The 56,044-nt window shown below is 69.6% G+C and carries 56 protein-coding genes and 1 tRNA gene (2 of these 57 cut by a window edge); 39 read left to right on the top strand and 18 right to left on the bottom strand.

The genetic code is table 11. From position 1 onward, the window contains the following. Window positions 1-768 carry the 5' portion of a M20 family metallopeptidase gene (locus AB0310_RS06525; RefSeq protein WP_366236829.1) on the bottom strand. 381 nt of this gene lie to the left of the window's left edge, so 768 of the gene's 1,149 nt are visible here — the first part of the coding sequence; its start codon is at window positions 766-768; the stop codon falls past the left edge of the window. A gap of 93 nt (window positions 769-861) precedes the next feature. Between AB0310_RS06525 and AB0310_RS06520 the strand changes: the two genes are divergently transcribed. From AB0310_RS06520 to AB0310_RS06470, 11 genes are all read left to right on the top strand, one after another. Then, window positions 862-1,638, top strand: a complete 777-nt coding sequence (locus AB0310_RS06520) for a hypothetical protein (protein WP_366236828.1) — start codon at window positions 862-864, stop codon at window positions 1,636-1,638. Next, window positions 1,635-2,324, top strand: coding sequence for a MurR/RpiR family transcriptional regulator (locus AB0310_RS06515; protein ID WP_259954571.1), 690 nt, complete (start codon window positions 1,635-1,637; stop codon window positions 2,322-2,324). The genes AB0310_RS06520 and AB0310_RS06515 overlap by 4 nt, the downstream gene beginning before the upstream one ends. Next, window positions 2,321-3,469, top strand: a complete 1,149-nt coding sequence (gene menC, locus AB0310_RS06510; protein WP_259954572.1) for an o-succinylbenzoate synthase — start codon at window positions 2,321-2,323, stop codon at window positions 3,467-3,469. The genes AB0310_RS06515 and menC overlap by 4 nt, the downstream gene beginning before the upstream one ends. A 31-nt stretch (window positions 3,470-3,500) precedes the next feature. Next, complete coding sequence (locus AB0310_RS06505; RefSeq protein WP_366236827.1) at window positions 3,501-4,388, top strand: aminotransferase class IV; 888 nt, start codon at window positions 3,501-3,503, stop codon at window positions 4,386-4,388. Then, a complete protein-coding gene (locus tag AB0310_RS06500; protein ID WP_366236826.1) occupies window positions 4,372-5,502 on the top strand; it encodes a dipeptidase in 1,131 nt (376 codons plus the stop codon). The genes AB0310_RS06505 and AB0310_RS06500 overlap by 17 nt, the downstream gene beginning before the upstream one ends. Continuing rightward, the gene (locus tag AB0310_RS06495; RefSeq protein WP_366236825.1) at window positions 5,499-6,212 is read left to right on the top strand and encodes a type 1 glutamine amidotransferase; all 714 of its coding nucleotides are present in this window, start codon (window positions 5,499-5,501) and stop codon (window positions 6,210-6,212) included. Before AB0310_RS06500 ends, AB0310_RS06495 begins: the two co-directional genes overlap by 4 nt. Further along, window positions 6,209-7,735: a serine hydrolase domain-containing protein gene (locus tag AB0310_RS06490; protein ID WP_366236824.1), complete on the top strand. Its 1,527-nt coding sequence runs from the start codon at window positions 6,209-6,211 to the stop codon at window positions 7,733-7,735. The genes AB0310_RS06495 and AB0310_RS06490 overlap by 4 nt, the downstream gene beginning before the upstream one ends. An 84-nt stretch (window positions 7,736-7,819) precedes the next feature. Then, window positions 7,820-9,433, top strand: coding sequence for an ABC transporter substrate-binding protein (locus tag AB0310_RS06485; protein WP_366236823.1), 1,614 nt, complete (start codon window positions 7,820-7,822; stop codon window positions 9,431-9,433). Between the two features lie 46 nt (window positions 9,434-9,479). Further along, window positions 9,480-10,424 carry an ABC transporter permease gene (locus AB0310_RS06480; protein WP_366236822.1) on the top strand — a complete coding sequence of 315 codons (945 nt, stop codon included), beginning with the start codon at window positions 9,480-9,482 and terminating at the stop codon, window positions 10,422-10,424. Beyond that, on the top strand, window positions 10,421-11,233 hold the full coding sequence (locus AB0310_RS06475) for an ABC transporter permease (RefSeq protein WP_366236821.1): 813 nt from the start codon (window positions 10,421-10,423) through the stop codon (window positions 11,231-11,233). The genes AB0310_RS06480 and AB0310_RS06475 overlap by 4 nt, the downstream gene beginning before the upstream one ends. Continuing rightward, a complete protein-coding gene (locus AB0310_RS06470; RefSeq protein WP_366236820.1) occupies window positions 11,230-12,738 on the top strand; it encodes an ATP-binding cassette domain-containing protein in 1,509 nt (502 codons plus the stop codon). Before AB0310_RS06475 ends, AB0310_RS06470 begins: the two co-directional genes overlap by 4 nt. On the opposite strand, the gene AB0310_RS06465 is transcribed toward AB0310_RS06470, so the two are convergent. After that, window positions 12,728-13,369 carry a pentapeptide repeat-containing protein gene (locus AB0310_RS06465; RefSeq protein ID WP_366236819.1) on the bottom strand — a complete coding sequence of 214 codons (642 nt, stop codon included), beginning with the start codon at window positions 13,367-13,369 and terminating at the stop codon, window positions 12,728-12,730. The genes AB0310_RS06470 and AB0310_RS06465 overlap by 11 nt on opposite strands. 366 nt (window positions 13,370-13,735) lie before the next feature. Here AB0310_RS06465 and AB0310_RS06460 point away from each other — a divergent pair, with 366 nt between their 5' ends. The 5 genes from AB0310_RS06460 (at window position 13,736) to ndk (ending at window position 20,574) form a co-directional block, all read left to right on the top strand. Then, window positions 13,736-14,587, top strand: coding sequence for an endonuclease domain-containing protein (locus AB0310_RS06460; RefSeq protein ID WP_259954585.1), 852 nt, complete (start codon window positions 13,736-13,738; stop codon window positions 14,585-14,587). 312 nt (window positions 14,588-14,899) lie between these two features. After that, window positions 14,900-18,394: an isoleucine--tRNA ligase gene (ileS, locus tag AB0310_RS06455; RefSeq protein ID WP_366236818.1), complete on the top strand. Its 3,495-nt coding sequence runs from the start codon at window positions 14,900-14,902 to the stop codon at window positions 18,392-18,394. Next, window positions 18,391-19,743 (top strand): bifunctional folylpolyglutamate synthase/dihydrofolate synthase, encoded by a 1,353-nt coding sequence (locus AB0310_RS06450; protein ID WP_280565584.1) that lies wholly within the window; start codon window positions 18,391-18,393, stop codon window positions 19,741-19,743. Before ileS ends, AB0310_RS06450 begins: the two co-directional genes overlap by 4 nt. After that, window positions 19,740-20,156, top strand: a complete 417-nt coding sequence (locus AB0310_RS06445) for a DUF4233 domain-containing protein (RefSeq protein ID WP_366236817.1) — start codon at window positions 19,740-19,742, stop codon at window positions 20,154-20,156. Before AB0310_RS06450 ends, AB0310_RS06445 begins: the two co-directional genes overlap by 4 nt. Before the next feature lies 1 nt (window position 20,157). After that, window positions 20,158-20,574 carry a nucleoside-diphosphate kinase gene (gene ndk, locus AB0310_RS06440; RefSeq protein ID WP_071329548.1) on the top strand — a complete coding sequence of 139 codons (417 nt, stop codon included), beginning with the start codon at window positions 20,158-20,160 and terminating at the stop codon, window positions 20,572-20,574. Window positions 20,575-20,641: 67 nt separating this feature from the next. Here the strand turns inward: ndk and AB0310_RS06435 are convergent, their stop codons facing one another. Further along, complete coding sequence (locus AB0310_RS06435) at window positions 20,642-21,253, bottom strand: vitamin K epoxide reductase family protein (protein ID WP_366236816.1); 612 nt, start codon at window positions 21,251-21,253, stop codon at window positions 20,642-20,644. A gap of 281 nt (window positions 21,254-21,534) precedes the next feature. On the opposite strand from AB0310_RS06435, the gene AB0310_RS06430 reads away from it, so the two are divergent. Further along, the gene (locus AB0310_RS06430) at window positions 21,535-24,102 is read left to right on the top strand and encodes an Rne/Rng family ribonuclease (protein ID WP_292798160.1); all 2,568 of its coding nucleotides are present in this window, start codon (window positions 21,535-21,537) and stop codon (window positions 24,100-24,102) included. Here AB0310_RS06430 and AB0310_RS06425 read toward each other — a convergent pair. Next, window positions 24,064-24,333, bottom strand: a complete 270-nt coding sequence (locus AB0310_RS06425) for a DUF4031 domain-containing protein (RefSeq protein WP_187661702.1) — start codon at window positions 24,331-24,333, stop codon at window positions 24,064-24,066. The genes AB0310_RS06430 and AB0310_RS06425 overlap by 39 nt on opposite strands. A 213-nt stretch (window positions 24,334-24,546) precedes the next feature. On the opposite strand from AB0310_RS06425, the gene rplU reads away from it, so the two are divergent. The 11 genes from rplU to AB0310_RS06370 all read left to right on the top strand — a co-directional run bounded on the left by rplU (window position 24,547) and on the right by AB0310_RS06370 (window position 32,214). Beyond that, window positions 24,547-24,855: a 50S ribosomal protein L21 gene (gene rplU, locus AB0310_RS06420; RefSeq protein WP_187661701.1), complete on the top strand. Its 309-nt coding sequence runs from the start codon at window positions 24,547-24,549 to the stop codon at window positions 24,853-24,855. An 18-nt stretch (window positions 24,856-24,873) separates the two neighbouring features. Beyond that, window positions 24,874-25,131: a 50S ribosomal protein L27 gene (rpmA, locus tag AB0310_RS06415; protein ID WP_025104972.1), complete on the top strand. Its 258-nt coding sequence runs from the start codon at window positions 24,874-24,876 to the stop codon at window positions 25,129-25,131. A gap of 99 nt (window positions 25,132-25,230) precedes the next feature. Beyond that, a complete protein-coding gene (gene obgE, locus AB0310_RS06410; RefSeq protein WP_280565574.1) occupies window positions 25,231-26,730 on the top strand; it encodes a GTPase ObgE in 1,500 nt (499 codons plus the stop codon). Next, window positions 26,727-27,512: a glutamate 5-kinase gene (gene proB, locus AB0310_RS06405; RefSeq protein WP_187661699.1), complete on the top strand. Its 786-nt coding sequence runs from the start codon at window positions 26,727-26,729 to the stop codon at window positions 27,510-27,512. Before obgE ends, proB begins: the two co-directional genes overlap by 4 nt. 9 nt (window positions 27,513-27,521) lie before the next feature. Then, a complete protein-coding gene (locus AB0310_RS06400; protein ID WP_366236815.1) occupies window positions 27,522-28,775 on the top strand; it encodes a glutamate-5-semialdehyde dehydrogenase in 1,254 nt (417 codons plus the stop codon). Between the two features lie 67 nt (window positions 28,776-28,842). Beyond that, complete coding sequence (locus tag AB0310_RS06395) at window positions 28,843-29,064, top strand: hypothetical protein (RefSeq protein ID WP_187661697.1); 222 nt, start codon at window positions 28,843-28,845, stop codon at window positions 29,062-29,064. A gap of 6 nt (window positions 29,065-29,070) precedes the next feature. Further along, entirely contained in the window at window positions 29,071-29,673 is a 603-nt protein-coding gene (gene nadD, locus AB0310_RS06390; RefSeq protein ID WP_082749995.1) for a nicotinate-nucleotide adenylyltransferase, read from the top strand. After that, window positions 29,670-30,749: a hypothetical protein gene (locus tag AB0310_RS06385; RefSeq protein ID WP_366236814.1), complete on the top strand. Its 1,080-nt coding sequence runs from the start codon at window positions 29,670-29,672 to the stop codon at window positions 30,747-30,749. Before nadD ends, AB0310_RS06385 begins: the two co-directional genes overlap by 4 nt. Further along, a complete protein-coding gene (gene rsfS, locus AB0310_RS06380) occupies window positions 30,749-31,129 on the top strand; it encodes a ribosome silencing factor (RefSeq protein ID WP_187661695.1) in 381 nt (126 codons plus the stop codon). Before AB0310_RS06385 ends, rsfS begins: the two co-directional genes overlap by 1 nt. 1 nt (window position 31,130) lies before the next feature. Further along, a complete protein-coding gene (locus tag AB0310_RS06375; RefSeq protein ID WP_280565565.1) occupies window positions 31,131-31,820 on the top strand; it encodes an SDR family oxidoreductase in 690 nt (229 codons plus the stop codon). 136 nt (window positions 31,821-31,956) lie between these two features. Further along, the gene (locus tag AB0310_RS06370) at window positions 31,957-32,214 is read left to right on the top strand and encodes a hypothetical protein (RefSeq protein ID WP_231919629.1); all 258 of its coding nucleotides are present in this window, start codon (window positions 31,957-31,959) and stop codon (window positions 32,212-32,214) included. A gap of 57 nt (window positions 32,215-32,271) precedes the next feature. Here the strand turns inward: AB0310_RS06370 and AB0310_RS06365 are convergent, their stop codons facing one another. Both AB0310_RS06365 and AB0310_RS06360 read right to left on the bottom strand, forming a co-directional pair. Beyond that, window positions 32,272-32,451, bottom strand: coding sequence for a hypothetical protein (locus tag AB0310_RS06365; protein WP_187661693.1), 180 nt, complete (start codon window positions 32,449-32,451; stop codon window positions 32,272-32,274). Window positions 32,452-32,550: 99 nt separating this feature from the next. Further along, window positions 32,551-33,756, bottom strand: a complete 1,206-nt coding sequence (locus AB0310_RS06360) for a DUF3500 domain-containing protein (protein WP_280565561.1) — start codon at window positions 33,754-33,756, stop codon at window positions 32,551-32,553. A 172-nt stretch (window positions 33,757-33,928) separates the two neighbouring features. Between AB0310_RS06360 and AB0310_RS06355 the strand changes: the two genes are divergently transcribed. Next, entirely contained in the window at window positions 33,929-34,351 is a 423-nt protein-coding gene (locus tag AB0310_RS06355) for a hypothetical protein (RefSeq protein WP_187661691.1), read from the top strand. A gap of 85 nt (window positions 34,352-34,436) precedes the next feature. On the opposite strand, the gene AB0310_RS06350 is transcribed toward AB0310_RS06355, so the two are convergent. From AB0310_RS06350 to AB0310_RS06340, 3 genes are all read right to left on the bottom strand, one after another. Continuing rightward, the gene (locus AB0310_RS06350; RefSeq protein WP_366236813.1) at window positions 34,437-35,573 is read right to left on the bottom strand and encodes a hypothetical protein; all 1,137 of its coding nucleotides are present in this window, start codon (window positions 35,571-35,573) and stop codon (window positions 34,437-34,439) included. 124 nt (window positions 35,574-35,697) lie between these two features. Beyond that, a complete protein-coding gene (locus AB0310_RS06345) occupies window positions 35,698-37,752 on the bottom strand; it encodes an acyltransferase family protein (protein WP_366236812.1) in 2,055 nt (684 codons plus the stop codon). A gap of 172 nt (window positions 37,753-37,924) precedes the next feature. Continuing rightward, window positions 37,925-37,997: transfer RNA gene (locus AB0310_RS06340), tRNA-Ala, on the bottom strand. Window positions 37,998-38,132: 135 nt separating this feature from the next. On the opposite strand from AB0310_RS06340, the gene AB0310_RS06335 reads away from it, so the two are divergent. The 5 genes from AB0310_RS06335 to AB0310_RS06315 are packed head-to-tail and all read left to right on the top strand — an operon-like array spanning window position 38,133 to window position 42,472. Continuing rightward, entirely contained in the window at window positions 38,133-39,200 is a 1,068-nt protein-coding gene (locus tag AB0310_RS06335; RefSeq protein ID WP_366236811.1) for a flavin-containing monooxygenase, read from the top strand. A gap of 42 nt (window positions 39,201-39,242) precedes the next feature. Beyond that, window positions 39,243-40,034, top strand: coding sequence for a hypothetical protein (locus AB0310_RS06330; RefSeq protein ID WP_366236810.1), 792 nt, complete (start codon window positions 39,243-39,245; stop codon window positions 40,032-40,034). Then, the gene (locus tag AB0310_RS06325; protein WP_315637637.1) at window positions 40,031-40,558 is read left to right on the top strand and encodes a DUF3592 domain-containing protein; all 528 of its coding nucleotides are present in this window, start codon (window positions 40,031-40,033) and stop codon (window positions 40,556-40,558) included. Before AB0310_RS06330 ends, AB0310_RS06325 begins: the two co-directional genes overlap by 4 nt. A 28-nt stretch (window positions 40,559-40,586) precedes the next feature. After that, complete coding sequence (locus AB0310_RS06320; protein ID WP_187661685.1) at window positions 40,587-41,243, top strand: SDR family oxidoreductase; 657 nt, start codon at window positions 40,587-40,589, stop codon at window positions 41,241-41,243. Between the two features lie 5 nt (window positions 41,244-41,248). Further along, on the top strand, window positions 41,249-42,472 hold the full coding sequence (locus tag AB0310_RS06315) for a glycoside hydrolase family 3 N-terminal domain-containing protein (RefSeq protein WP_280565550.1): 1,224 nt from the start codon (window positions 41,249-41,251) through the stop codon (window positions 42,470-42,472). A 3-nt stretch (window positions 42,473-42,475) separates the two neighbouring features. Here the strand turns inward: AB0310_RS06315 and AB0310_RS06310 are convergent, their stop codons facing one another. Genes AB0310_RS06310 through AB0310_RS06300 form a run of 3 tightly spaced genes read right to left on the bottom strand, consistent with a single transcriptional unit; the run spans window position 42,476 to window position 45,042 of the window. Further along, window positions 42,476-43,339: a 3-methyladenine DNA glycosylase gene (locus AB0310_RS06310; protein ID WP_259955058.1), complete on the bottom strand. Its 864-nt coding sequence runs from the start codon at window positions 43,337-43,339 to the stop codon at window positions 42,476-42,478. Window position 43,340: 1 nt separating this feature from the next. Continuing rightward, window positions 43,341-44,366, bottom strand: coding sequence for an App1 family protein phosphatidate phosphatase (locus AB0310_RS06305; RefSeq protein WP_187661683.1), 1,026 nt, complete (start codon window positions 44,364-44,366; stop codon window positions 43,341-43,343). Between the two features lie 4 nt (window positions 44,367-44,370). Then, entirely contained in the window at window positions 44,371-45,042 is a 672-nt protein-coding gene (locus AB0310_RS06300; RefSeq protein ID WP_025104953.1) for a DedA family protein, read from the bottom strand. 41 nt (window positions 45,043-45,083) lie between these two features. Between AB0310_RS06300 and AB0310_RS06295 the strand changes: the two genes are divergently transcribed. The 3 genes from AB0310_RS06295 (at window position 45,084) to AB0310_RS06285 (ending at window position 49,786) form a co-directional block, all read left to right on the top strand. Further along, complete coding sequence (locus AB0310_RS06295) at window positions 45,084-46,406, top strand: anthranilate synthase component I family protein (protein WP_366236809.1); 1,323 nt, start codon at window positions 45,084-45,086, stop codon at window positions 46,404-46,406. A gap of 46 nt (window positions 46,407-46,452) precedes the next feature. Beyond that, window positions 46,453-49,017, top strand: coding sequence for a leucine--tRNA ligase (leuS, locus tag AB0310_RS06290; protein ID WP_366236808.1), 2,565 nt, complete (start codon window positions 46,453-46,455; stop codon window positions 49,015-49,017). Between the two features lie 169 nt (window positions 49,018-49,186). Further along, on the top strand, window positions 49,187-49,786 hold the full coding sequence (locus AB0310_RS06285; RefSeq protein WP_366236807.1) for a helix-hairpin-helix domain-containing protein: 600 nt from the start codon (window positions 49,187-49,189) through the stop codon (window positions 49,784-49,786). Window positions 49,787-49,854: 68 nt separating this feature from the next. Here AB0310_RS06285 and AB0310_RS06280 read toward each other — a convergent pair whose 3' ends face one another. Together AB0310_RS06280 and AB0310_RS06275 are read right to left on the bottom strand one after the other, a co-directional pair. Further along, window positions 49,855-50,127: a hypothetical protein gene (locus AB0310_RS06280; protein ID WP_366236806.1), complete on the bottom strand. Its 273-nt coding sequence runs from the start codon at window positions 50,125-50,127 to the stop codon at window positions 49,855-49,857. Continuing rightward, window positions 50,128-50,397 carry a hypothetical protein gene (locus tag AB0310_RS06275; protein WP_187661678.1) on the bottom strand — a complete coding sequence of 90 codons (270 nt, stop codon included), beginning with the start codon at window positions 50,395-50,397 and terminating at the stop codon, window positions 50,128-50,130. 256 nt (window positions 50,398-50,653) lie between these two features. Between AB0310_RS06275 and AB0310_RS06270 the strand changes: the two genes are divergently transcribed. Next, entirely contained in the window at window positions 50,654-51,514 is an 861-nt protein-coding gene (locus AB0310_RS06270; RefSeq protein ID WP_366236805.1) for a hypothetical protein, read from the top strand. Here the strand turns inward: AB0310_RS06270 and AB0310_RS06265 are convergent. Next, the gene (locus tag AB0310_RS06265) at window positions 51,429-52,229 is read right to left on the bottom strand and encodes a hypothetical protein (protein ID WP_366236804.1); all 801 of its coding nucleotides are present in this window, start codon (window positions 52,227-52,229) and stop codon (window positions 51,429-51,431) included. The genes AB0310_RS06270 and AB0310_RS06265 overlap by 86 nt on opposite strands. 255 nt (window positions 52,230-52,484) lie before the next feature. Next, window positions 52,485-53,345 (bottom strand): GIY-YIG nuclease family protein, encoded by an 861-nt coding sequence (locus tag AB0310_RS06260; protein ID WP_366236927.1) that lies wholly within the window; start codon window positions 53,343-53,345, stop codon window positions 52,485-52,487. A 233-nt stretch (window positions 53,346-53,578) separates the two neighbouring features. On the opposite strand from AB0310_RS06260, the gene AB0310_RS06255 reads away from it, so the two are divergent. Then, complete coding sequence (locus AB0310_RS06255) at window positions 53,579-54,670, top strand: hypothetical protein (protein WP_366236803.1); 1,092 nt, start codon at window positions 53,579-53,581, stop codon at window positions 54,668-54,670. 59 nt (window positions 54,671-54,729) lie between these two features. Here AB0310_RS06255 and AB0310_RS06250 read toward each other — a convergent pair whose 3' ends face one another. Together AB0310_RS06250 and AB0310_RS06245 are read right to left on the bottom strand one after the other, a co-directional pair. Further along, window positions 54,730-55,137: a hypothetical protein gene (locus tag AB0310_RS06250; RefSeq protein WP_366236802.1), complete on the bottom strand. Its 408-nt coding sequence runs from the start codon at window positions 55,135-55,137 to the stop codon at window positions 54,730-54,732. 154 nt (window positions 55,138-55,291) lie between these two features. Further along, window positions 55,292-56,044 carry the 3' portion of a HEPN domain-containing protein gene (locus AB0310_RS06245; protein WP_366236801.1) on the bottom strand. Its footprint extends 519 nt past the window's final position, so the window shows 753 of its 1,272 coding nt (coding positions 520-1,272); the start codon falls outside the window, past its right edge — the gene reads right to left on this strand; the stop codon is at window positions 55,292-55,294.

Raw genomic sequence — 56,044 nt, 5'->3', positions numbered from 1 at the left:
GGCCGCGGCCTGCGCCGGCACCACGTTGGTGCGCGCCCCGCCGTCGATGACCCCGACGTTGCAGAGCACCGGGCTCGGCAGATCCGGGTCGGCGACGATCGCGCGGACCCGCAGGAGCTGGTCGACGAGTTCGTCGATCGCCGAGACGCCGTGCTCCGGGTCGAGCGCGGCGTGGGCCGCACGTCCGGTGACGGCGATGCGCACCCGGGCACTGCCGCGGCGGCCGACCTTGAGGGCGCCGTCGGGATGCGGGGACTCAAACCCGATGGCGCAGGCCGCACCTCGAGCCCGCTCCGCGAGCAGGGGGCCCGAGACCGGCGAGCCGATCTCCTCGTCCGCGACCAGCGCGATCCGCACCGCGCGCCGCTGTGCGAGCGGCAGGGGCTGCAGGCGGCGCAGCGTCTCCAGCATCACGACGATGCCGGCTTTCATGTCGTAGGAGCCGGGGCCGCGCACGACATCGCCCTCCTCGCTCCATGGCAGGTCGTCCGCCAGCGTGCCGACCGGCCACACGGTGTCGGTGTGGCCGATGAGGAGCACCGGGTCTCCGGTGCCGGGGACGTCGATGACGAGGTCTGTCCCGAGCTCGTGCGGGACCCGCTGGACGGTGCCGCCGACGCCGGCGAACCACGCGGACAGCAGGTCGGCGATACGGCCGCTCGCCTCGACGTCGCGGCTCGGCGTCTCGAGCAGCACGAGTTCGCGCACGAGTGCGATGATGTCGTCGGAAGGATGGTCCGCGTCGCGCACTGCCGAAGGAGTCGTCACGGTTACGAACCGTATCTTGCCCCTTGATCACCCCGCAACCCGCCGATAGCATCGCTCAGAGCAGCAGGACTTCTCGATCTTAGGAAACGTATCGTGCCTCTTTCTTCGGTGGCCGCCGGTGTCGCCCACGGCTGCCGCGAACTCACCCAGTACGCCGAGTTCCGTGAGGCCGCCGCGCTGTACGCCCGCGTCTTCGCCTACACGGAGAACGAGTACGCGCTCAACGCCAACCTGCTCACCGCCCTCGCCCGCAACGGCGGTTCCGCGGTCGGCGCCTTCGCCGACGACGGAACGCTGATCGGATTCGCCTACGGCTTCGCCGGCTGCGACACCGCCGGTGCGTCGTTCCACTATTCACAGGCGGCGGCCGTCGACGCCGCGCACCAGGGGCGGGGCGTCGGCCAGGCACTCAAGTTCGCGCAGCGCGCGGTGGCTCTGCGCTGGGGGCAGCGGACGATGCGGTGGACGTTCGATCCGCTGCTCTCGCGCAACGCCCATTTCAACCTGAGCTCGCTCGGCGCCGTCGGCATCGCGTACGAACGGGACTACTACGCCCGTCCCGACACCGACCGCCTGGTGGTCTCCTGGGATCTGGACGCCGCCGATCACCCGACCCGCCGCACCCTCCCGGTCCCGCCTGAGCTCGGGCCGGACGACTGGGGGCGGGCCGTGGCGGCGGACGGCGGCACCTGGATCGCGATCCCGACCCGCCCCGGCGAGCTCGACGCCGAGGATCGTGCGGTGCTGCGGCGGCATCTGGAGCGGACGATGACTGCGGCGTTCCGCCGCGGGGACGTCCTCGTCGGGGCCGTGCGCCTCGACGACGACACGGCGGTCTACCGCGCGACACCCGGGGAGGGCACGGCATGAACGACCACGACCACGACCAGGAGGATCGCGACCTCGTCTCTCCGCGGGACCGCTACGGCGAGCGCATCCGTACCAACCTCTCCGCCGAGAGCATCCAGGCGCGGATCATCGAGACCGAGCAGCGCACGCTCGCCCAGACCTTCGAGGAGCTCAGCCGATCGGCCCAGGTCCCGCAGGCCGCCGCGCTGCTGCTCGGTGCCCGACGACGGTATGTGGCAGGCGAGGGCAAGGCGGCGGCGTACGCGCAACTGCTCAATGCGGATCTCTCGGCGACGCTGTCGAACGTGTTCCTCGTCGACGGGCACGCGCTGCAGCCGCTCACCGTGCTCACCGACGTCCGGGCCAGCGACGTGCTCATCGCGTTCTCCCTGCGGCGCTACCGCGAGGAGACCGTGCGGCTCGGGCGGCTCTTCCATGAAGCCGGGGGTCAGCTCGTCGTCATCACGGACAGTGAGGACGCCCCGCTCGCATCGATCGCGACCTCGCTCATCCGGGTGCGCACCGGATCCGCCTCGTATGCCGACTCCCCGACCCCGGTCGCGGCGGTGTGCCACCTGCTCAGTGCGCTCACCACGGCGAGCGCGAAGGGCGCGCGGAGGCGGCTGGCCGAACGGGACCGGCTGGTGGCACGGCTGGGTCTCTACGGCCCCGAGACGCCGCGCCCCCGCACCGAGGAGGACGCGTGAGGGTCGTCCGCGTCCGGCTGTTCGCCCTTCGACAGCCGCTGCGTCACAGCTTCGAGACGAGTTCGCACCGCAAGTCCGGCATCGAGCACGTGCTCGTCGAGGTCACCGATGCCGACGGGCAGACCGGCTGGGGGGAGATCGCGTCGCCGAGCGATCCGTTCTACGGCGCGGAGACCACGGTCACCGCGTGGGAGATCGCGACGCGCTACCTCGTGCCGGCGCTGCTCCGTGCGGACGGGGACGAGCCGGCGGCTCTGGAGGCGTCGTGGGCACGCGTCCGCGGGCATGAGTTCGCGAAGGCCGGGTTCTCCGGAGCGGTGTGGGACCTGTCCTCCCGGATGCGCGGGATCGCGCTCGCCGCGGCCCTGGGCGGGACGCGCGACGAGGTCGTCGCCGGGGTGTCGCTGGGGATCGAGCCGTCGCTCGACGAGCTGCTCGCCCAGGTCGAGCTGCAGCGCGCGGCCGGCTACCCGCGCGTCAAGCTCAAGATCGCTCCGGGGTGGGACGTGGAGCCCGTGCGCGCGGTGCGCGGTGCCTTCCCCGACCTCGACCTCCACGTGGATGCGAACGGCGCCTACGCGGATGACGACCGGGCGGCCGAGGTGTTCAGGCGCCTGGACCGTGAGGCGCTCACCATGATCGAGCAGCCCTTCGCGCCGCGGGATCTCGTGGCCCACGCCGATCTGCAGGCGCGGCTCGACACGGACGTGTGCCTGGATGAGTCGGTCGTCGACCTCGGCGACCTGCGGACCATGATCCGGCTGGGTGCAGGGCGGGTCCTCAACATCAAGGTGTCGCGGATGGGCGGGCTGACCGTCGCCCGCGCCGCGCACGACATGGCACGCGATGCGGGCATCCCGGTGTGGTGCGGGGGAATGCACGAGTTCGGCGTCGGGCGGGCCGCGAACGTCGCGCTGTCCTCGCTTCCGGGCTTCCTGCTCCCGTCGGACGTGTCGGGTTCGGACAAGTACTACGAGTCCGACATCATCACCCCTCCGGTGACGGCCGTCGCGGGCCGGGTCACGGTCCCCACCGGACCGGGGATCGGACACGAGGTGCTCGCCGAGCGCATCGCCCGTGACGCGTCCCGGGTCTTCGACTCATCCGCGGCCGAGGCCCCCGAGGCCGTCCTGACCGCGGGCTGACCGGCCCCCGAACCTGCGAGAGCGGAATCCCATGCGTGCACTGCTGCTGTACCGGCTCGATCTCGCCGACGAGGGCGCGGAGGGCGGGATCCACCCGGTCGACCCGCGGGAGCCGATCATCCGGGCGACCGACCTCGGCGTGACCCGCGGCGACGGCGTGTTCGAGACCGCTGTCGTGCGTCAGGCCAGGCCGCAGGCCCTGGACGCGCACCTCGCACGACTGGAGCGTTCGGCGCAGCTCCTGGGGCTGCCCGTGCCACGCCGCGAGCGGTGGGCACGGGCGGTGCGCCACGCAGCCGTCGAGGTGTCCCGTCCCGGAGTGCTCCGCGAGGGGGAGATCGCCTCGATCAAGATCGCGATGACCCGCGGGGACGAGATCGACCCGGCCGGGCCGACGGGGTGGGTGCTGGGCTTCGCGGGCGAGGACCCGGAGGCCGTCCGCGCGCGGGGCGTCTCCGCGGTGGTCCTCGACCGCGGATACAGGCACGACGTCATGGAGACGGCGCCCTGGCTGCTGCAGGGGGCGAAATCCCTCGCGTACGCCGTGAACCAGGCGGCCCTGCGGGAGGCGCGGAGCCGGGGCGCGGACGATGTCATCTTCGTCAGCGCCGACGGTTTCGTGCTCGAAGGGCCGCGGTCGACGCTGATTGCGCTGCTCGACGGGACGCTGGTCACGCCACCGCCCGAGCACGGGGTGCTCCCCGGGACGACCCAGGCCGACGTCTTCGCAGGACTCGCCGACATGCCCTCCCGCATCGGTCCGATGGTGCGGGACGATCTGGAGCGGGCGGAGACGCTGTGGCTCTGCTCCAGCACGCGCGGCGCCGTGCCCGTGCGGGAGCTGGACGGCGTCGCGCGCCGCGCGGACCCCGCTCTCACCGCGCGGATGAACGCGGTGCTGGATGGACGAGAGGACTGAGATGGTCGACGAGGACCTGCCGATCGATCGGGTGATCGACGGCCACAACGATCTCGCCTGGGCGAGCAGGACGCTGCTCGGCTACCGGGCCGCGGAGCTCGCCGGGTCGGTGGCGGCCACGCAGACCGACCTGCCGCGACTGGTCGCCGGCGGGGTCGCCGGCCAGTTCTGGTCGGTCTGGGTCGATCCCGTGCTGGAGGGGGCGGAGCAGGTCGTGGCCACGCTCGAGCAGATCGACTTCGTGCACCGGCTCGTCGACGCCCACCCGCAGCGCTTCGCGATCGCTCGGACGGCGGCCGACGTGCGTGCGGCGATGGCCGAGGGGCGGATCGCCTCGCTCATCGGCATCGAGGGCGGCGACCAGCTCGGCGGATCGCTGGCCGTGCTGCGACAGTTCGCGCGTCTCGGCGCTCGGTATCTCACCCTCACCTGGTCGCGGACGATCGCCTGGGCGGACTCCGCGACCGACGAGGCGCGCCACGGCGGTCTGACGGACTTCGGACGCGAGGTGGTGCGCGAGATGAACCGCATCGGTGTGCTCGTCGACCTCTCGCACGTCGCTCCGACGACGATGCGGCACGCGCTCGAGGTCACGACGCGCCCGGTGATGGTCAGCCACTCCGGCGCCTTCGCCCTGTGCGACCACCCCCGCAACGTGCCGGACGACGTGCTCGCCGCGATCGGCGGGCAGGGCGGCGTCGTGATGGTGCCGTTCGTGCCCACGTTCGTCTCGCAGGCCCGCCGCGACTGGTGGGAGGCCGGGGGAGAGGGAGAGGCCCCGCGCGTCGGTGTCGCCGACGTCGCCGATCACCTCGATCATGTGCGTCGCGTGGCCGGCGCGCATGCGGTCGGGATCGGTGCCGACTACGACGGCTCCGATGCGATGCCGGACGGTCTCGGCGACGTCTCGGGGTATCCGGCCCTGTTCGCCGAGCTGCGGCGTCGCGGCTGGTCGGAGGACGACCTCCGGGCGGCGGCCCACGAGAACGTCCTCCGCGTGCTGGAGGCCTCCGACCCCGACCACGAGGCCTTCCTCGCGGGCAGCGCAGGAGAGCCCGCCGCGGCCGCACTCGCGCCGGCGGTCGACACGACGATGCGGGAGGGGGCGCTGTGACCCCGCGCGTCCTCGTGATCGTGAACTCGGCGAGCTCCGGCCCGCGTCGCCTCGGCACCTGGCTGCGGGAGAAGGCGATCGACATCGACGAGATCGTGGGAGCCGAGCAGCCGCTGCCCCCCTCCCTGGACGGCTACGCAGGACTCGTGATGCTGGGCGGCGGGCTCATGCCGGACGACGATGACCGTGCACCGTGGCTCGCGGCAGAGCGGGCGCTCGCCGCGGAGGCCGTCGCCCGCGACCTCCCCACGCTCGGCATCTGTCTGGGCGGTCAGCTGCTCGCCCACGTGGCCGGCGGCGAGGTCGCTGAGAAGACCGGACCGATCGAGCGCGGCGCGACCCCCATCCGTCCGACCGCGGCCGGACGCACGGACGCCGTGTTCGCGGCGCTGGGTGACGAGGCTCCGATGATCGAGAACCATCAGGACATGATCACGCGGCTGCCACCCGCGGCGGTGCTGCTGGCGTCGAGCGCGGCCGTCGAGAACCAGGCCTTCCGTCTAGGAGCGCGGGTGCGCGGCGTGCAGTTCCACCCCGAGGCCTCCGCCGCCGACCTCGCGCGGTGGGACGACGCGGCGCTGCGGGGAGAGGGACGCTCGCTTCCCGCGCTCATCGCCGCCGCCGAGCGCGTGCACGACCACAACACCGCAGCCAGCCGCGCGCTCATCGAGGCCTTCGCCGACGAGGTGCGCGCCGAGGTCCCGGCGTGACGCCCGCGGATGCGGGTCTTCTCGTCACGACGGAGACCGCCGCAGAAGCTCTCCAGCACGGCCTGGACGAGCGCGCACGTCGTGCCGCCCCGGCCGCCATCGCCGCGGTGGCCGAACGGGGGCGCGTCCGCGCAGTGCTCACCCACGGCCATCCCCGCGCCGATGAGGCCCCGACGACGCGGGACACCGTCTTCCGCATCGCGTCGATGTCCAAGAGCTTCCTGGCCGCCACCGTGCTCTCGTTGCGCGACCGCGGTCTGCTCGACCTCCATGCGCCGATCCGCACCTACCTGCCCGATGTCCGACTGCGGCACCGCGGTGCTGACGTCGATGTCACGGGCGACCTGCTGCTCTCCAACCGCTCGGGTCTAGGGGAGGACAACGCCTGGGTGGATCGGCACCTCGGCGCCTCGCGGGCCGAGATCGCCGCCCTGTTCGCGGGTGGGGTGCCTCTCGCGGCCGTGCCGGGAACCGTCTACCAGTACTCCAACCTCGGACAGTCGCTGCTCGGCCGCGTCGTGGAAGCGGTGACCGGGCGGACGGTGGAGGACGTGATCCGGGAGACCCTGCTCGAGCCCCTCGGGCTGCGCCGGACGGCACACGTGTCGGACGGCTTCGCGCCGGAGACGCTGGCCGGCGGGTTCCGGACGTTCGACGACGGCACCACGTTCCGCCCTGAGCCGTTCGTGGGGTCGGGCGCGCTCGGCTGCATCGGCAGCATGTTCAGCACCGTCGACGACATCGCGAGATGGATGTGGTTCCTCGGCTCGGCCTTCACCGACGACCCGCTGGCGCCCGACGTGCTGGCTCCGGCGTCGCGACGGGAGCTGCAGCAGGCCCGCACCCCGATCCCGGTGCCGTCGGCGATGTTCGACGGGCGCGACCTTGCGGGGGCCGGCTACGGCTACGGCCTCTTCGTCGAGGACGACCGGCGGTTCGGGCGGATCGTGCAGCACTCCGGCGGTCTTCCCGGATTCTCGGCGCACATGCGCTGGCACGCGGCCAGCGGCATCGGCGTCGTCGCCTTCGGGAACTCCGACGAGTTCGGCGCCCGGCGGATCGCAGGCGCCGCGCTCCAGCAGCTGCTCGAACGGACGGACGCCCCCTCCGCCGTCCTGCACCCGTGGGCGGAGACGGTCGCCGCCGCGCAGGCTCTCGACGTCGCGATCCGCTCGGGACGGCCCGCCGCCACGTACCCGTTCCTCGCCGACCATGTGCTCGACGACATCCCGGCCGACGTCCGCGATGCCCGGCTGGCGGCACAGGTTCAGGAGATCGGCGGATTCCGCGCGGAGCAGGACCCGTTCCCCGATCGCGTGGTGGCCGCGGCGACGGAGGCCGAGCTGCGCTGGCGGATCGCGGGGACCCGCGGCGACCTCCTCGTCGACGTGCGGCTGGTCGGGCTGCCGGAGCCTCGCGTGCAGGGGCTCAGCGCGGCGGTCGTCGCGCCAGGGCAGACACGGGTCGAGGGGGAGCGAGCCGGAGCGACCGAGCGGCACCTGGTCGTCCTGCCGTCGCTCTGATACCGCGACCTGCACAGATCGACCGGGTCCAACAAACCGCCCTAGGATGGAGGCATCCCGACCCGTCCGTTCTGAGGAATCCTCATGCCCGCCACCCCTGTGCGTCGCCTCCTTCCCCTCGCCGCGCTCGCCGCCGCCACCGCCCTGGTGCTGACCGCGTGCGCCGGCCCGTCCACGGAGAGCGACGGCGGTGAGCTCGTCTGGTCGATCGAGGGCGCGAACCTGTCCGCGGGGCACATGGACCCGCAGGTGAGCCAGCTCGACGTCTCCGGCATGGTGCAGCGCGCGGTGCTCGACTCCCTGGTGTTCCAGGAGGACGACGGCACGTTCAGCCCGTGGCTCGCGACGAGCTGGGACGTCTCGCCGGACAGCACGGAGTACACCTTCACGCTGCGCGACGACGTGACCTTCACGGACGGCGAGCCGTTCGATGCGGAGGCCGTCAAGGCGAACTTCGACCGGATCGTCGACCCGGAGACCGCGTCGGCGCAGGCATCGAGCATGCTCGGTGCAGACTTCTACGCCGGCACCGAGGTCGTCGACGACCACACGGTGAAGGTCTCGTTCACGCAGCCGTATGCGCCGTTCCTCCAGGCGGCCAGCACCCCGCAGCTCGGCTTCTACTCGCCGGCCGTGCTCGCCGAGTCGGCCGACAAGCTCAAGGCGGGCGGCCCCGACGTCACGGTCGGCACCGGGCCGTTCGTGCTCACCGAGTACACCGCCGACCAGGAGATCGTCTACACGCGCAACGACGACTACGCCTGGGGCCCGCACGAGACGAAGGCGCCGGCGTTCGAGACGCTGCGCGTGCAGATCCAGCCGGAGGCGTCGGTGCGTACCGGAGTGATCGAGAGCGGCGAAGCCGACCTCGCCAGCAACATCCCGCCGAACCAGGTCGCCGGTCTCGACGACGCCGGCGTCACGGTCGACTCGGTGGAGTACCCGGGACTGCCCTACTCGCTCTACCTGAACGAGAAGTACGGCGTCTTCGCCGACGAGAAGGTGCGGCAGGCGTTCGCCCGCGGCATCGACGTCGACGCGGCGGTCGAGGAGATCTACTTCGGGCAGTTCCCGCGGGCGTGGAGCGTCCTCGGCAGCACGACCCCGGGCTACGACGCGTCGCTGGAGGACTCCTGGCCGTTCGATCAGGACGCCGCGAACGCCCTGCTCGACGAGGCCGGCTGGACGGAGCGCGACGCGGACGGCATCCGCACGAAGGACGGCGAGCGCCTGTCCGTGCGGTGGATCGCCTGGACCCCGGTCCCGGATGACCGCGCGGCGCTGGCCAACGCGATCCAGTCGGACCTCAAGGCCATCGGCTTCGAGGTGGAGCGCGAGGAGCTGGAGCCCGGCGCCTACAACGCCCAGTACGAGCCGAAGACGTTCGACCTCACCGACTGGGGCTTCTCCGGCGTGGACGCCGACTTCCTCCGTGCGCACCTGCACACCGACGGCTTCCAGAACGCCTCGCAGGTGAGCGATCCGGAGATCGACGCGCTCCTGGAAGAGGCCGTCGCGTCGAGTGATCAGGACGCCCGCAACGAGCTCTACACGCAGCTGCAGCAGTGGAACGCGGAGTACACGGCCATCGTCCCGCTCTACAGCCCCTCGGCGATCACGGCGGTCGGCGAGCGCGTGCAGGGTCTGGACTACGACCTCTACGGGCGGCCGCTCTTCTACGATGTGAGCCTCGGCTGACATCCGGCGGCCGTCGTTTCGAGGGAGCGGGCGGAGTGATCGAACCGTGAAGGCGGTGCTCGGCCGCGCCCTCGGGCTCGTGGCCTCGGTGGTCATCGTGCTGTGGGGGGCCGCGACCGTCGCATTCCTGGCCTTCCGGGTGATCCCCGGCGACCCGGTCTCGGTGATGCTGGGCCCGCAGGCGCAGGTGAGTGAGGCCGTCAAGGACGGCATCCGCGCCGACCTCGGCCTCGACCGTCCGCCGTTGGAGCAGTATGTCGGCTTCATCGGGCAGCTCGCCCGCGGCGACCTCGGCGAGTCGTACCAGCTGCGGCTTCCGGTGTCGGAGGTCATCGGACGGCAGCTCGGGGCGACCGTGCAGCTGTCCGCCCTCGCCCTGGTGATCGCCGTCGTGCTCGCTCTCGCGGTCGCCCTCTTCGTGCGGGGTCGTGTCGGGCGCACCATCGCCGCCGGCGTCGAGCTCGTGGTGCTCTCCTCGCCGGTGTTCTGGATCGGGCTGCTGCTGCTCAGCGTCTTCGCGTTCGGACTGGGGTGGTTCCCCGTCTCGGGCACCCGCAACCCGGCGACCATCGTGCTGCCGGCGATCACGCTCGCCCTCCCGGTGGCGGCGCTGCTGAGCCAGGTGCTGCGCGACGGGTTGATGCAGGCGGAGCGGATGCCGTTCGCGGAGACCGTCCGCGCGCGTGGCGCGGGGCCGACTTGGTTCACGCTGCGGCACGGGGTGCGGCACGGCGCCGCGTCGGCGGTCACCCTCGCGGCCTATCTCACCGGCTCGGTGCTCGGGGGCGCGGTCCTCGTCGAGACCGTGTTCGCCCGGCCCGGCGTGGGGCGGGTCACCCTCGCCGCCATCAACGACCGGGATCTCCCGGTCCTCACCGGCATCATCCTGCTGAGCGCTCTCGTCTTCGTCGTCATCAACGTGGTGGTGGAGCTCGTGCACCCGCTGATCGACCCGCGCGTCGCTGCGCCCCGGTCGGGAGGCGCCGTATGAGTCGGGGCCAGCGGCTCCTGCTCGGGTCCGCCGCAGCCGTGCTGGCCGTGATCGCCGTCGCCGCCCTGTGGCCGGGACTGCTCGCCACGCACGATCCGTTGCAGACCGAGGTGCGGGCCGCGCTCCTGCCGCCGAGTGCCGAGCATCTCTTCGGTACCGACCAGAGCGGCCGCGACGTGTACTCCCGCGTGGTGTTCGGCGCGGGGCGCTCGGTCGGGATCGGACTTCTCGCCACCGCCATCGCCCTCGCCGCCGGCCTGCTCGTGGGGGCGCTCGCCGGCATGTCTCCGCGCGGTGTCGACGTCACGCTCATGCGCATCAACGACGTCCTCATGGCGTTCCCCGAGTTCCTGGTGGCGCTCGTCGTGGTGGCCGTGCTGGGACCGGGGCCGGTGAACATCGCGATCGCGGTCACCCTGGCGGCCGCGCCCGTGTACGTGCGGCTCGCCCGCGTGCAGACCAGGACGCTGCGCGTGGCCGAGCACGTCGAGGCCGCCCGCATCCTGGGCGTGCCGCCGCTGCGGGCTTTCCGACGCCATGTCGTGCCCGGGGTGCTGGGATCGCTGAGCGTGTTGGCGACGATCGGCATCGGATCGAGCATCCTCGCCGCCGCCGGACTGAGCTTCCTGGGTCTCGGGCCGTCCGAGCCGACCCCGGAGTGGGGTCTCATGCTCGCCGGCGGTCGCAATGTGCTCGGACAGGCGTGGTGGGTGTCGGTCTTCCCCGGTCTCGCGATCACGCTGACGGTGGTGTGTGGGACCGTGATCGGACGGATCCTCCGGGCTCGGGCGGACGGGAGGGACGCATGAGTGCGGCGCTGGAGGTCGAGGAGCTGCGGATCGCCTTCGCGGGGACTCCCGTCGTGGAGGGCGTGTCGTTCGCTGTGGAGGCCGGCGAGTGCGTCGCGATCGTGGGAGAGTCGGGGGCCGGGAAGTCGCTCTCGGCCCGCGCTTTGCTCGGCCTCACTCCGCCGGCAGCCGACGTCGCCGTCGACCGACTCCGCATCGACGGGGTGGACGCCGCCGCCCTCACCGAGCGCGGCTGGCGGCGGATACGAGGGACCGGGATCGGCCTCGTCTCCCAGGACGCGCTGGTGTCGCTGGACCCGCTGCGGCGGATCGCGGACGAGATCGCGGAGCCGCTGCGGCTGCACCGCCTCGCGCGCGGCCGGGCGGTCGTCGCCGCGCGCGTCCGGGACCTCCTCGCGCGGGTCTGGATGCCCGACCCCGACCGCCGTGCACGGCAGCGTCCGCAGGAGCTCTCCGGAGGGTTGCGGCAGCGCGCACTCATCGCCTCGGCGCTGGCCGGGAACCCCGCCGTGCTCGTCGCGGATGAGCCCACCACGGCCCTGGATGCGACGGTGCAGGCCCGCATCCTCGTGCTCCTGCGGGAGATCGTCGACGACGGCACCGCCGTGGTCTTCATCAGTCACGATTTCGCCGCCGTGCGGCGGGTGGCGGACCGGGTGCTCGTGATGAAGGACGGCCGGATCGTGGAATCCGGGCCGGTCGCGGAGGTACTGGCCGCCCCGCAGCACCCCTACACGCAGCAGCTCATCGCGGCGACGATGCACGAGCCGCGGGAGGAGCGCACGGCGTCCCCTGGGGTCATGCTCGTCGCGGAGGGAGTGTCCAAGGCGTTCGGCGGGGTGCCGGCCGTCGTCGACGCGTCGTTCACGGTGCCCACCGGCCGCACGCTGGGCATCGTCGGCGAGTCCGGGTCGGGCAAGACGACCCTTGCACGGATGATGGTGGGCGTCGAGACCCCGACCTCCGGAGAGCTGCGCTGGGCCGGGGCGCCGCGGGTGCAGCTCGTGCATCAGAACCCGCTCGGGGCGTTCGACCCGCGCTGGACGGTCGGGCGGTCGCTGGAGGAGGCGCTGGAGGCGGGAGGCGTGCCGCGCGGCGCGCGTCGATCACGGGTGCGTGCGCTGCTCGCCGAGGTCGGGCTCGAGGAGAGTCTGGCGGTACGACGATCGGCGGCGCTGTCGGGCGGGCAGCGGCAGCGGGCGGCTCTGGCCCGAGCGCTGGCCGCCGACCCGGACGTGCTGGTGCTGGACGAGCCCGTCTCCGCCCTCGACCCGTCGGTGCGGGAGCGGGTGCTCCGGCTCCTCGCACGGGTGCAGGGGGAACGGCGGCTGACGATGGTCTTCGTCTCGCACGACCTCGATGTCGTCGGCGCGGTCGCGGACGACGTCCTGGTCATGCAGGACGGCCGGATCGTGGAGCAGGGGCGCACGGCTGAGGTGTTCGCCGCCCCGCAGCATCCGTTCACCAAGGAGCTGCTCGCCGCGAGCGGCCCCGTCAGTCCGTGACGACGATCCCGAGTCCCGCTGCCATCACCGGCGCGAGCTGCTGCACCTGCAGGGACGAGAGGGTCGCGCCGCGGAGGCTCTGGACGTCGAGGTAGGAGAGCGCGTCGAGGCCGCGGAGATCGAGGTCTGTCGCGCGCAGGCCCCGGGGGTCGACCTCGTCGCTGCGCGTGGCCTGGAACCGGACGCGCGTGAGTTCCGACTGCGGGATGTCGATCGTGCGGACGGCGCATCCCACGACATCGACGTCCTCGGCGCGGGCGGCACCCAGGTTGAGATAGTCGATGCGCACGTCCCGCAGTTCGAGCTCCGCCACGCGGGCGTCGCTGAGATCGAGGGTCCCGATGCGGCCGCCCGTGATCCGGAGCCGACGGATGCTCGCGTTCCGCATCCGGAGCGACGCGATACGCGGGTCGGGGAGGTCGACGTCGAGGAGCGTGGCCCCGGTGAGGTCGATGCTGTCGGCGTCTGCCTGCACCGCGCACTGCTCGAGCGTGGCGTAGGAGAGATCGACGGTGCCGGTCAGCTCCAGCGCGGCGGCGAGGAGATCGGCGCGGCGGGCGGCCACGCGCGGCTCCAGCACCGGTGGCAGGTCGGGCGCGGAGACTCGGGGTGCACTCGGGGACTTCGGCATCCTCCGAGGCTATGTCCTCCCTCCGACACCCCCGCTTCCCGTTCCGGTACGACGTCGCAGATCCTCGCTGCCTCGTACTCTCCCTTGCAGCCCCTGCGACGGGAGTCCCGATCTGCGACCTCACCCCGGCTAACCCCGGCTCCGGGGCTCTGGGACTCGCCCTGTAGGAGCTCGCTGATCTGCACTGTGTCGCAGGTTCTCCGCGGGAACGTCCGACATGGGCGCGAATCTGCGACGTCGGACGGGGCCGGGGAGGAGAGGGACTCGGGCTGCACAGGAGGGGGAGTGGGGGAGTTGTGCACAGGGCATGGGAGGAGCTGGCCGAGGCAGGGAACGAGGGAGGGGGCCGGAAGCAGTATCAGGGGCATGAACGGGATGAGGCGGGCGCGGCTGCTGCAGGCGATGCGCGAGGTCGACGGAGTCGCGAGGGTCGAGCGGCTCCGGGAACGCGGGGTCAGCCGGTACGACCTCGAGACGGCGGTGGCGGAGCGGATCATCCACCGGGTGCGGGTCGGGTGGGTGGCGCTGCCCGATGCTGATCCGCTTCGGGTGACCGCGGCGCAGCACGGTGTTCTGATGACGTGCGTGACGCAGGCGCGGCGCCTCGGGATCTGGGTGCACGACGAGAGACCGCGCCTTCACCTGGCCGCCAGCCCGGGCAGCAGGGGCGGGAAGCCACCGGAGGCGCGCGTGCACTGGGCTCGGCCCCTGGTCCCACGACATCCTGATGCCCTGGAGGACCCGATCGAGAACGTGCTGAGCCTGGTGTCCACGTGCGAGCCGTACGAACAGGCGCTCGCGACCTGGGAGTCGGCATTGAACAAGGGACTCGTCGATCGAGAGAGGCTGCTCCGCCTCCGCTGGGGACCGCGCGGGCGGCGGCTCCTGGCCGAGGCGTTGCCGTTCGCGGATGCGGGACTCGAGACCTACCTGCGCGTGCGACTGCGCTGGCTCCGTCTGCCGCTGCGCTTCCAGACGTGGATCGCCGGGCATCGGGTGGACGCCCTGATCGGGGAGCGGCTCGTGCTGCAGATCGACGGTGGCACCCATGTCGGAGCCCAGCGCGACCAGGACAACGCTCACGATGCGGAGCTGAAGCTGCGCGGCTTCCACGTCATCCGTCTCGGCTATCACCAGGTGATGGACGAGTGGCCCGCGGTGCAGGACCTCATCATGCGCGCCGTCGCCCAGGGACTGCATCGTGCCCGCACGGCGTGATGTCGCGGATTCCGCCCCTGGTCGCAGGGTTGGCTCCGGTCCCTGCGACGTCGAAGAGAATCCGCGTGGGGAGGAGCACGCGTACAATGGGCACACGAGCATCGATCCGGCCATCACCGGGGAGCTCTCGGAAGAACGGTCCGGCGACGGACTCAGTAGAACCGAGCGGGGCAGGCCCGTCACAGCCGCAGTGAGAGTGGTCCGTGGGTCTCTGAGCTTGTCGAGGGGACGCAGGGGCACGCGAGGTGGTACCGCGGTCCGCGAGGATCGTCCTCGCAGCAGCATCCGCCACGACGACCACTGCGAGAGACCATGACCTACCCGCGCTCCTCCTTCGGCCCCGCTGCCGACCCTTCGACCAGCTCAGGTACCCAGGGGTCTGTGGCGCCGAGCCCCCGCTTCCCGCAGATCGAGGAGGAGGTGCTCGACTTCTGGAAGACCGACGACACCTTCCGCGCCTCCATCGAGCAGCGCGAGGGTGCCCCCGAGTGGGTGTTCTACGACGGCCCTCCCTTCGCGAACGGCCTGCCGCACTACGGCCACCTGCTCACGGGCTACGCGAAAGACGTGTTCCCGCGCTTCCAGACGATGATCGGGCACAAGGTCGACCGCGTCTTCGGGTGGGACACCCACGGGCTCCCGGCCGAGCTCGAGGCGATGAAGCAGCTCGGGATCACGGAGAAGAGCGAGATCGAGGAGATGGGGATCGACGTCTTCAACGAGAAGGCACGCTCCTCGGTCCTGAAGTACACGCGGGAGTGGGAGGACTACGTCACCCGCCAGGCCCGGTGGGTGGACTTCGAGCGCGGCTACAAGACGCTCGACCTCGGCTACATGGAGAGCGTGCTGTGGGCCTTCAAGACCCTGTACGACAAGGGACTCGCCTACGAGGGCTACCGGGTCCTTCCGTACTGCTGGCGCGATGAGACGCCGCTGTCCGCCCACGAGCTCCGCATGGACGACGACGTCTACCAGATGCGACAGGACCCGTCGGTCACCGTCACCTTCCCGCTCACCGGCGCGAAGGCCGAGGCGCTGGGCCTCACCGGCGTGCGCGCCCTCGCCTGGACGACGACCCCGTGGACCCTGCCGACCAACCTCGCGCTCGCCGTGGGCCCGGACATCGAGTACGTGGTGCTGCCCGCCGGTCCCGCCGGCGCCTCCGACGTGCACCAGGGCCGCGCCGCTCCCTCGGCAGACCAGCTCGCGGTTGAGGCCTCCGCGCACCGCTACCTGCTCGCGAAGGACCTGCTCGGCGGCTATGCCAAGGATCTCGGCTACGAGAGCCCGGAGGACGCGCTCGCCGCGGTCGACGCCACGCTCCGCGGCGCAGATCTTGCCGACGTCACCTACGACCGTCTGTTCGACTACTACGCGGACGAGGAGACCTACGGCACCGGGAACGCCTGGCGCATCCTCGTCGACGACTACGTCACCACGACCGACGGCACCGGCATCGTCCACCAGGCACCCGCCTATGGTGAGGACGACCAGCGCGTCGCCGGCGCGGCCGGCATCCCGACGATCCTGTCCCTCGACGACGGCGGGCGCTTCCTCCCGAACGTCACCGATGTCGCGGGCGAGCTGTGGATGGACGCGAACACGCCGCTCGTGCGCATCATCCGCGACAACGGCCGCCTGGTCCGGCTGCAGAGCTACGAGCACTCCTACCCGCACTGCTGGCGCTGCCGGAACCCCCTGATCTACAAGGCGGTGTCGAGCTGGTTCATCCGGGTCACCGACATCAAGGACGACCTCCTCGCGAACAACGAGCAGATCACCTGGGTGCCGGAGAACGTGAAGGAGGGGCAGTTCGGCAAGTGGCTCGAGGGTGCCCGCGACTGGTCGATCAGCCGCAACCGCTACTGGGGCTCGCCCATCCCGATCTGGAAGAGCGATGATCCGGAGTACCCGCGCGTCGACGCCTACGGCTCGCTGGAGGAGCTGGAGCGCGACTTCGGCACGCTGCCGCGCAACCCCGAGGGTGAGGTGGACCTGCACCGCCCGTACATCGACGACCTGACGAGGCCGAACCCCGACGACCCCACGGGCAAGAGCACGATGCGGCGCATCGGCGACGTCTTCGACGTGTGGTTCGACTCCGGCTCGATGCCGTACGCCCAGGTGCACTATCCGTTCGAGAACCAGGAGTGGTTCGACTCGCACTCGCCGGCGGACTTCATCGTCGAGTACATCGGTCAGACCCGCGGCTGGTTCTACGTCATGCACGTGCTCTCGACGGCGCTGTTCAACCGCCCGGCGTTCACGGGCGTCAGCTGCCACGGCATCGTGCTCGGCAGCGACGGCTACAAGATGTCGAAGTCGCTGCGGAACTACCCGGATGTGTCCGAGGTGCTGGACCGCGACGGGTCCGACGCCATGCGCTGGTTCCTCATGTCCAGCGCGGTGCTCCGCGGCGGGAACCTCATCGTCACCGAGGAGGGCATCCGTTCCGGCGTGCGCGAGTTCCTGCTGCCGCTGTGGAACTCGTGGTACTTCTTCGCGACGTATGCGAATGCTTCGACAGGCTCAGCACCCCAGGGAGGAGCAGGCTCAGCACCCCAGGGAGGAGCAGGCTCAGCACCCCAGGGAGGAGCAGGCTCGGCAACCCAGGGAGGCGGGTACGAGGCGTCGTGGCGCACCGACTCGACCGACGTCCTCGACCGGTACATCCTCGCGCGACTGGGCGATCTCGTCCGCGAGGTCCGCGCCGACCTGGAGGGTCTGGACTCGACCACCGCGTCCGCGCGACTCCGGGACTTCGCCGAGGTGCTGACGAACTGGTACATCCGTCGTTCGCGCGACCGGTTCTGGGTAGGTGTGACGGACGACCCGAAGAGCCGCGAGGCCTTCGACACGCTCTACACCGTGCTGGAGACGCTGTGCCGCGTGGCCGCGCCGCTCGTCCCGCTCATCAGCGAGCGCGTGTGGCAGGGCCTCACCGGCGGGCGCAGCGTGCATCTGCAGGACTGGCCGGATCCGGAGCAGTTCCCGGCGGCCGACGAGATCCGCGACGCCATGGATGCCGTCCGTGAGCTGTCGAGCGTCGGCAACGCGCTGCGCAAGAAGGAGAAGCTGCGCGTGCGCCTGCCGCTCGCACGGCTCACGGTGGTCTCTCCGCTCGCGGCCGACCTCGGCCAGTTCGAGGACATCCTCCGCGAGGAGCTCAACGTCAAGACCGTCGAGCTCGTCCCGCTGACCGACGAGGCGGCAGGGGAGTACGGCATCAGCCACCGGCTGAGCGTGAACGCCCGCGCGGCGGGTCCGCGCCTCGGCAAGGACGTGCAGAAGGCCATCCAGGCCGCGCGCTCGGGTGACTGGTCCGAGACCGACGGCGTCGTCACCGCCGGCGGCATCGCGCTGGAGCCCGCGGAGTACGATCTCGTGCTGGAGACCACGGGTCGCCCCGAGGGGGAGGCCCTGGCCATCGTCCCGTCCGGCGGGTTCGTCCTGCTCGACACCGACACGACGCCGGAGCTGGAGGCCGAGGGCATCGCCCGCGACGCCATCCGCGTCGTGCAGGAGGCGCGCAAGAACGCGGGCCTCGACGTCAGCGACCGGATCGTGCTGGCGCTCAACGCCGCCCCCGCGGAGGCGGCGGCGCTGGAGACCCACGCCGACCTCATTGCCGCCGAGACGCTTGCCGTGGCCTTCGCCGTGCAGCCGACCGATGACCTCGACCGGCTCGTCGACGAGGTCACGAGCCCCGGAGACGGCGTGCATCGGAGCGGGGCGAAGGCCCTCGGGGCCGGGAAGGCACCGCTCCTCGTCACGATCGACACGAACCTGGAGAAGGTGGGCGCATGAGTGCGAGAGACCGGGCCGACGCCGTCTATGAGACGCTGCTGAGCCGTGCCGGGGAACGCTGGGTGCAGCCGCGCAAGGAGCGCACGGCCCGCATCCTCGAGTACCTCGACGACCCGCAGCGCACCTACCGCGTTATCCACATCACCGGCACCAACGGCAAGACGTCGACCGCGCGCATGATCGAGAGCCTGCTGCGTGCCCATGACCTGCGCACTGGCCTGTTCACGAGCCCGCACCTGGAGCGCTTCACCGAGCGCATCATGATCGATGGTGAGCCGATCGCCGACGAGGCCGTGGCCGACGCCTGGGACGAGATCGAGCCGTTCGTGGGGATCGTCGACGCCGAGCTCGAGGCGGCGGGGGAGGCCCCGCTGACGTTCTTCGAGCTGCTCACGGTCCTCGCCTTCGTCGCCGTCGCCGATGCCCCCGTCGACGTGCTCGTGCTCGAGGTCGGCATGGGAGGGGAGTGGGACTCCACGAACACCGCGGACGGCGACGTGGCGGTGTTCGCTCCGATCGACATCGACCACGCGGACCGCCTGGGAAGCACGATCGCGGAGATCGCCCAGGTCAAGGCCGGCATCATCAAGGAAGGCGCTGCCGTCGTCTCCGCCCAGCAGCCGGCTGAAGCCGCCGAGGTCCTGCGTCGCGTGGCCGCGGAGCGTCACGCCACCATCGCCTTCGAGGGCGAGGACTTCGGGCTCTCCGAGCAGAAGCTCGCCGTCGGCGGTCAGCTCCTCACCATCCGCGGCCTCGCCGGGCAGTATGAGGAGGAGTACCTGCCGCTGTACGGCGCGCACCAGGGTCACAACGCGGCCCTCGCCGTCGCCGCCGTCGAGTCGCTGATCGGCGGGGCCGGCCAGGCCATCGCAGGCGGAGTGATCTCGGACGGCCTGCAGGGCAGCACGTCTCCCGGCCGTCTGCAGCTCCTCGGCATCGCCCCCACCGTCATCGTCGACGCCGCGCACAATCCGCACGGCGCCGCAGCGCTCGCCCAGGCGCTGGACGACAGCTTCGACTTCGACGAGTGGGGACTCGTGCTCGGCGTCCTCGCGGACAAGGACGCCGCGGGCATCGTCGCGCGTCTCGCGCCCGCCGCCGCGCACGTGTTCGCGACCGCGCCGGAGTCCGACCGCGCCAGCGATGCCGACCTCATCGCCGACCTCGTCGAACAGGCCGGACAGCGCGCCACCGTGCACCCGTCGCTCGCGGATGCCGCGGACGCGGCGCGGGAGTGGGCGGCCTCGTCGGATCGTCGGGCCGTGGTCATCGCCGGCTCCGTCGTGCTCGCGGGCGAGGCGATCGCGCTCTCCGAGGAGGAGGACTGGAAGTCGGGGTGGCGCGCGTGAGTGCCTCCGCCGCACCGCGTCGACCGCGCGCGCCGCGCACCCTCGTACAGAAGCTCGCCCCGGTGGTGCTCGGCTTCGAGGCGATCGTCGTCTTCCTCGTCGGCCTCACCATCTTCGGCTTGAAGGCGCTTCCGTCGGGCATCGAGCAGTGGTGGGGGATCGTGGGCGGTGCCGTCGTCGCGGTGGCCTGCGTCGTCATCGCCGGCATGATCACGAAGCCGTGGGCGATCGCCGCCGGCTGGATCGTCCAGATCGTCGTGGCCCTCTCGGCCATCGCGGTCCCCGCCGTGCTCCTCGTCGTCCTGATTTTCGGCGGGATGTGGGCGTATGCGACCATCATGGGGGCCCGCCTGGACGCACGACGCCCGAGCGGGGCTCCGACCGCGCAGAACGCAGACACAGAGAGTGAATGACATGGCCACCGAAGAAACCCTCGTCCTCGTCAAGCCGGACGGTGTCGCCCGCGGCCTCACCGGCACGATCCTCGCCCGCATCGAGGCGAAGGGCTACGCGCTCGTCGACATCCGCCTCGTCGAGCCCGACCGCGACCTCCTCGCCGCTCACTATGCGGAGCACGAGGGCAAGCCGTTCTACGAGCCCCTTCTCGAGTTCATGATGTCCGGTCCCTCCGTGGCGATCCGCCTCGCGGGCAACCGTGTCATCGAAGGGTTCCGCTCCCTCGCCGGCACGACCGACCCCACGACCGCCGCCCCCGGCACCATCCGCGGCGACTTCGGTCGCGACTGGGGCCTCAAGGTGCAGCAGAACCTCGTGCACGGCTCGGACAGCCCCGAGTCGGCGGCCCGAGAGCTGGGCATCTGGTTCGACTGACCCCATCTTCACGACGAAGCCCGTCCGCCGGAATGGCGGACGGGCTTCGTCGTTCGAGGAGAGGCGCTCAGAAGAGGATCTTCGCCATCTCGCCGAGGAAGTCGAGGCCCTGCAGCTGCGCCAGGAAGATGATCAGCGCGTACGCGATCACGGTCGCCAGCGGCACCCACGGCATGAGCTTGTCCGCCGTGGCGCGGACCTTCGCGTTGCCAGGGAAGGTGCCGTTGCGGGCGAGGTGGACCATGGTCGCGAAGAAGGTGGGGATCGTCACCGCCCAGGTCACCATGCACCAGGGGCACAGCACGAAGAGGTCGTAGAGGCTCTGGGCGATCAGCCAGCACACGAGGCCGAACGCGAAGGTGATGCCCACTCCGAACGCCGCCCAGAACCACCGGGGGAATCGCGCCCCGGCGAGGATCGCGACGCCGACGACGAGCGGCGCCATCCAGCCGGTGAGGCCGATGATCGGGTTCGGGAATCCGAACACCGATCCCTGCCACGACTGCAGGTTGGTGCTGCACTGGATGAAGGGACTGAGATCGCAGCCGAGCGCTTCCTTCGGGTGCTCCAGCAGTGCGAACTTCTCCACGGTGAGCTGGAAGGCGGCGTACCAGCCGATGACGCTCGCGATGATCAACCACACGGCATAGACGACGGGGCGGGTGCGCTGCTCGCTCATGCTCAGGATTATCCCAGCGACGGCTATGGAAAGGGCGAGAACCGCCCGGAGAAAACGGTCGGGGACCGAGAGATGCCGCGATCGGACCGATGTGGTGCGATAATGACCTGTGATGCGATGAACGGCGTTGCCGCGACACGCGTCGAGCAGACTTCGGGGCCCATGCCCCACGCGACCAGAGCCATGAGCCGGTCGCAGGCCGATTGAGTTCGCGGCACCCGCGGGTGCCGCATGAGATTTCACGGGACACGCAGTGGACCGTGCCAGGGAGCACGCCAGAGATGGCCGATGAGAACAATGACAACAACGCCCCCGCCCTCGACGCCCCGGCTGACGCCGCGGAGCCGCTGACGGCGCCCACCGCTCTCGCCGCGGAGGAGTCGGAGGATACCTCGCGGGATCAGGAGGACGCGGACGACGCGGCGGCGGAGGCCGCGGCGGACGACCGCGCTGCCGAGAACGCGGCGGCCGATGACGCCGCTGCGGCGGCGGACGATGCGGCTGCGGCCGCTGTCGAGGACGCCGCTGCCGCAGACGAGGCCGCCGCAGACGCGATCGACGCGGCGGCTCAGGTCGAGGAGGCCCCTGCGGAGCAGGGACCCGTTGAGCCGGCCCCTGCCGAGGAGGCTGCCGCGGAGGAGGCTCCCGCCGAGGAAACTCCCGCGGACGAAGGCCCCGCGGACGTGGCTTCCGCTGAGGCGGCGCCTGCGGACAAGACCCCCGCCGAGCCTGAGAAGCCCGCGGCCGTCACCGCCGTGTCGCTCGGTCTGCTGCCCGAGGTGTTCGTGTCGCAGGTGTCGACGCAGCTGCACTTCTACGCGCCGGAGGTCGTTCCGCTGCCCGCGCGCCCCGGTCGTGACGACCGTGCGCCGGAGCGCGACCAGGACGAGCCCGGTGCCGGTCGCCGCGGTCGTCGGCGCCGCGGCGGATCCGAGGGCGACGAGCAGCGGGAAGAGCCGCGGCAGCGTCAGCGGGTCGTCGAGTACATCACCGAGCCGAAGGCCATCAAGGGCTCGACGCGCCTCGAGGCCAAGAAGCAGCGCCGTCGTGACGGACGTGACGCCGGCCGTCGTCGTCCGGTCGTGACCGAGGCCGAGTTCCTCGCGCGCCGCGAGTCGGTCGACCGCAAGATGGTCGTGCGCTCCAAGAACGGCCGCACGCAGATCGGTGTGCTGGAGGACGGCGTGCTCGTGGAGCACTACGTCGCCCGCAACCAGGACGCCTCGCTGATCGGCAACGTCTACCTCGGTCGCGTGCAGAACGTGCTTCCCAGCATGGAGGCCGCGTTCGTCGACATCGGCCGCGGCCGGAACGCCGTGCTCTACTCGGGCGAGGTGGACTGGGACGGCGTCGAGACCGGCAACCAGCCCCGCCGCATCGAGCTCGCTCTGAAGCCGGGCGATCGCGTGCTCGTCCAGGTCACGAAGGACCCGGTGGGTCACAAGGGTGCCCGCCTCACGAGCCAGATCTCGCTGCCCGGCCGCTACCTGGTGTACGTGCCCGGCGGTTCCATGAACGGCATCAGCCGCAAGCTGCCCGACAACGAGCGCGCCCGCCTCAAGCGCATCCTCAAGGAGGTGCTGCCCGAGTCGTCCGGCGTGATCGTGCGAACGGCCGCGGAGGGGGCGACCGAGGATCAGCTGACCCGCGACGTGCAGCGCCTCACCTCCCAGTGGGAGCACATCCAGAAGCAGGTCGAGAGCCAGCAGGCTCCGGCGCTCCTGCACGCCGAGCCCGATTTGCTCGTGAAGATCGTCCGTGACGTCTTCAACGAGGACTTCACGAAGATGCTCATCCAGGGCGAGGAGTCGCAGCGCACCATCCGGGCGTACCTGGAGAGCGTCGCCCCCGACCTGCTCGAGCGTGTCGAGGCGTACGAGGACGACGTCGATCCGTTCGACGCGTTCCGCATCACGGAGCAGATCGAGAAGGCACTGGACCGCAAGGTCTGGCTGCCCTCCGGCGGTTCGCTCGTGATCGACCGCACCGAGGCCATGACGGTCGTCGACGTCAACACCGGCAAGTTCGTCGGCTCCGGTGGCAACCTCGAGGAGACGGTCACGAAGAACAACCTCGAGGCCGCCGAGGAGATCGTCCGCCAGCTGCGTCTGCGCGACATCGGCGGCATCATCGTGGTCGACTTCATCGACATGGTGCTGGAGTCCAACCGCGACCTCGTGCTGCGCCGACTCATCGAGTGCCTGAGCCGCGACCGCACGAAGCACCAGGTGGCCGAGGTCACCTCGCTCGGTCTCGTGCAGATGACACGCAAGAAGCTCGGTCTCGGGCTGCTGGAGACCTTCAGTGAGGCGTGCGAGGTCTGTGCCGGTCGCGGCGTGATCGTGCACCACGACCCGGTCGTGAAGCACCGTGCGAACGGCAGCAACAACGGCAACAACGGCGGTAACGGCAACGGCGGACGCCGTCAGCGCGGGAACGGCGGCAGCAACAACGGCAACGGCGGTGGCAACAACAACTCCGCACCTGCCGCGCCGCCGGTGACCCACAGCATCACCGAGGGGGCGAAGTCGGCCCTCGCGCAGATCGCCGCCTCCACGATCGTGCCGTCCGGCGAACCGGCCGCCGAGGCACCGGCGGCCGAGTCCGCGCCCGTCCCCGCCTCCGAGCGCCCGAAGAAGGCCCGGAAGAAGCGCGGTGACCGGAAGGGGCCGAAGACGCCCACCGAGGAGCTGCTCGACTCGGTGCTGGATGCGCTTCCGGAGCCCAAGGCGCCCGGCCAGGGTCGTGGACGGCGCCGGGTCACCACCGCCGCCCTCTCCGGTACGCCGGTGTCGGTGAACTCGGAGGCGTCAGTGCCGCCGGTCGCGTCCGCGGACCCGGAGGCCTGAGGAGATCAGGCGCCGGACCAGCTCCTTGCCGGGGACGTGCTGCGCACCACCGGCGATGAGCCGGGGGACGGCGTCCTCGGGGACGTCGTAGTGGTCGAGGTCGAAGGCCCGGGCGGGGATCCCGTGGGCGCGCGCGAAGGCGTGCAGCTCGTCGAGGTTGTCGTCGCTGACCAGGTGCGCCCACAGGCGTCCATGGGCGGGCCAGCGGGGGTCGTCGACGAGTACGGTCACTCCGTCAGCCTACGACCGGCCCCGTCACCCGGCTCACTTTGCGAGGTCAGCCGGCATCCGGTAAAGTAGTCCCTTGGTGCGCATGCCGCGTCGTCCTCGACGGCCGAAGCGGAGAGTCTTGCATTCGCGCCCGTCGTACCAGCGACGCATGCAAGCAACAGTCTTCCCGTGAGATTCTCGGAGCCGCGTGCTCCCCAACGAAACAGGTATGAAGTGGTTTACGCAGTAGTGCGCGCCGGTGGCCGGCAGGAGAAGGTCGAGGTCGGCACCATCGTTCAGCTCGACCGTGTTCAGGCTGCCCAGGGCGACGAGATCCAGCTGCCCGCCGTGCTGCTCGTCGATGGCTCCACGGTGACCACCGACGCCGACGCGCTGGCGAAGGTCACCGTCACGGCTGAGGTCGTCGGCAACCTCCGCGGCCCGAAGATCGTCATCCAGAAGTACAAGAACAAGACCGGCTACAAGAAGCGTCAGGGCCACCGCCAGGAGCTCACGCGCGTCAAGATCACCGGCATCAAGTAAGACCGAGGAGACCAGGACATGGCACACAAAAAGGGCGCAAGCTCCACCCGTAACGGTCGTGACTCCAACGCACAGCGCCTCGGCGTGAAGCGCTTCGGCGGTCAGCAGGTCCTCGCCGGCGAGATCATCGTCCGCCAGCGCGGCACGCACTTCCACCCCGGCGCCAACGTCGGCCGTGGTGGCGACGACACGCTGTTCGCTCTGGCCGCCGGTGCGGTCGAGTTCGGCGCGAAGGGCGGCCGCAAGGTCGTCAACATCGTCGCCGCTGCTGAGTGATCACAGCACCACGCTAAACATCCGGTTCGGGGCGGGCTTCGGCTCGCCCCGTCCGCGTATCTGCCGTCAGGCACCCCGAGCACACCGAAGGACTCGCACATGGTCACGTTCGTCGACACCGTCACACTGCACCTGCGTGCAGGCAAGGGCGGCAACGGCTGCGTCTCGGTGCACCGCGAGAAGTTCAAGCCCCTCGGTGGCCCCGACGGCGGCAACGGCGGCGACGGCGGCGACATCGTGCTCGTCGCCGACACGCAGACCGGCACGCTGCTGTCGTACCACCACTCGCCGCACCGGTCCTCTGGCAACGGCGGACCGGGCATGGGGGACCACCGCTCCGGTTTCGACGGCGAGACACTGGAGCTGCCCGTCCCGGTCGGCACCGTGGTCAAGAGCCCGAGCGGCGACGTCCTGATCGACATGATCGAGCCCGGTGAGCGCTTCGTCGTGGCGGCGGGCGGCCAGGGCGGCCTGGGCAATGCGGCCCTGGCGACTCCGAAGCGCAAGGCTCCCGGCTTCGCCCTGCTCGGCACCCCCGGCTTCGAGGGCGATGTCGTCCTCGAGCTCAAGACGGTCGCGGACGTGGCGCTCGTCGGCTACCCGTCCGCCGGGAAGTCGAGCCTCATCGGCGCGATCTCGGCCGCGCGGCCGAAGATCGCCGACTACCCGTTCACGACGCTGCACCCGAACCTCGGCGTCGTCCAGGTGGAGGACTTCCGCTACACCGTCGCCGACGTGCCGGGCCTCATCGAGGGCGCGAGCGAGGGCCGCGGCCTCGGACTCGAGTTCCTGCGGCACGTGGAGCGCTGCTCCGCGCTGCTGCACGTGCTCGACTGCGCGACGCTGGAGCCGAACCGTGACCCGATCTCCGACCTCGAGGTCATCCTCGCCGAGCTCGCCGCGTACGAGGTGCCGGAGGGGCAGACGCCCCTGCTGGAGCGCCCGCAGTTCGTGGCGCTGAACAAGGTCGACGTGCCGGAGGCCCGTGACCTCGCCGATCTCGTGCGTCCTGATCTGGAGGCCCGCGGATTCCGGGTCTTCGAGATCTCCACAGTCTCGCACGAGGGGCTGCGCCCGCTCACCCTCGCCCTCGGGGAGCTCGTCGAGAAGCACCGCAAGGAGACCGCGGTCGAGGCCCCGCGCGAGCGCGTCGTCATCCGCCCGAAGGGCTCCGTGAAGCCGTTCACGATCCGCGTCGAGGGCGGCACGTACGGCAACGTCTACCGCATCCTCGGTGAGAAGCCGGTGCGCTGGGTGCAGCAGACCGACTTCCAGAACGAGGAGGCCGTGGGCTACCTCGCCGACCGTCTGGAGAAGCTGGGCGTCGAGGACGAGCTCTTCCGCCTCGGCGCCGTCCAGGGTTCGACCGTCGTCATCGGCGAGGGCGACAGCATCGTCTTCGACTGGGAGCCCACGATGAGCTCCGCCGCCGAGCTCATGTCGGCGCCCCGCGGCACCGACCCGCGTCTGGCTCCGAACGCCCGCCGGACCACGTCCGAGCGTCGCGAGAAGTACTACGAGCGCATGGACGCCAAGGCGCAGGCGCGCGCGGAGTTGGAGGCGGAGCGCCTCGCGACGTACCGCGAGGACGAGGCGTGACCGCACGCACGCGCGCCGATCTCGCGACGGCGACGCGGATCGTCGTGAAGGTGGGCTCGTCGTCCATCAGCGGCGAGTCGTCCTGGCGCATCCCGGTGATCGTCGAGGCGCTGGCGGCGGCGCACGCCCGCGGGGCCGAGGTCGTGCTCGTGTCGTCGGGAGCGATCGCCTCCGGCATCCCGTTCCTCCGTCTGGATGCGCGGCCCACCGATCTCGCCACGCAGCAGGCCGCGGCCGCGGTCGGCCAGAACATCCTCGTCTACCGGTATCAGGAGGCTCTGCGCCCCTTCGACATCGTCGCCGGCCAGGTGCTGCTCACGACCGGAGACCTCGAGAACCCGACGTCGCGCTCGAACGCGCGGCGGGCCATGGAGCGCCTCCTGGGGCTGCGCACGCTGCCGATCGTGAACGAGAACGACACGGTCGCGACACAGGAGATCCGCTTCGGCGACAACGACCGGCTCGGCGCCCTCGTGGCCCAGCTCATCGAGGCGGACGCCCTCGTCCTGCTCAGCGACATCGAGTCCCTCTACACGCGGCCTCCGAGCGACCCCGGCGCCGAACCCATCGACGTCGTCGCCCCCGATGCGGACCTCTCCGGGCTGGAGTTCGGTGCGACCGTGGTCAACAGCGTCGGCACCGGGGGAGCGGCCACGAAGGTCTCCGCTGCCCGACTCGCGGCGGCCTCGGGCATCGGGGTGCTGGTCACCAGCGCCGACCTCGTGGCGCAGGCCCTTGCAGGCGCCGACATCGGGACCTGGTTCGAGCCCGCCACCTCCTAGACTGGGCGGATGACCGACCTCACCCCTCAGACGCGCCTGGAGCGGGCCAAGGAGGCCTCGCGGACGACCGCCGCCCTCACGAGCGACGACAAGGCACGGGCGCTCGACGCCATCGCCGTCGCCCTCGAGGAGAACGCCGCCCGCATCATCGAGGCCAATCAGCGTGACGTCGCGCGCGGTCGGGACGACGGCATCGGCGAGTCGCTCATCGACCGCCTCCGCCTCGACGAGAAGCGGGTCTCCGCCCTCGCCGCGGCCGTCCGCGACGTGGCGGCCCTGCCCGATCCGGTGGGTCGTGTGGTCGGCGGACACCGCATGCCGAACGGCGTGGCTCTGGAGCAGGTGCGCGTCCCCTTCGGGGTGGTCGGGGCGATCTACGAGGCGCGTCCCAACGTCACGGTCGACATCGCCGCCCTCGCGCTGCGTTCGGGGAATGCGGTCGTCCTGCGGGGAGGCAGTGCGGCGCTCCATTCCAACACCGTGCTCGTCGACGTCATGCGTTCCGCCCTCGGCGACGCCGGGGTGACGCCCGAGGCGATCCAGACCGTGGACGACTTCGGGCGCGACGGGGCGAAGGCGCTCATGCACGGCCGCGGCTTCATCGACGTGCTCGTCCCGCGCGGCAGCGCCGGGCTCATCGAGACGGTGGTGACCGAGTCGACCGTGCCCGTCATCGAGACGGGCGCCGGGAACGTGCACATCCTGCTCGACGAGAGCGCCCCCGACGACTGGGCCTGCGACATCGTCGTGAACGCCAAGGTGCAGCGCCCCAGCGTGTGCAATGCGGTCGAGACGATTCTCGTCCACCGGCAGGCGGCGCCGCGCCTGATCCCGCTCGTCGCGAGCGCCCTCATGAGCGAGGGGGTGGCGATCCACGGCGACGACGTGGTCGCCGGGCTCGTGGCGAACATCATCCCGGCCACGGAGGAGGACTGGGCGACGGAGTACCTGAGCCTGGACGTCGCTATGAAGGTCGTCGACAGCCTCGACGACGCGCTCGATCACATCCGTCGCTACAGCACGGGGCACACGGAATCCATCGTCACCACCGATTCCCGCAGCGCGGAGCGGTTCCTGGCCGAGGTGGATTCGGCGGTGGTGATGGCGAACGCGTCCACTCGGTTCACCGACGGGGCCGAGTTCGGCTTCGGTGCCGAGGTCGGGATCTCGACGCAGAAGCTGCACACGCGCGGTCCGATGGGGCTCTCCGAGCTGACCAGTACGAAGTGGCTCGCGCGTGGGGCGGGTCAGACGCGCGGCTGAGGGCTAGACTGGGGGACGCTGTATCCCTACAGGACCCCCGAGACAGCACGCCACGAACGGAGTCAGGATGAACCTCGTCGCACAGATCGCGATGGCCGCCGCAGAGACCGAGCACCACGGCAACGTGGCTCTCGAGACCCTGATCTTCGGAGTCATCGCCGCGATCGTGTTCGCCGCTCTCGGCTTCGTGACGCTGTCGTACAAGAACGTCGCGAACCGCCACTCCGCCAAGGCAGAAGCCTGGGCGGCGAAGCACGGCAAGGACCACGAGGCGGGACACGGCCACTAGGCCCTCATGAGCACCGCGACCACGCGCGCACCGCGCATCGGCGTGATGGGCGGAACCTTCGATCCGATCCACCACGGCCACCTGGTCGCCGCCAGCGAGGTCGCGCACTCGTTCGATCTCGACGAGGTGGTGTTCGTCCCGACGGGTCGTCCGTGGCAGAAGGCCGACGTCACGCCCAGCGAGCACCGCTATCTGATGACCGTGATCGCGACGGCGTCCAATCCGCAGTTCACGGTGAGTCGGGTGGACATCGACCGCGCGGGACCGACGTACACGATCGACACCCTCCGCGACCTCAAGGAGCAGCGGCCGGACGCCGAGCTGTTCTTCATCAGCGGCGCGGACGCCGTGGCGCAAATTCTCAGTTGGAGAGACCATGATGAACTGTGGGAGCTGGCCCACTTCGTCGCGGTCTCCCGCCCAGGACACGTTCTGAGCATCGACGGCCTCCCGAGCGACGACGTCAGCCAGCTCGAGGTGCCGGCGCTGTCGATCTCGTCGACGGACTGTCGTGACCGCGTCCGTGACGATCAACCGGTCTGGTACCTCGTCCCCGACGGGGTCGTCCAGTACATCGCGAAGCATCATCTGTATCGGAGCAAGGCATGAGCACATCGGATCAGCGAGGTCCGCTGACGCGGAAGCAGCTGCGGGAGATCCGGTTGACGGGATCCACCCCGATCATCAGCGAGGAGCAGGCGAGCGCCGCCGCGGCGGAGGCCGCGACGCCCGCACCGCCGCTGCCTCGTGCCGCCGAGCCCGTCATCCTTCCCTCGGCGCCTGTCGCTGACACGTCCGTCGATCCTGACGCCGCGCCGCTGACGCGGCGTCAGGCACGCGAGCAGGAGAAGATCAAGACCGCCGCGGTCCCGGCCGTCGGCGCGGAGGCGGACGACACGACCGATGAGGCTGTGCTGGCACAGCCCGATGGGTCCGACGACGACGTCGTCGACGACGAGGTCGCTGCGGAGCCCGTCCGCGCGGCCGACGTCGCCGACACGGTCGGAGACGTGCCGCTCGTCGAAGAGCCCGTCGAGGCGCCGGAGTCCGAGCCCGAGGACATCTCCGCCGTGCTCGGCGTCTCCGAGCAGGACGGCCCGGGTGGCGAGGACCTCCTCGACAGCGACAGCGACGACGACGGCGATCTCGACGAGCGCGACGTCGACGAGGCTGAGCGCCCGACCGTGAGCCCGACGTTCGGGCAGGGCGTGCTGCAGGAGGAGGCTCCTGCCGAGCCGGCGCCTTTCCGCCCCTCCTTCGATGAGCTGCTCACGTCGAACGACTCCGGCGGCACCCAGCACTCGGCGCCCAATGCGCTGATCTTCACGCCGTCTCCCGGCGAGGGCTCCCTCTCCGGGCCGGTCGCCTCCACCGGAGAGATCCTCGTCACGGGGTCGTACGAGCTGCCGAAGGGCCTCGGCTCGCAGGGCCACGCCCACGGCACCACGGACGGCAAGGAGGTCGACGCGGTGCTCATCGACGGTGAGCTCCCTCCGGCGTCCTCGCCCACCCCCATCGCCGCGAGCTCCGCGGTCAGCACCATCAAGCCCGCCGGCGAGGTGATCCGTCCGCCGGCCCCTGAGAAGGGCAACCGGCTCATGCTGATCGCCGCCATCGTCGCGGGCGCCCTCGCGCTGGGCCTGGGCACTGCCCTGGTCATCGCCTTCACAGGAAACGTCTTCTGATGCAATCACCCGAAACCGCCGAAGAGATGCTGCGCATCGCCGCCGAAGCCGCCGTGGCCAAGGGTGGTGAGGACCTCGTCGCGCTGAACGTCTCCGAGCCGCTGCCGCTCGTGGACATCTTCCTGCTCGTGACCGGTAACAGCGAGCGGAACGTCGCCGCCATCGCCGATGAGATCGAGGACCGTCTCGTCGAGTCCGGGCACAAGCGCGTGCGCCGGGAGGGGCGCGCCGAGGCGCGCTGGGTGCTGCTGGACTTCGGCGACCTCATCGTCCACGTCTTCCACCAGGAGGAGCGGGTCTACTACGGCCTGGAGCGCCTGTGGAAGGACTGCCCGGTGATCCCCCTCGAGGTCGCCGAGACCCCGGCCGACAACCGCTGACATGGCCACGCACCTGCTGACCGGTGCGGGCTCCGGCATCGGCGCCGTCCTCGCGCGGCGACTCGTGGAGCGCGGCGACGACGTCGTGGTGCTCGCGCGCGACGCGGGACGGGCCAGGCAGATCGCCGACGAGCTCCCCGGGGTCTCGACGCTGGTCGGTGACCTCGCGCAGCCCGGCCGCCTCTCGTGGGCCCTGTCGAAGCAGAGCCTTCCCGATCGCATCGATTCCCTGGTGCACGCGGCAGGGGTCGTGGACCTCGGATCGGTGGGGGACCTCACCCCGGCGCTCTGGGAACAGCAGCTCGCGGTCAACCTCGTCGCCCCGGCGGAGCTCACCCGGCTCCTGCTCCCCGTCCTGCGCGTCTCGCGCGGGCACGTCGTGTTCGTGAACTCCGGAGCCGGGCTGCGGGCGAGCCCGGGGTGGTCGGCCTACGCGGCCTCGAAGCACGGTCTGCGGGCCCTCGCGGATGCGCTTCGGCAGGAGGAGGCCGAGCACGGTGTGCGCGTGACCTCGGTCTATCCGGGACGCACCGCGACGCCGATGCAGGAGCGCGTGCACCGGCAGGAAGGGCAGGAGTACGACGCCGCGCGGTTCATCACGCCGGACGCCGTGGCGACGACGATCCTCGCCGCTCTCGATCTCCCGCGGGATGCGCACCTCACGGATCTCACGGTGCGGCCCCAGGGCTGAACGCCGATCTGACCATTCTCCTGCACCTCATCACGAGGGTGTCAAGGCCCTTCCCTTCCCCGGCGGGGTATCGGAGGCTCGTCATCAGAGAGTCCTGGAGGGCCGACTGATGTCAGAAGTTCCTGATCCCCGTTTCGTGCTTCACCGCATCACGCCGTCGGAGTGGGTGATCAACGACCTGCGCTATCCCCAGAACGATCCGCGCCATGTCGTCGCCTGCGTGTACGAGCTCGCGGACACCGAGGTCGAGGTGACGTGGCTGCGTGATCTTCCGCTCGCCATCCGGTATGGCACCGCGTTCGAGGTACTGGAGGAGGTCGAGCGGATGCAGGGCGCGAGCCGAGCCACGCGCCCCATCGCGATCCCGTCTCGCCCGCCCCTGCTGGCCACCTGAACCCGCACGAGAAAGGGCACCCCTCCGCGAGGAGGGGTGCCCTTTCTCCTGTCCCGGTCAGTCGTCGTCGCCGATGACAGCGGCGCGGTCGGCCTCTGCGCTGTCGATCTGGGCGTCGTCCGCATCCTCGTCGAGCACCTCTTCGCCGTCGACTTCACGCGTGGGGAGCTCTTCGGCGTCCCCATCCCCGTCCGCGATCGGCGGGAGGGGCGGGATCGGGGGAGTCGTGTTGGACATGTCGTCTCCTTTCGTCGGATGCCCTCTGTCTACGCGTGTACGCGATGGTGGAGGAGGCCGTTGACGGGTGGCGGCTTGGACGGGTACGGGCGTCGGGCGTCAGGATGCGGGGGGAGTGCTCCCGCCCCCGGGACCGCCGCTCATCCCGGCAGAGGCTTGCTGGGTGACACTGTTGGCGTAGTCGTTCGTCGGATCGCGGTAGATGGTGTGCACATGTCCCCAGCCCGATGTCGTCACACCGTCGACGTCGGCGCCGGCCGAGCCCTGCTGTGCCTGGAAGGCGATGTAGACGTTCGGCCCGGAGATGGAGAAGTCGATGCCGTTCCCGGTGGTCATGTCGTACACCGTCGCCCCGGACCAGGCGATGACGGTGTCGTCCAGGGTCTCGTCGATCTCCGCCAGCGCTGCGGCGGTGGTCTCCTCGTCGCTCATCCCGGCCCAGTTGGCGATGAGCTGGAGAAGGAGATCCCGCTGCTCGTCGGAGAGGTCGGCCCCCGACAGCCCGGCTCCGGTGGCGAAGTCGCAGGTGTCGCCCGGTGCGCACATGCTCACATCGCCGGAGGTCAACGTGGCCTGCTGGTCGGCGGTGAGGCTGTCGAAGAACGCGAACGCGTCCGTGTAGATCCCCTCGAACGGCTGCACCTCCTCGCCGTCCTCGTCGGTGTAGACAGCGGGTTGGACCCCGAGGTGCGTGGGAGCGAAGGTGATCGCGTCGGCGTCGCCGTCCAGCGTGGCGTTGATGCCGAGGTGGTGTCCGCCGAACTGCACCTCGAAGGCGCTGTCGGTCGCCGTGGGATCACCGAAGAAGGCGATGTAGTACTGGCCGAGGGAATCCTCGGTACTGCTGCTGTTCTCGGCGAGGTACTCGTCGCCGCCCATGATCCCGGTGACGGTCGCGTAGGCCTCGTCGCTGAGGAGAGACTCCATCACGGCGAGGGCCGCGGTCCGCTGCTCCTCCGTCAGGTCGGCGAGGTTCAGACCCGCTCTCTGCACGAAGGTCACCGGGAAGTTCGACCACGACGTCGTCTTCGTCTCGTCGTCGAAGTCGTACGACACGGCCTTCTTCTGCTCGTCGCTCAGCGTGGCGAGGAAGGCCGCAGCGGCGGCGGACGTGTCGGCGATCGTCTCCGCGGTCGACCCGGCGTCCGTCGACGCCGCCGTTGAGGTCGCGGCGGAGGATGACGCGGAGATCGTCGGTTCGGCGGTCGTGGCTGCCGCGCAGCCGCTCAAGACGAGGCCGCCCGCGAGGACGAGGCCGGAGAGCCAGGCGAGGCGTTTCGTGACGGGAGAGGGAGTCGTGTTCATGCCCACCACGCTAGGAAGGTGATCGATGGGGTTCCTTTGCGCCGTCGATGCGCATCCTATGAGGTGCGGGGATACCGTGTTTTTCCGGATGACCAGGACCTCATCCGCATGGAGGGGGCGCATACATCGACCGACCGATTCGCGACGAGAGCGCCGGTGACAGCGTGGAGGTATGAGCACGAAGAGAGCAATCGTCCTGGGAGTCTCCATCGCCGCCGGTCTGGCGGTCATCGGAGGACTGGGCGCCGCCGGTTACTACCTGTTCAACCAGCCGACCGACTACCGCATCACGTACGAGCTCCACGGTCTGAGTGGCGACGAGACGATCCGCTACCAGGACACGGCCTTCGCCGAGGGCTTCGTGTTCGGGACCAAGGAGACGGAGGAGACGGTCGTCGATGCCCGCGCCGGCGCTATGACCATCGAGGCCATCGTCACCGAGGGGGAGGAGGCGGCTGTCGTCATCGAGAACCCCGGAGCCACCGTGGCGTGCGCGATCGTGCAGGACGCAGGTGACGCGAACCTCGAGGTCCTTCGCACGGACGAGGAGATCGCGACGGCGGGCTCCGTCACCTGCCGCGCCGTCCTCGACTGAGCCTGTCGGCCCGCATCGCCTCAGGCATTCGCGCGACAACAGGCGTCCCCTCCCAGGGGGGCCTGTTGTCGCGCGATGGCATGAGCTAAGGGAGGTAGCGGTCCACGACCGCGCGGAGCTCTGCGTCGTCGGGCGCGGTGGTCACCCCGGTCACGCGCTGCAGCGTCGCGAAAGGAGTCGACGCCGAACCGGTGGGAGCGGGCTCGATCTGCGTCTTCCAATCCGGGGCGATTCGGTCGAGAAGCAGTCCGAGCTGGGCACCGGTGAAGTACGAGTAGTCGCGTTCCAGGACGATCTGCTGCTCGGGATCGGAGATCAGACCTTCGAGGCCATCGGTGAAGGTCCGCTGCACCGGGGTGAGTCCTCGCGCCCTGTCGAAGGCCCGCTCGACGTAGGTGGCGGTCCCCTCGATCGCCTCCAGGTCGATCTCCGCCTTCAGGGTCGGCCACGTCGTGTAGCGCGCCATCCGAACGGTGGCGAGGTCGGACGCGAGGACGGCCAAGGCCTGCGGGTCCGTCTCCGTCTCCACCCGGTCGAAGATCCGCGCCTCGACACGCAGCAGCTCGTACTGCGCCTCGGTGTGCGGGTAGTCGGGGATGAGCCCACCGGCTCCCCATGGCCAGGCGCCGGGAGCCTCCGGGTCGAGCCCCTGCTTCGTGACGTGGAAGTTCTCGTGCAGGGAGAAGCGCTGGAAGCCCTGAGAGGCCGTCGTCTCGGTGTCGAGCATCGCCTGGTTGTACTTGAACGCGAGGACGTCGCGGTCGCTCACATCGATGACAGCGAAGTTCGACGGGGCATACAGCAGCCATTTCCCGACGGCGAACGTCCGGCTGAGGCGGACGTCATCGAGGTGGGAGGCCCCGGGGACGTCGATCTTCGCCATGCCGGACGTGTCCGTGACGCCGCTCATGTTGACGAGGATCGCGTGCGACCAGAAGGAGCTGTTCTCCCCGTCCGTGCGCAGCAGCACCAGCGGCTGGTCCTCGTACCGGTACGCATCCGTCCAGATCTCCGCAGCGTGTGTCGCCGTGATGTCGTATTGCTCCGACAGCTGCGTGAGCATCTCCTTGTCGGTGGCATCAAGGCTTTCCCAGTTCGATGACGCCGGGGCGAGCAGGCGCCATGCGATCACCCCGCCGATACCGAGAGCGATGACGGCGAGGATGCTGAGGATCACGGTGACGGCGCGGCGACCGCGAGACCGGGTGACGGAAGCGTGCATGTGTAACACGCTACGTCGGAGGCTGTGTCGTTTTCATATGCTCCTGCGCAGGCGAGCGCGCCACGTCAGGCCAGACATGCTGCAACCGCCTGATGCGCAGTGAGTGCCTGAACCCGCGAGGCTGTCACCTCGTGATCGCGTCCCGCAGTGCCGCCCTCAGCTGTGGCGCCAAGGTGTCGGTGAACGTGGTGGTCAAGTGGTCTTGATCGCGGTAGGCGTTGGCCCCGCCGATCACGGGGAGGCACTCGCTCGACGAGCAGAACACCGGGGTGAAGTCCAGCAGTGTGACCCCCGGGAAGTCCTCGCCGGCAGCCCTGATCGGGTCCGCCGCGGCGAGGGCATCGTCGCGCGATGCGGAGCAGGCCTCCGGGCTTCGCGCCTGCAGGCACTTGTTCGGGTCCGTCTCCCAGGCCGGGTTGTCCACCAGGGCGATCACCCGTGTGCCCTCGGAGATGACACGTGACCAGGCCGCCCGGTATCCGGAGGCGGCGGCGTGCAGGGTGGACTCGTGTCCCGCCTGCGCGAAGGGGGTCGCTGCCAGGGCCGTCGTGAAGACGACGTCGAAGTCGCCGCCTTCCAGTGCGGCCGTTACCTCGTCCCGCCACTCCGAGCAGGCTGCTCCGAATGCGCCGCCCGTCGCCAGTGGGGTCGTGTTCCACGGGCACGCCCCCTTGACGTACGTCGTCAGCGACCAGCCTTCCTTCTCCGCCATCGCCCTGAGGGTGCTCACGTATTGGAAAGCGTGGCTGTCTCCGACGAGCGCGATCGACGGGGCGTCCGTCGTCCGTGACCCGAAACGGCAGGCCACGGCACGAGAATCGTTCAGTTGGACGAAGCACTTCTGCTCGGTGGGGCGATCCGCGCCGGCGAATCCTGGGGTCGGTATGACGGACGCGCTCCGGCTGTCCGCGCAGCTGGTGTCGAGCACCGCCTGGGCTCCGAAACACGCAGGGGGGTGTGCGCGGACAGCCGCGAGAGCAGTCGCGTCGCGTTCGTAGGTCGGAGCATTCACCGCCCACGCGGCTCCCGCGCCGGCGCCGACCACCGTCATCCCCGCGAGGGCGAGGGCGAGCACGACGCGCGGGCGCCTGAGCGAGGGCGCGCGCCAGGTTCGGGCGGGATCCTCGATGAATCGTTTCGTCAGCCAGGCCATGACGAAGGAGAGCGCGAGGAGGGCCAGGCGGTGAGCGAGGGAGAGGCCCCAGAAGGGCACAGAAGGAGCGATCACGATGAGCGGCCAATGCCAGAGGTAGAGGCTGAAAGAGATGTCCCCGGTGAATCGCAGGGGGCGGATGGCCAGCAGCCGTGCGGGGAGCCACCAGCGTCCAGCGTTCGTCGCCGCGATCACGGCCGTTGCGCCGATCGTCGGCACAGCGGCCGCGTATCCGGGGAACGCGGTCTGCCCGTCGAAGAAGGAGATGCTGAACAGGATGGCGACCAGCCCGGCCCCTCCGAGCAGAGCGCTCGTGAGGGAGCGCCGCGCGCGCAGCGCGGGGAGCAGGGAGAGCAGGGCGCCGATCCCGAACTCCCACAGTCGGACGGGCGTCATGAAGTAGGCGGGCGCGGGATACGCTGCGGTCAGCGCCACGCAGGAGATGAACGAGGCTGTCGACAGGACTCCGACGACGACAGCGATGACCTTTCGGCGATCGCCGTGGCAGCGCTTCACCGCAAGCCATCCGGTGAGGACGAGGAGTACAGGCCAGAGGACGTAGAACTGCTCGTCCAGGGACAGGGACCAGTAGTGCTGAACGGTCGTCGGCTCTCCCGTCTGGCCGAGATAGTCCGTGGCCGCGCTCGCCAGGTACCAGTTCTGGACGGAGAAGGCCGATGCGACGATCTGGCGGAGCTCCTCCGGGAGAGCGGAGATCGGAGTCAACTGGCGGAGGGCGACGACCGTCACGCAGAACAGAAGGACGAGCAGGGACGCGGGAAGGAGGCGTCGGGCCCGACGGGCCCAGAATCGACCGATGTGCACCGTCCCCGTCGACGTGAGCTCGCGAACCAGATGCCCCGTGATGAGGAAGCCGGAGATGACGAAGAAGACATCCACTCCGACATACCCGCCGCTGAAGCGCGCAGGCCAGAAGTGGTAGAGGACGACGGCGAGAACCGCGAGAGCCCGAAGCCCCTGGATATGCGGGAGATGTCCCTGAGGAGGGGCGGGTCGAGTGCTCATGTGTAACACGCTATAAACGAGAGCGTGTCGTTTTCGTATGCTCCCGGGCAGGCGATCGCGCGAGATCAGGCCGGAGGTGGCGCAACTGCCTGATGCGGCGCGAGGGCCTGACCTCGCGGGATGTCACGGGCTCCAGACACACGAAAACCCCCGGCGAACCGAGGGTTTTTCGTGGACCTGAGGGGACTCGAACCCCTGACCCCCTGCATGCCATGCAGGTGCGCTACCAGCTGCGCCACAGGCCCAGACGCTGCTCCGGAGTGCTCCGGGCAACGTGAAAACACTACTACACGAATCCGCATCCGCACCAATCGGCGCGGGCCGCCCGGGCGCGTCGGGACACGCGGAACATCCGGCGGTGCAACGGCGTTCGTTCCATCGTGAGCATCCTCGACAGCCTCGTGATCGGCGCCGGCCAGGCCGGGCTGTCCGCGTCCTTCCATCTGCGTCGCCGCGGAATCGAGCACGTCGTGCTGGACGCCGATGCTCGGGCCGGGGGAGCCTGGCAGCACCGGTGGGACGCCCTCACGATGCGCGATGTGCACGGGGTCGCCGAGCTCCCGGGAGACACTGCGCCGCCGCGGGACGAGCGCCGGGCGAACATCGCGGTGCCGGAGTACTTCGCCGGCTACGAGAAGGCCCACGATCTGCCGGTGCTGCGGCCGGTGCACGTCCGCCGAGTCCACGATGACGACGGGGTCCTCGTCGTGGAGGCCGACGAGGGGGAGTGGCGCACCCGCACCCTCGTCAACGCGACCGGGACCTGGACGCAACCCTTCGTCCCTCACTACCCGGGGATGGAGACGTTCCTCGGGGAGCAGTTCCACACCGTGGACTACCCGGGGCCGGTGCACTTCGCGGGCAAGCGGGTCCTGGTCGTCGGCGGCGGTGCGTCCGCGGTGCAGTTCCTCGGCGCCCTCGCCCCCCTCACGGAGACGCTGTGGGTCACCCGTCGCCCTCCCGTCTGGCGCGACGACGACTTCACGCCGGAGGCCGGCGCTGCTGCCGTCGCGCTCGTCGAGAGGCGTGTGGCGGCCGGCCTGCCCCCGGAGAGCGTGGTCAGTGTGACGGGTCTCATGCTGCGCCCCCAGGAACGGGAGGCGGAGCGTCTCGGAGCGTATGCCGACCGTCGCCCGCTCTTCCAGCGCATCGAGCCCGACGGCGTGCGGTGGGCCGACGGATCGTTCGAACGCGTGGACGTGATCCTGTGGGCGACGGGGTTCCGACCCGCGATCGGTCACCTCGCCCCGCTCCACCTGCGCAGTGCCGCCGGCGGGATCCAGCTCGACCGCGGGGGTCGAGGCACGACGGCGGTGGCGGATCCCCGGGTGCAGCTCGTCGGCTACGGTCCCTCCGCGAGCACCATCGGCGCGAACCGGGCGGGGCGAGCCGCTGCGGCCGGCGTCGTCCGCGCCCTCGAGGGAGTGGGGACCCCGGTCTCGTCCTGACCGGTTCGTCCAGGGGCGGCTCCTATGGATACGCTGGGAGGCATGCTGCGCATCGTCCTGACCGTCGTCTGGCTGCTGCTGTCCGCGTGGCTCGTGGTGTGGGTGGGTGAAGGCCTGTTCGGGGTGAACCAGCGCGAGTCGATCCTCCCCTTCGCGGGTGAGGACGGCCTGGGCGGACCGATCGTGATCGGCGTCGCCTGGGGCCTGCTGCTCACCTTCGGCGGGTCGATGTCGGGTCTGGCGCGGCGCAAGAAGGTCCGCGGGCCGGTGCAGATCGGCGTCGGCACCATCGTCGAGATGTCCCGCACCGGCGTGACCGTGAACGATGTGCCTCAGTACGACCTCTTCATCCGGGTCAGCCCGAGCGTCGGCGATGACTTCGTCGGACAGCTGCGCATGCTGCTCGATGCCGGTGACGTCGGAGCGCTGCAGGTCGGACAGCCCGTCCCGGTCCGCTACAGCCTCGAGGACCCCGACACGGTCGAGCTCGCCGATCTCAGCGACGCGACCGTCCGTGAGGCGATGCTGCAGTGGCGCATCGACCGCGGCCTCATCGACCCGTCCCAGGTCCGCGCGCGCACGACGGGAACCCAGGTTCCCGCCTCCGTCGTCGAGGTCCGTCCGACCGGGCGGCGTCGCGAGGGGCAGAGCGAGCTCGCGCTGAAGGTGCTGGTGGCCCCGGAGGGCGCGGAGCCATGGGAGGCTGACACCACCGTGTTCGTCTACCCGCAGGCCGTCTCGCGGCTGCAGGTGGGGGCTCCCGTCTGGGCGTTCTACCGACGGGAGGATCCGCACACGGTCGCCGTCACCATCGAGAAGGAGGCGGCACGATGAACCCCCTGGACACGCTGATGTGGCTGGTGAACTTCCCGGCCGCGCACGGCTATGCGATGGTCTTCATCGCGGCGTTCTCGATCCTCGGGCTGTTCGCGATCTCCGCGCGGGGAACGACGCGCGGCGGGTCCCTGCGCGCCGTCCGCGAACGCGAGGGGCTGCTCCCCGCGGAGAGCCGATCCCGCGGGAACGTCGGCGGCACCGTGGTCCGCGTGGTCTTCCGCGTACTGGCCTTCGTGATGCTCGGCTCTCTCATCGTCGGGATCCTGAGTCTGACCGGTGTCCCGGTGACCCGCGCGTACATCTTCGAGAACGGCCGCCCGACGACGGGAACCGTCGACGGGGACTGGGTGACGTTCACGGCGGCGGACGGCACCGAGTACACCCTGGAGAGCGATTTCTTCACTCCTGCCGTGTACCCCGATCGCGACGCGTGGATCCCGACCGGCGCGCCTGTCGTCGTGCGGTATCTGCCGTCGCATCCGCAGGCTTTCGTCATCGACAGCTCGCAGACGCCGGGCTGACGTCCGCGGGGGCGCGTAGGGTGAAGACATGTCGCGCATCCTCGTCTTCGGCGGCCACGGCCGCATCGCTCTGCTGCTCGCCCCGCTCCTCGTCGCCCGAGGACATGAGGTCACGGGCGTGATCCGGAATCCCGATCATGTGTCCGAGGTGGAAGACGGGGGCGCCATCGCGCTCGTCGCCGACATCGAGACCATGGACGTCGACGCCCTCGCCGAGATCATCCGCGGGCACGACGCCGTGGTGTGGTCCGCGGGCGCCGGCGGCGGCAGCCCCGAGCGCACCTACGCGGTCGACCGGGACGCGGCGGTGCGGACGATGGACGCGGCGGAGCGCGCCGGCGTGCGGCGGTACGTCATGGTGTCGTGGATCGGCTCCACGGCCGACCACGGCGTCCCGGAGGACGACTCCTTCTTCCCGTACGCGGACGCGAAGTGGGCTGCCGACGAGCACCTCCGCGCCTCGGGCCTCGACGGGACGATCCTCGGCCCCGGCGCGCTGACCTTCGACGACCCGACCGGGCGGATCCGCATCGACCCCGAGGGGCGCGGCGAGGTCTCCCGAGCCGACGTCGCGGCTGTCATCGTCGCGGCCCTGGAGGACCCCGGAACGATCGGGCGCACGATCCGCTTCGGCAATGGCGACGAGGAGACCTCGGTACCGATCGTCGAGGCGCTCGCGCGCTGAGAGCGATGAACCCGGCTCGTCCGTTCGGGCGCCGCATGCGGCGGGGCCTCGGTGCCGCGACGGCCCTGACCGCGCTGATCACCGCCGTGGGCGCCGGGGCCGCCGCCTCGTCGTCGGCGGCACCGTCCAGCCCGCCGGCAGACGTGGTGACCGTGCAGGCGGCCGACGGCGACGGCCTGCGGGATCATGCCGCCGCCCTCGTCGCGGAGATGAGCACCGCGGAGCAGGCCTCGTCCATCGTGATGGGTCACATCGGCGGGACCGACCCCGCGGCGCTTCGCGCCTACATGCAGTCGGGGCTCGGCGGCTTCATCCTCATGGGTGGCAACATCCCGGAGTCCGAGTCGGAACTCCGCGCGCTGACGGCAGCGCTGACGATCGATCCCGCTCTGCCCCCGCTGATCGCGGTGGACCAGGAAGGGGGCATCGTCTCGCGGCTGCCCTGGGACACCTACCCGGCGTCGCCGACTCTGAAGAGTCGCCCGGTCGCCGAGACCGCGGCGGCCTTCGCAGCCCGTGGCGCGCTCGTGGCTCGGGCGGGGATCACGGTCGACTTCGGCACGGTGGCCGACGTCCCCGCCGACCCCGGCTCCTTCATCTTCGGGCGGGCACTCGGCACGGATCCGCAGAGTGCCGCCGACCGCACCGCCGCCGCGACGAAGGGGCAGGAGCATGTCGTGGCTTCGACGCTCAAGCACTTCCCGGGGCACGGAGCGGCACCGGGCGACTCGCATCACGCGATCCCGAGCACGGGGATGACGAAGGCCGCGTGGCGAGAAGCGGACGGGCTCCCGTTCGCCGCCGGCATCGAAGCCGGTGCTTCGTTGCTGATGTACGGCCATCTCGCCTACACGGCAGTGGACGCGCGGCCGGCCTCGCTGTCCGCCGAGTGGCATCGCATCGCTCGGGACGAGCTCGGCTTCGACGGGGTGTCCGTCACGGATGACCTCGGCATGCTGCTCTCCTCCGGGGACCCGGCGTATGCCGATCCGGTCGCGAACGGCGTCGCGGCGGTGGCGGCCGGCAATGATCTGGTGCTGATGATCGCGGGCTCCGATGCCCGGACGGCGGGAGAGATGGCTGCGGGAATCGCCGCGGCGGTCGATGCCGGCACTCTGCCCGCCGATCGCCTCGCGGATGCGGCGACGCGCGTGCTCGCGCTGCGCCTGCAGCTTTCCGATACGACGTCGTCGTGGAGTGTCTGCGGCGACTGCGCCCCTGCGGGTTGACCCTCAGGCCGCGGCGCGACCCTCGGGTGCGAGCCAGGCGGCGAGGAGGGAAGAGCGGAGAGCGGCACCGCGTTCCGCGAAGCCGCGCTGGCGTCGGACGTACTCCGCCTTGCCCTCCGGGGTCTCGATGCGTACCGGTTCGACGTCCCAGGCCGAGAGATCGTAGGGGGCCGCCTGCATGTCGAGCAGCCGGATGTCGCGCGCGAGCTCGAACGTGTCCAGCAGCAGTTCGCCGGGAATCAGCGGCCCGAGCTTCATCGCCCACTTGTACAGATCCATGCCGGCGTGCAAGCAGCCGGGCTGTTCGAACAGGGGCTGGTCGTCTCTCGTCAACGCCGTGCGGTTGCGGGGCGCCGCATCCGGGGTGAAGAACCGGAAGGCGTCGAAATGCGTGCAGCGGAGGTCGTGCGCCTCCACCACCGCATCCGTGCCCGCCTGACCGAGCCGAAGGGGCACGGCATGCCGATGCTCCGCGGCGTTGTAGACCATCGCCCACTCGTGCAGCCCGAAGCAGCCGAACTGCCCGGGACGGGAGCCGGTGCGGCGCAGCATGAGGGCCACCAGTCGAGCGAGCTCGGGCTTCTCGGCCGCGAAGCGCTCCGCATCGGGCACGACGCCGTCGGGTGTGTTCCCGGGGACGTACCAGCGCCACGCCGCCCGTTCGGACGCATCCTGCAGCTCCACGCCCGCTCCGGGGTGCCAGCGGCGGAGCTGCGCGGGCTTGTAGCCGTAGTAGGTGAAGAGGAAGTCCCACACGGGGTGCTTCTCGCCGCGCGCGACGCGCTCCCGGTGCGCCGCCGTCAGCGCGTCGGCCCGTTGCCGATGCGCGTCCTCCCGCCGCAGCCAGTCATCACGCGTGAGGATCATGTCACTGCAGGATGCCGGCGTCGCCGAGCTGGTCGCGAAGGCCCGCGCCGTCCTCTGCGCTCACCCACGGCGCCTCGTCCGCATCATGGGACTCCATCTCGGCACGACCGCCGGCGAGCACCGCCTCCGCGGGCAGCAGTCGACGGATCGCGACACCCGCGACGGAATCCGGGTGCTCCTCCTGGAACTGCGTGTAGATGGCCTCGTCATGCTGGCCGTCGTCGCCGATGAGCAGCCACTTCACGTCGGGGAACTCGGTGGCCAGTCGGCGCAGGTTGGTGAGCTTGTGCTCGCGCCCGCTCCGGAACCAGCGATCGTGCGTGGGACCCCAGTCGGTCAGCAGCAGCGAGCCGGCGGGGAAGAGATGCCGGCCGAGGAACCGGGAGAGTGTGGGTGCGACGTTCCAGGCACCCGTGGAGAGGTAGATCATGGGCGCTCCGGGGTGCTGCCGGAGGAGCTGGTCGAGCAGCACGGCCATGCCCGGTACCGGGATGCGCGCGTGCTCGTCGACGACGAACGAGTTCCAGAAGGCGATGAATGGTCGAGGGAGCGCCGTGACCATGACGGTGTCGTCGACGTCGGAGACGACGCCGAACCGCGTGCTCTCCGCGACGATGAAGGCGCGGGCCTCGATGGGCTCCTGCCCTTCGACGGTGATGGTGAAGGTCTGCCAGCCGGGTTCCAGCTCGGCGCGGATGACCGAGTCGATCACGCCGCCGCGGTCGGCGACGACCTGATGAGTGCCGTCTCCGAGGTGCACGCTGACCGAGGCGAAACCCACGGGGATGCCGACGAAGCTGCGCCAGCCGCGGATGCTCGCCGGCTCGCCGTCACGGTTGTTTCGCTGCGGCGGGACGATCAGCACCCGGCCGAGCACGCGCACCCATCCGGGGCCTCCGTAGCCGGGGAAGGGCAGGACAGTGGCGTTGCGACCGCGGCGGCGCGCTCGTCCCTCGCGCCACACGTGCAGACGGTGCTCGAGTCGGGCGAACCAGTGGATCCTGGGCGCCGGGGGTGCGGGGGCCATTGCCTCAGTCTTTCACGTCGGCGTCGGACTCCGCCGCCGGGGCCTCCAGATGACGGGCTTCGAGACGGTGCAGCAGCCTCTTGCCCAGATAGGCGAGGACGAGGAACAGGGCGATGACTCCGACGAACAGGTAGCCCGCGAAGTGCACGCGGTCGACGAGCTCGCGGAAGCTCCCGGCCGCCAGGGAGGTGACGCTCACGTACGCCGAGGCCCAGATAATGCAGGCCGGGGTCGTCCAGGCCAGGAAGCGCCGGTAGGGGTACTCGCTCATCCCCACCGTGAGAGGGACGAGGGAGTGCAGGACCGGGAGGAAGCGGGAGAGGAAGATGGCGATGCCGCCGCGCCGGGCGAGGTAGTTCTCCGCGCGGACCCAGTTGTGCTCGCCGATCCGTCGACCCAGCCAGGAGGCGCGGATGTAGGGGCCCAGCCAGCGGCCGAGCCAGAACCCGATGCTCTCCCCGATCAGGGCGCCGACGACGACGGCCACCCCCATCGCGATGCCCTCCAGGGGAGTGGCGACGCCCATCGAGGCGATGATGACGATGGTGTCGCCCGGGACGATGAGGCCGATGAGGATGCTCGTCTCCAGCATGACGGCGAGACCGGCGACCAGTGTGCGCGTGACCGGATCGATCGACTGCACGGTGTCGAGGAGCCAGAGCAGGAGGTCGTCCACCCCATGAGGATACGGGAGCGGCCCGGTCCTAGGCTGGAAAGGTGCCCGACCGCCTGAGCCCCCGACCGCTGCCGTCCTGGGTGGCGTCGGAGCGTCTGTTCCCGGCGCTCGCGCAGCGGGAGGCGGACGTGTTCTGGCTCGATGCGGGCGCTGACGCCGTCGAGGGATGGAGCTTCCTCGGCACTGGCGTCGCGGAACCGCTGCCCGGGGACGTACGTCTCGACACCGATCCCGTGGAAGCGGGGATGCCGCCGTTACGCGGGGGATGGGTGGGCTGGCGCGACTACGAGAGCGGTGCGGCTCTCGCGGGGGCGCCGGTCGCCGGGGAGGTGGGACCGGACGCTCGGACCTGGCTGCGCGTGACCAGGGCTCTCGCGTTCGATCACGGCGCGCGCCGACTGTGGCTGCTGTCCCCCGAGGGCGAGACCGACGACGAGGGGGAGCGCTGGCTGCAGTCCCTTCTGACCGCGCCCCGTGCGGAGAGTCGCGTCCGTGCGGCGGAGGCCCGTCCGGTCGCGGAGGCCCGACACACCCCCGACGCGTACGAGAAGCTCATCGGCCGCTGCCGTGACCTCATCCATGCGGGCATCGCCTACCAGCTCTGCCTCACGACGCGGTTCACCGTGCCAGGCACCCACGACCCCGTCGCCGTGTACGAGCAGCTCCGGGCCGCCACACCGGCGCACCATGGCGGTTTCCTGCGCATCGGAGGACGTGCGCTCCTGAGCGCCAGCCCCGAACAGTTCCTTCACGCCAGCGGTGGGGTCATCCGCACCCGTCCCATCAAGGGGACTCGTCCTCGGGGCACCGACGCCGTGACTGATGCCGCGCTCGCCGCAGAGCTCGCCGCGGACCCGAAGGAGCGGGCCGAGAACGTCATGATCGTCGATCTCATGCGCAACGACCTCTCCCGGGTCTGCGTTCCGGGGTCGATCCGCGTCGAAGGCCTCTGGGAAGTCGAGAGCTATCCGGCCGTGCATCAACTCGTGAGCACGGTCAGCGGCACGGCCGCGGAGGGGATCACCGTCGGAGTGCTGCTGGAGGCGGCGTTCCCCGCCGGGAGCATGACCGGGGCCCCGAAGCTGTCGGCCATGACGCAGCTGCACGATCTCGAGGGCGCTCCTCGCGACATCTACGCCGGCTGCTTCGGCTACATCGGCGTGGACGGGGCTCTCGATCTCGCGATGGTCATCCGCAGCATCGTGGTTGACGCGGATGCGGCGTTCGTCGGCGCGGGCGGGGGGATCACCTGGGGTTCGGTGCCGGCGGCCGAGGTGCGTGAGGTCGCCACCAAGGCCAGGGCCCCCCTCGCGGCGCTGGGCGCGGAAATGCCCGCGACCTGGCGTTCCGATATCCTGAACTGATCCCGTTTTTTCCTTCAGATTGGTCGTGCGTTCGTTGTCCGAGAACATGTCCACCGCTCCCGTCGACGAGGAGTTCTCCTCGCCGCACGCCATCCAGGCCAAGTGGCAGAAGTACTGGGCGGAGCACGAGACGTTCCTCACGGGCGGCGACGAGGACACCCGGCCGCGGCGCTACGTGCTGGCCATGTTCCCGTACCCCTCCGGTGACCTGCACATGGGGCACGCGGAGAACTACCTCTACTCCGACATCGTCGCCCGCTTCTGGCGTCACCGCGGTCACAACGTCCTGAACCCGATCGGATGGGACTCCTTCGGTCTGCCGGCGGAGAACGCCGCGATCCGTCAGGGTGCCGATCCGCGCGAATGGACGTACCAGAACATCGCGCAGCAGAAGGTCGGCTTCCAGCAGTACGGTGTCTCGTTCGACTGGAGCCGGGTGCTGCACACCTCCGACCCGGAGTACTACCGCTGGAACCAGTGGCTGTTCCTGAAGATGTATGAGCGCGGCCTGGCCTACCGCAAGAAGAGCCCGGTGAACTGGTGCCCCAACGACCAGACCGTGCTGGCGAACGAGCAGGTCGTCGATGGGCGCTGCGAGCGCTGCGGCTACGAGGTCGTCAAGAAGAAGCTCACGCAGTGGTACTTCCGCATCACCGACTACGCGGACCGTCTGCTGGACGACCTGAACCAGCTCGAGGGATTCTGGCCGCACAAGGTGCTGCAGATGCAGCGCAACTGGATCGGCCGCTCGGTCGGCGCCGACGTCGACTTCCGCATCGAGGGGCGCGAGGAGCCGGTGACGGTGTTCTCGACGCGCCCCGACACCTTGCACGGTGCGACGTTCTTCGTCGTGGCCCCGGATGGCGACCTGGCCGCGGAGCTCGCCGCCGACGCCGAGCCGGAGGTGCGCGAGCGCTTCCAGGCGTACCTGGCCGAGGTGCAGAAGACCACCGATATCGACCGTCAGTCCACCGACCGCCCCAAGACGGGCGTGTTCCTGGGCCGCTACGCCATCAACCCGGTCAACGGCGAGAAGCTCCCGATCTGGGCCGCCGACTACGTGCTGGCCGACTACGGGCACGGCGCCGTCATGGCGGTCCCGGCGCACGACCAGCGTGACCTCGACTTCGCACGCGCGTTCGACCTGCCGGTGAAGGTCGTCGTCGACACCACCGCTCCGGTGACCGGTGCCATGCCGGTCATCGAGGTGGACGAGGATGGCGTCCCGATCGATGCGGATGCCGCGCTCGACGAGCAGAACCCGGCGAAGACCGGTGTCGCGCTCACCGGCGAGGGGCGCATGATCAACTCCGGTCCGCTGAACGGACTGTCGAAGCGCAACGCGATCGCGCGCGCCATCGAGCAGCTGGAGGCCACGGGGACGGGTCGGGCGGCGAAGAACTATCGCCTGCGTGACTGGCTGATCTCGCGTCAGCGCTTCTGGGGGACGCCGATCCCCATGCTGCACGCCGAAGACGGCCGGATCATCCCCGTGCCAGAGGACCGACTGCCCGTGAAACTGCCGAGCGTGGAGGGCCTCGACCTCAAGCCGAAGGGCACCTCGCCGCTGGGCGGCGCGGAGAGCTGGGTGCGCACGACCGATCCCGAGACCGGTGACCCGGTGCTGCGCGACCCCGACACGATGGACACCTTCGTCGACAGCTCCTGGTACTTCCTGCGGTTCCTGTCCCCGAACAGCGACACGCAGGCGTTCGACCCGGCCCAGGCGGCCCGCTGGGCACCGGTGGACTCGTACATCGGCGGCGTCGAGCACGCGATCCTGCATCTGCTCTACGCCCGCTTCATCACGAAGGTCCTCTTCGACATGGGGCTGATCGACTTCACGGAGCCCTTCTCCAACCTGATCAACCAGGGCATGGTTCTGCTCGACGGGCAGAAGATGTCGAAGAGCAAGGGCAACCTGGTGCTGTTCCAGGAGGAGCTCGACGCCCACGGCGCCGACGCCCTGCGCGTCGGGCTGGCCTTCGCCGGTCCGGTGGAGGACGACAAGGACTGGGCCGACGTCTCGATGACCGGTGCGCAGAAGTTCCTGTCGCGCGCCCTGCGTGTCGCCCACGAGGTCGCCAGCCCGGTCGACGTCGTCTTCGACGGGGGCGACGCGGCGCTGCGCCGCGCGACGCACAAGCTGCTCGCCGAAGCGCCCGCGCTGGTCGAGCAGACGAAGTTCAACGTGCTCGTCGCCCGTCTGATGGAGCTGGTCAACGTGACCCGGAAGACGATCGACGGCGCTGCCGGTGCTGCCGACTCCGCCGTCCGTGAGGCGGCGGAGACCATCGCCGTCATGCTCGACCTCATCGCCCCGCACACCGCGGAGGAGATGTGGGAGATCCTCGGGCACGAGCCGTCCGTCGGACTCGTGTCGTGGCGCTCCGCCGATCCGGCGCTCCTCGTCGAGGACACCGTCACCGCGGTCGTGCAGATCGGCGGCAAGGTGCGCGCGCAGCTCGAGGTGCCGGCACGCATCGGCGAGGCCGAGCTCGAGGCGCTGGCACGAGCCGATGAGCGCGTCATCCGGTCGATCGGTGATCGCGAGATCGTCAAGGTCGTCGTGCGGGCCCCGAAGATCGTCAGCATCGTCGTCAAGGGCTGAGTCCTCGGCGTGCTCCGCGGTTCCGCCTACCCCGGCGCGAAGGGATGATGCCCGGATCACGTCGCGACCGGGAACGGCCGTCCTCCACGACGAGTCCCATCTGAGCGTCTCTCCACGGTCGCTGTGTCCGGAGCCGGGAGGCGGTGGACGCGACGCATAGGGTGACTGGATGACCTCGTCGCCGCCTCCACCTCCTCCGCCCCGTCGGAGGCTCCGCCTCGGGCTCGGCGCGGCGGTCGTGCTGGCGATCATCGCGCTTTCCACGGCCGTCGGCCTCGGGCTGTTGCAGGGCCGACCGTCGTCCGTCGAGGCCGTTCCGCTCGCGGAGAGCTCGGCGTCGGTCGAGTCCGCGCCCGCGGAGATCTACGTGCATGTGCTCGGGGCGGTCGAGCGCCCGGGTCTGTACGTGTTGCGAACCGACTCCCGGGTCGTCGATGCTCTCGCGGCCGCCGACGGGTCGACGGATGCCGCCGACCTCGCGGGGGTCAACCTCGCCCGACGGGTCGAGGACGGGGAGCAGATCCTCGTGCCGGTCGTGGGTGCCGTCGCCGACCCCTCGGCCGGGCCTCCCGGTGATGGCGCCGTCGACCTGAACACCGCGGATGAGGCAGCTCTGGAAGAGCTTCCGGGAATCGGGCCGGCGCTTGCCGAGCGCATCGTCGCGTGGCGCGAGGAGAATGGTCGGTTCCGCACGGTGGACGACCTCCTGGCGGTACCGGGGATCGGGGAGAAGGTCTTGGAGGGGCTGCGCGACGGGGTACGCGTGTGACGAGCGTCACGCCTCGGGCGCCGCTGCCATGGTCCCGGAGTGCGCAGGGGCGAGAGAGGAGCGTCGCGCTACGGCTGCTTGCCAGCGTCCGGTCCGTGGGCAGCCTCGAAGGCACGCACCTTGCGGCGGTAGTCGAACCAGAGCTTCACTCCGTACGACGCCAGCGCCAACGGTAGGAGGAAGGCGATCCAGTTGACAACGTCGGCGACGTCATGGATGCCTACGCCCCGGAGTGCCGAGACTGCGCCCCAGCCGATCATCATGAAGAGAGCGGTCAGACGCAAGCGTCCGAGAGCGAGGCGCTGCTGGATCAGGGACGGTGCGGGGTCAGGCGCAGCCATCTATTTCCCCGGACCGCTGCCCGCATCGGAGAGTTCCCGTCTCCGCCGCTTTTGATCTCGAATCACGGGGATGAACACACCGAGGCCGAACGTGAGTCCGAGGAAGACGGTAGGGATCCATCGTCCGGTGAGGTCGGCGACAAGAAATGCTGCGCCGATTGTCAGTGCGAGCCACCCCACTGCGAAGAGCGTGATCAGCCATCCCCGACGGCTGAGCTTGCGCTCCGCTACAGGGAGTTCGTCCGGAGAATCCCCCAGAGATTCAGTCATGCGCGAAGCATAGCGGTGTCGTCGTGAACCCCACGCTACGCCTGTCTGCCGCAGTCAGGCTGATGGAACGGTCGCGCCCGACGCCGACTGTTTCTCCGCCCTCGGAGAGTGCTCCTCCACGTCCTGACCTCGAGAGGTGTTGTCCTCCGCTCGTGCAGCGGCGGTCGCGGCGGGCGGAGTGGGCACCGGCGCGACTCTAGGGTGATCGGATGCATGAGCCGCAGCGATCGTCCCCGGGGTCCGAGCGGGGATCGGCGTGACCCGTGATCTGCGCCTGCTGCCGGTGGCGGTCGGTGCGTGGGGTATGGCCCTGGTCTGCGTTTTCGTGCCGGGAACGGCGGGGTGGTTTGCGGGTGGATGCCTGGCATCCGCGGTGATCATCGGCGCCGTGCTCGCGCTCCGGCGTCCGGCAGCCGCGACGTGGAGCGGCCTGATGATCGTGGTTCTCGCGGCCGGGGCCGCCGTGGCGTTCACCGTGCTCGTACAGTCTGCGGACCGTGACGCCGTGCACGGGTGGGACGGCAGGGTCGTTGAAGCGGTCGGTGAAGTGTCGTCATCGGCGTCCGTGGGGCGGGACGGGCGCCTGTGGATGGACGTGCAGCTGAGCGGCATCGGTGCGCCGGGTGCCGCGGGGCCGGCGGGCGGACCGGTGCGTATCGGGATCGCGGAGGCTGAGGGGTTCGTCCTCGGTGCGGTCGTGCGCGTGACCGGCGAGAGTATGGCGACGGATCCGGGGGAGCGGGCGGAGCTCGTCGTCTTCGTCACCGCGGGAACCGTGGAGCGAGCGGCGCCGGGCGTCTTCGGAATCGCTGCCGACCTGCGACGGTCGTTCGTCGAGCGCGCCACCCGACTCCCGGAGCCCGGTGCGGGGCTCCTTCCGGGGTTGGCCGTGGGCGACACCACCGCCGTGCCCGCCGCGGTCGACGCCGATATGCGTACCAGCGGCCTCAGCCACCTCACCGCCGTATCCGGGGACACTGTACACAAAAGGGGTGGGTCATTCATGCGTTCAGACCGACTGAATGCTCGCCTCACGACGGTGCCGAGCGGGGAGCGAAACGTTCGTAGAAGAGGTCGAGAGCTCCTTCGAGGATCCTGGACACCAGGGCCGCCGTGAGGGCGAGATCATCAACGTTCGCTCGTGTGACACGAGAATGAGCAATCGAGGGATCATCAATCATGCGATGCTCGGTGGCAGCGATAGTTCCATGAACGAGTTCACTGAGTTGCTTCCACAGACGTGTGATGCCACCTTCAACCCCGTCATGAAGAGGGTGACGTTCAGCCGCCGCGATGAAATCGCTGGCTCTCAGCACCCGTGGTGAGGGTAGGCGGTGCAGAACGTCCGCGAAGTACTGATCCAGATCCTTCAGGTACGACTTGGCGTTCAACGCCGCGGCTCTCATCTCGTCCGCGCTGGGGCGCGCGTAGTCCTCTCTGAGTGATGCGGTGATACGGCGTTTCGTTCGCGATGGTGCGTCTCTGGCGAGCAACCACGCTCGTACAAGACGGTCATCGCTAACGCTTGGCTCCAGAAGCCAGATCACTCGGATGGCGTTGTCTAGCATCGATCGAAGAAGGACATAGTCGGAGGGTACGTGGAATAGTTGCTCATGCCAGAGACGGTGGAGCACATCAGCCGAGTCGAAGGCATAGTTGAGCATCGCGGCCGCTTGTGGAAGTGTGCTGACGCGGTTATGAGCGCGACTCAAGTCCTCGTCGAGATCGGCTCCCGCAGGAGGAAGCCCTGCCTCGATCACCGCCCGAAAGCTGTCGCGGGCACGGATCCAGTAGTCAGCCGCTTCGACCAACTTGCTAGCAGCGTCGCTCATGCTTGAATCCTGGCAGTGGTCAGCGCATGACGCTACATTCGACAGATCGTGGTGCACCGCAGAGCACTTGGCTGCGTCTTCACCAGCTGACTGGCGCAACTGTGACGACACGCACCGCCGGCCCGAACGCCTGAGAGACATGGCTGCGCGGGCCGCGGCCCCTACAGACGAGAGCAACACAGAACACGTTGCTGGCGTCGAACGGCGCTAAAAAGCGGTCGGCGTAGTCGGTGTTCCGACTGGCCTCCGATTCCGTCAGTTGAGATTCATCCCATGCCGGCGGCTGTCGAGCGCCAGTTTCCAGAACGACTCCCGCTGCAGGATCGTCTCAGCCTTTGTCTTCGGGTCAAAGATCTCCAGGATCGAGTATTGGAAGTTCTCGACGATGTGAGTGTCGCCGAGCTCGTCGCGCATTCGGTTGAGCTCCTTGTTGCCACCGGTCAGGTTCTTCAGATGGGCGTAGCCCGACCAGCGTTGCCACAGACCGTTCGCTTCCCCAGAGGCCGAGCCGACATATTGGCGACCATCGCTGAGGTCGGTGATGACGTAGACGCCCTTGACACTGGAGAGAGCGTCTTTCCAGCTCGGCTCATCGTTCGAGATGATCCGCTGCATCTCCGTATGCCTGAGTCGGACGTTCTGGTATCCAGGGAAGGTGCCCAGTTTTGTGTCGGGGGCGAGCTCGTAAACCTCCGGATTCAGCTTGCTGTCCTGTATGCGGTCGTAGCGGCGGAGGTAGAGGTCTCTCCCCACCGGCTGCTCCAGCCTGATGATGAGGCGCTTGATGTACTCGGAGAACTCATCGAGCAGCTCAAGGTCATAGCCTTTGCCGCCAATGACCTCCGGCACGCTCGGCGTCACACGGAAGAAGCCGCCAAAGATGAAGTACTGAGGTCCATAAGGGTAGTACTGGGCGAAAGCGAGTACGTACTCGGCATCGCCCATGTTGTTGTTCTGGTGCGCCTCTCGATGGCGGGTCATATCGAGCCACTCTTCGGGGTCCTCCGCGAGCAGAAGGTCCCAGGCGGCGGCACCGCCGACGCCCGCACGGATGTTGAGCTTGATCTTGGTAAGACTCGGCTCCGGTACTCGCATGAAGTCCGTGAATCGGATCATTTCCACCCCTCAAATGATTGGGTCGTAGCTGTCAACGGGGAGGGCCCCTCGTCGACGACCTTCTGCAGGACGGTGAGCGGTCGAACCGAAGGGCGTGCGGGAACTACACTACGGTTACTCGCTATCGATGGTTCGCATCCGCTCGAGTATGTCAACGGGAGCTTTAGGAAGCTCAATAGCAACTCGATGCGTGGCGTAGGGTGACTCCTTGTCGTTCACTATAGGTTTGGCTCATGCCCAGCCTGGTTCCTCTCGCTCAGATCTTCGCTGTTCGTTCAGCAACCCGCACCGAGGCCGATGTGCAGCAGAATCTCGGCGCGTTCCTCACGCTCGCTCCGCTTGGCTTGGCCGACAACCAAGTGTCGAAGGTGGAGGTCCCGACGGGCGATGGCACGCGGCGGCGTATCGACGTCGAGTACGGCCGACTCATCGTCGAAGTAAAGAAAGACCTCACGGTCGCAAATGCGGTGGCCAAGGCTGAACCACAACTCCAGGGCTATCTGAAGGTCAAGCGCGACGCGACCGGCGATGAGTACGCCGGCATCGTCACAGACGGCGTTGAGTGGTTGCTCTACACGCTCGCCGGCGACGAGCTTAAACAGGTTCAGGCGTTCAAGATGAAGCGCGCGGATGCTGACAGCGTCGAGCGACTGACCAACTGGCTGGACGGAATCCTGCTCACGGGGCCGAAGCTCAGGCCGACGCCTGACCGCATTGAGGAGCGGCTTGGGGCGAACTCGCCGCGGTTCCGTCTTGACCGAGCACGCCTTGAGGCGCTGTACAACGACCGCGGCAACGATGCTGAGACGACGCTGAAGCGTGAACTCTGGGCCCGGTTGCTCCGCACGGCGCTCGGCACGAACTTCGAGGATGACGCTGCACTATTCCTCGACCACACGCTCCTAGTCATCGAAGCCGAGATCATCGCGCATCTCGTCGTCGGTATCGACCCCTCGACGCTCGAATCTGATGCAGTGCTCGCGGGAGCAGCTTTCAAATCTGCCGGCATCATCGGCGTTGTCGAAGCCGACTTCTTCGACTGGCCCGCGAAGGTCGATGGCGGGCCCGCAATTATCGCCGACCTGGTGCGTGAGCTCGGACAGTTCACATGGAAGGACGTCGAGCACGACGTACTCAAGCACCTGTACGAGGCGATCATCTCACCCGAGACGCGCAAGGGGCTCGGCGAGTACTACACGGCCGACTGGCTCGCTAAGGCGATTGTCGACGAGCGAGTCACGGACCCGCTGAATCAACGGGTGATGGACCCCGCGTTTATGTGCAAGTCGGGTGTCTCACGAGACGTTCAGGCAACGGCGGCTTGACTTGCCGACGCACGTCGTTTTGCGGTCCACTGAGTCGATGCGCCCGCACTTCTTTTGAACTATTTGCGGGCTTGGAATGCAGGCTGCCGAAGATGGTTCGCGATCGCTGACTCCACAGTTTCGCCAGGTGACTCACGGTGCACGATGCGGTGCCACCGGGAGGGGTGCGCAGGCCGCCCACCAAATGTCCACACAGGAATGTCCCTGGTGGCGAGCTCATCCTCGACCCATTTGACCTGCTGCAGGTAGTTCTTCCGCTGCCGTCCCGTAGGTGGGCTGACGCCGTACCCAAGGAGCACGGCGGCCGCGTCGTCGAGGTCGAGCGCATCCAGGATGCCTGCACGGCCCTGCTCCCAGATTGACTCGTCGTCGAGTACAGGGAAGGCGTTCGTGTTCGGCAAAGTTGCGGGATACAGATTCGCCACTGTCGTCGACTCACATCCGAGGAAGTCGCGGGCAGTCTCCACGCGGCGCAACGTACGCGTGCCGTCGCCGAGCGGTGCGCTGTGCAGAATCGCGACGAGCCTTGTGGGTGGGGGAATCACCACTGATGCACCTCTGGAAGGGCGACGAACGAGCGAGCACTTCGACCGGTCGCCAGGAAGAGCGCAGTGGCTTCGTTCACAAGAACACGTCGCCTTCTCTGTGTTGGTTCGCGTACCTGTTGCCGAGCCGCTCAGCTGAACGATCAAGTACTGACGTCGGTACTTGGAGGTGCGCAAGCAGGACGAGCGAGAGCACAATCCAGTTCGCGTCGCGCACGCTGCGCAGTAGCGGACTGTTCTTCCAGATGGGGCTCGCGCCAGCATGCGCGATCTTGTTACGCGCGTTCATGAACTGTCTAATCCACTCCACCCTTGAAACCCTGCCTGCGAGCCAGACGTCATCTGGAACCGTAGTCAGAACCTGCTCGACCTTGGAACGGAAGGTAGTTCTTCCGAGGTCTCCCTTGAGTTGCCCCACAGCTTCACGTTGTTTCGGGGATAGCTCGCTCAACGAGTCCAAGGCCGTGATGATTGGCAGCGCTTCTTCGGGCGACAAACGCGGCGCGTCGTACTGCTGCATCTGCGTCGAAACCGCCTCGATTGCAGCTGAGCTGAGAATGACGTCCGCATCGACATATCCCGGCTGATACCGCAATCCCGAGACGATCTGCAGCACAGGGAGCCAACTGTCGTACGCAAGCCACCAACGATCGATGGCCCGCTGAGTCCACGCCGCGCCCAACCGCATAGTGAATTCCACCGGGCGTTGGCGCCCCTTGCCGAACGGTGCATACTTGTCCCGCCCGAAGATCGTTACTTTCGCTCCGCCGTGCTCCTCCGCGACCATCGTCAATCGCCCACACGGCTTGTCTGCGCCAAATGTGAGCAT

This window comes from Microbacterium meiriae (assembly GCF_040702565.1).
Classification (GTDB): domain Bacteria; phylum Actinomycetota; class Actinomycetes; order Actinomycetales; family Microbacteriaceae; genus Microbacterium; species Microbacterium meiriae.
This window is presented reverse-complemented; position numbering and strand designations above follow the sequence as displayed.

Bases quoted from the DNA above. Each gene is read 5' to 3' on its own strand.
- AB0310_RS06515 (WP_259954571.1), top strand. From the start codon at position 1,635: ATGAACGACCACGACCACGACCAGGAGGATCGCGACCTCGTCTCTCCG.
- AB0310_RS06505 (WP_366236827.1), top strand. From the start codon at position 3,501: ATGCGTGCACTGCTGCTGTACCGGCTCGATCTCGCCGACGAGGGCGCG.
- AB0310_RS06500 (WP_366236826.1), top strand. From the start codon at position 4,372: ATGGACGAGAGGACTGAGATGGTCGACGAGGACCTGCCGATCGATCGG.
- AB0310_RS06485 (WP_366236823.1), top strand. From the start codon at position 7,820: ATGCCCGCCACCCCTGTGCGTCGCCTCCTTCCCCTCGCCGCGCTCGCC.
- AB0310_RS06475 (WP_366236821.1), top strand. From the start codon at position 10,421: ATGAGTCGGGGCCAGCGGCTCCTGCTCGGGTCCGCCGCAGCCGTGCTG.
- AB0310_RS06470 (WP_366236820.1), top strand. From the start codon at position 11,230: ATGAGTGCGGCGCTGGAGGTCGAGGAGCTGCGGATCGCCTTCGCGGGG.
- AB0310_RS06465 (WP_366236819.1), bottom strand. From the start codon at position 13,369: ATGCCGAAGTCCCCGAGTGCACCCCGAGTCTCCGCGCCCGACCTGCCA.
- AB0310_RS06460 (WP_259954585.1), top strand. From the start codon at position 13,736: ATGAACGGGATGAGGCGGGCGCGGCTGCTGCAGGCGATGCGCGAGGTC.
- ileS (WP_366236818.1), top strand. From the start codon at position 14,900: ATGACCTACCCGCGCTCCTCCTTCGGCCCCGCTGCCGACCCTTCGACC.
- AB0310_RS06450 (WP_280565584.1), top strand. From the start codon at position 18,391: ATGAGTGCGAGAGACCGGGCCGACGCCGTCTATGAGACGCTGCTGAGC.
- ndk (WP_071329548.1), top strand. From the start codon at position 20,158: ATGGCCACCGAAGAAACCCTCGTCCTCGTCAAGCCGGACGGTGTCGCC.
- AB0310_RS06435 (WP_366236816.1), bottom strand. From the start codon at position 21,253: ATGAGCGAGCAGCGCACCCGCCCCGTCGTCTATGCCGTGTGGTTGATC.
- AB0310_RS06430 (WP_292798160.1), top strand. From the start codon at position 21,535: ATGGCCGATGAGAACAATGACAACAACGCCCCCGCCCTCGACGCCCCG.
- rpmA (WP_025104972.1), top strand. From the start codon at position 24,874: ATGGCACACAAAAAGGGCGCAAGCTCCACCCGTAACGGTCGTGACTCC.
- obgE (WP_280565574.1), top strand. From the start codon at position 25,231: ATGGTCACGTTCGTCGACACCGTCACACTGCACCTGCGTGCAGGCAAG.
- AB0310_RS06400 (WP_366236815.1), top strand. From the start codon at position 27,522: ATGACCGACCTCACCCCTCAGACGCGCCTGGAGCGGGCCAAGGAGGCC.
- AB0310_RS06395 (WP_187661697.1), top strand. From the start codon at position 28,843: ATGAACCTCGTCGCACAGATCGCGATGGCCGCCGCAGAGACCGAGCAC.
- nadD (WP_082749995.1), top strand. From the start codon at position 29,071: ATGAGCACCGCGACCACGCGCGCACCGCGCATCGGCGTGATGGGCGGA.
- AB0310_RS06385 (WP_366236814.1), top strand. From the start codon at position 29,670: ATGAGCACATCGGATCAGCGAGGTCCGCTGACGCGGAAGCAGCTGCGG.
- rsfS (WP_187661695.1), top strand. From the start codon at position 30,749: ATGCAATCACCCGAAACCGCCGAAGAGATGCTGCGCATCGCCGCCGAA.
- AB0310_RS06375 (WP_280565565.1), top strand. From the start codon at position 31,131: ATGGCCACGCACCTGCTGACCGGTGCGGGCTCCGGCATCGGCGCCGTC.
- AB0310_RS06365 (WP_187661693.1), bottom strand. From the start codon at position 32,451: ATGTCCAACACGACTCCCCCGATCCCGCCCCTCCCGCCGATCGCGGAC.
- AB0310_RS06360 (WP_280565561.1), bottom strand. From the start codon at position 33,756: ATGAACACGACTCCCTCTCCCGTCACGAAACGCCTCGCCTGGCTCTCC.
- AB0310_RS06355 (WP_187661691.1), top strand. From the start codon at position 33,929: ATGAGCACGAAGAGAGCAATCGTCCTGGGAGTCTCCATCGCCGCCGGT.
- AB0310_RS06350 (WP_366236813.1), bottom strand. From the start codon at position 35,573: ATGCACGCTTCCGTCACCCGGTCTCGCGGTCGCCGCGCCGTCACCGTG.
- AB0310_RS06345 (WP_366236812.1), bottom strand. From the start codon at position 37,752: ATGAGCACTCGACCCGCCCCTCCTCAGGGACATCTCCCGCATATCCAG.
- AB0310_RS06330 (WP_366236810.1), top strand. From the start codon at position 39,243: ATGCTGCGCATCGTCCTGACCGTCGTCTGGCTGCTGCTGTCCGCGTGG.
- AB0310_RS06325 (WP_315637637.1), top strand. From the start codon at position 40,031: ATGAACCCCCTGGACACGCTGATGTGGCTGGTGAACTTCCCGGCCGCG.
- AB0310_RS06320 (WP_187661685.1), top strand. From the start codon at position 40,587: ATGTCGCGCATCCTCGTCTTCGGCGGCCACGGCCGCATCGCTCTGCTG.
- AB0310_RS06315 (WP_280565550.1), top strand. From the start codon at position 41,249: ATGAACCCGGCTCGTCCGTTCGGGCGCCGCATGCGGCGGGGCCTCGGT.
- AB0310_RS06310 (WP_259955058.1), bottom strand. From the start codon at position 43,339: ATGATCCTCACGCGTGATGACTGGCTGCGGCGGGAGGACGCGCATCGG.
- AB0310_RS06305 (WP_187661683.1), bottom strand. From the start codon at position 44,366: ATGGCCCCCGCACCCCCGGCGCCCAGGATCCACTGGTTCGCCCGACTC.
- leuS (WP_366236808.1), top strand. From the start codon at position 46,453: ATGTCCACCGCTCCCGTCGACGAGGAGTTCTCCTCGCCGCACGCCATC.
- AB0310_RS06285 (WP_366236807.1), top strand. From the start codon at position 49,187: ATGACCTCGTCGCCGCCTCCACCTCCTCCGCCCCGTCGGAGGCTCCGC.
- AB0310_RS06280 (WP_366236806.1), bottom strand. From the start codon at position 50,127: ATGGCTGCGCCTGACCCCGCACCGTCCCTGATCCAGCAGCGCCTCGCT.
- AB0310_RS06275 (WP_187661678.1), bottom strand. From the start codon at position 50,397: ATGACTGAATCTCTGGGGGATTCTCCGGACGAACTCCCTGTAGCGGAG.
- AB0310_RS06265 (WP_366236804.1), bottom strand. From the start codon at position 52,229: ATGAGCGACGCTGCTAGCAAGTTGGTCGAAGCGGCTGACTACTGGATC.
- AB0310_RS06260 (WP_366236927.1), bottom strand. From the start codon at position 53,345: ATGATCCGATTCACGGACTTCATGCGAGTACCGGAGCCGAGTCTTACC.
- AB0310_RS06255 (WP_366236803.1), top strand. From the start codon at position 53,579: ATGCCCAGCCTGGTTCCTCTCGCTCAGATCTTCGCTGTTCGTTCAGCA.